Origin of the sequence: Nocardioides sp., from assembly GCF_050699375.1 — a bacterium.
In the GTDB taxonomy this organism is placed as follows: Bacteria; Actinomycetota; Actinomycetes; order Propionibacteriales; family Nocardioidaceae; genus Nocardioides.
Genome location: NZ_JBOHDN010000063.1, coordinates 1 through 49,617, shown reverse-complemented (window position 1 = coordinate 49,617; position 49,617 = coordinate 1). Strand labels below are relative to the sequence as shown.

Annotated in this window: 49 protein-coding genes; 40 read left to right on the top strand and 9 right to left on the bottom strand. The window is 68.7% G+C overall.

Features of this window, described 5'->3' with window-relative positions:
- The 17 genes from ACRDPS_RS04120 to ACRDPS_RS04040 form a co-directional block, all read left to right on the top strand.
- The coding region (locus ACRDPS_RS04120) for a 2Fe-2S iron-sulfur cluster-binding protein (protein ID WP_431500353.1) at positions 1–196 on the top strand (196 nt) is incomplete at its 5' end.
- A gap of 84 nt (positions 197–280) precedes the next feature.
- Positions 281–1,798 (top strand): class I adenylate-forming enzyme family protein, encoded by a 1,518-nt coding sequence (locus tag ACRDPS_RS04115; protein WP_431500352.1) that lies wholly within the window; start codon positions 281–283, stop codon positions 1,796–1,798.
- A 60-nt stretch (positions 1,799–1,858) separates the two neighbouring features.
- Complete coding sequence (locus ACRDPS_RS04110; protein WP_431500351.1) at positions 1,859–2,665, top strand: crotonase/enoyl-CoA hydratase family protein; 807 nt, start codon at positions 1,859–1,861, stop codon at positions 2,663–2,665.
- Position 2,666: 1 nt separating this feature from the next.
- Positions 2,667–3,887, top strand: a complete 1,221-nt coding sequence (locus ACRDPS_RS04105; RefSeq protein ID WP_431500350.1) for an NAD(P)/FAD-dependent oxidoreductase — start codon at positions 2,667–2,669, stop codon at positions 3,885–3,887.
- Between the two features lie 80 nt (positions 3,888–3,967).
- Positions 3,968–5,149 (top strand): aromatic ring-hydroxylating oxygenase subunit alpha, encoded by a 1,182-nt coding sequence (locus ACRDPS_RS04100; protein WP_431500349.1) that lies wholly within the window; start codon positions 3,968–3,970, stop codon positions 5,147–5,149.
- On the top strand, positions 5,146–6,027 hold the full coding sequence (locus ACRDPS_RS04095; RefSeq protein WP_431500348.1) for a hypothetical protein: 882 nt from the start codon (positions 5,146–5,148) through the stop codon (positions 6,025–6,027). Before ACRDPS_RS04100 ends, ACRDPS_RS04095 begins: the two co-directional genes overlap by 4 nt.
- 122 nt (positions 6,028–6,149) lie before the next feature.
- Positions 6,150–7,646, top strand: coding sequence for an aldehyde dehydrogenase family protein (locus ACRDPS_RS04090; protein WP_431500347.1), 1,497 nt, complete (start codon positions 6,150–6,152; stop codon positions 7,644–7,646).
- Between the two features lie 2 nt (positions 7,647–7,648).
- On the top strand, positions 7,649–7,867 hold the full coding sequence (locus ACRDPS_RS04085) for a ferredoxin (protein ID WP_431500346.1): 219 nt from the start codon (positions 7,649–7,651) through the stop codon (positions 7,865–7,867).
- Positions 7,868–7,893: 26 nt separating this feature from the next.
- The gene (locus ACRDPS_RS04080; RefSeq protein ID WP_431500345.1) at positions 7,894–9,111 is read left to right on the top strand and encodes a cytochrome P450; all 1,218 of its coding nucleotides are present in this window, start codon (positions 7,894–7,896) and stop codon (positions 9,109–9,111) included.
- A 46-nt stretch (positions 9,112–9,157) separates the two neighbouring features.
- Positions 9,158–9,547 carry an SCP2 sterol-binding domain-containing protein gene (locus tag ACRDPS_RS04075; protein WP_431500344.1) on the top strand — a complete coding sequence of 130 codons (390 nt, stop codon included), beginning with the start codon at positions 9,158–9,160 and terminating at the stop codon, positions 9,545–9,547.
- An 11-nt stretch (positions 9,548–9,558) separates the two neighbouring features.
- On the top strand, positions 9,559–10,671 hold the full coding sequence (locus ACRDPS_RS04070) for an NDMA-dependent alcohol dehydrogenase (protein WP_431500343.1): 1,113 nt from the start codon (positions 9,559–9,561) through the stop codon (positions 10,669–10,671).
- A gap of 9 nt (positions 10,672–10,680) precedes the next feature.
- Positions 10,681–12,339 (top strand): FAD-dependent oxidoreductase, encoded by a 1,659-nt coding sequence (locus tag ACRDPS_RS04065; protein WP_431500342.1) that lies wholly within the window; start codon positions 10,681–10,683, stop codon positions 12,337–12,339.
- The gene (locus ACRDPS_RS04060) at positions 12,336–13,820 is read left to right on the top strand and encodes an acetyl-CoA acetyltransferase (RefSeq protein ID WP_431500341.1); all 1,485 of its coding nucleotides are present in this window, start codon (positions 12,336–12,338) and stop codon (positions 13,818–13,820) included. The genes ACRDPS_RS04065 and ACRDPS_RS04060 overlap by 4 nt, the downstream gene beginning before the upstream one ends.
- A gap of 57 nt (positions 13,821–13,877) precedes the next feature.
- Positions 13,878–14,195 (top strand): hypothetical protein, encoded by a 318-nt coding sequence (locus tag ACRDPS_RS04055; RefSeq protein ID WP_431500340.1) that lies wholly within the window; start codon positions 13,878–13,880, stop codon positions 14,193–14,195.
- Entirely contained in the window at positions 14,192–14,629 is a 438-nt protein-coding gene (locus tag ACRDPS_RS04050) for a Zn-ribbon domain-containing OB-fold protein (RefSeq protein ID WP_431500339.1), read from the top strand. The genes ACRDPS_RS04055 and ACRDPS_RS04050 overlap by 4 nt, the downstream gene beginning before the upstream one ends.
- A complete protein-coding gene (locus tag ACRDPS_RS04045; protein ID WP_431500338.1) occupies positions 14,626–15,801 on the top strand; it encodes a thiolase C-terminal domain-containing protein in 1,176 nt (391 codons plus the stop codon). Before ACRDPS_RS04050 ends, ACRDPS_RS04045 begins: the two co-directional genes overlap by 4 nt.
- 13 nt (positions 15,802–15,814) lie before the next feature.
- Positions 15,815–17,239, top strand: a complete 1,425-nt coding sequence (locus ACRDPS_RS04040) for an aldehyde dehydrogenase (RefSeq protein WP_431500337.1) — start codon at positions 15,815–15,817, stop codon at positions 17,237–17,239.
- Positions 17,240–17,291: 52 nt separating this feature from the next.
- Here the strand turns inward: ACRDPS_RS04040 and ACRDPS_RS04035 are convergent, their stop codons facing one another.
- Positions 17,292–18,425 (bottom strand): acyl-CoA dehydrogenase family protein, encoded by a 1,134-nt coding sequence (locus tag ACRDPS_RS04035; RefSeq protein ID WP_431500336.1) that lies wholly within the window; start codon positions 18,423–18,425, stop codon positions 17,292–17,294.
- Between the two features lie 85 nt (positions 18,426–18,510).
- Positions 18,511–19,191, bottom strand: coding sequence for a TetR family transcriptional regulator (locus tag ACRDPS_RS04030; protein WP_431500335.1), 681 nt, complete (start codon positions 19,189–19,191; stop codon positions 18,511–18,513).
- 172 nt (positions 19,192–19,363) lie between these two features.
- On the opposite strand from ACRDPS_RS04030, the gene ACRDPS_RS04025 reads away from it, so the two are divergent.
- The 7 genes from ACRDPS_RS04025 to ACRDPS_RS03995 all read left to right on the top strand — a co-directional run bounded on the left by ACRDPS_RS04025 (position 19,364) and on the right by ACRDPS_RS03995 (position 28,106).
- Positions 19,364–20,539: a thiolase family protein gene (locus ACRDPS_RS04025; protein WP_431500334.1), complete on the top strand. Its 1,176-nt coding sequence runs from the start codon at positions 19,364–19,366 to the stop codon at positions 20,537–20,539.
- A gap of 28 nt (positions 20,540–20,567) precedes the next feature.
- The gene (locus tag ACRDPS_RS04020; protein ID WP_431500333.1) at positions 20,568–21,335 is read left to right on the top strand and encodes a 3-hydroxyacyl-CoA dehydrogenase; all 768 of its coding nucleotides are present in this window, start codon (positions 20,568–20,570) and stop codon (positions 21,333–21,335) included.
- Between the two features lies 1 nt (position 21,336).
- Positions 21,337–22,011: a hotdog domain-containing protein gene (locus ACRDPS_RS04015; protein WP_431500332.1), complete on the top strand. Its 675-nt coding sequence runs from the start codon at positions 21,337–21,339 to the stop codon at positions 22,009–22,011.
- 48 nt (positions 22,012–22,059) lie between these two features.
- The gene (locus ACRDPS_RS04010; protein ID WP_431500331.1) at positions 22,060–23,238 is read left to right on the top strand and encodes an acyl-CoA dehydrogenase family protein; all 1,179 of its coding nucleotides are present in this window, start codon (positions 22,060–22,062) and stop codon (positions 23,236–23,238) included.
- Positions 23,235–24,317, top strand: coding sequence for a phosphotransferase family protein (locus ACRDPS_RS04005; RefSeq protein ID WP_431500330.1), 1,083 nt, complete (start codon positions 23,235–23,237; stop codon positions 24,315–24,317). The genes ACRDPS_RS04010 and ACRDPS_RS04005 overlap by 4 nt, the downstream gene beginning before the upstream one ends.
- Positions 24,296–26,299, top strand: a complete 2,004-nt coding sequence (locus tag ACRDPS_RS04000) for an NADPH-dependent 2,4-dienoyl-CoA reductase (RefSeq protein ID WP_431500329.1) — start codon at positions 24,296–24,298, stop codon at positions 26,297–26,299. Before ACRDPS_RS04005 ends, ACRDPS_RS04000 begins: the two co-directional genes overlap by 22 nt.
- A 583-nt stretch (positions 26,300–26,882) precedes the next feature.
- Positions 26,883–28,106, top strand: a complete 1,224-nt coding sequence (locus ACRDPS_RS03995) for a lytic transglycosylase domain-containing protein (RefSeq protein WP_431500328.1) — start codon at positions 26,883–26,885, stop codon at positions 28,104–28,106.
- A gap of 143 nt (positions 28,107–28,249) precedes the next feature.
- Here the strand turns inward: ACRDPS_RS03995 and mftR are convergent, their stop codons facing one another.
- Positions 28,250–28,861, bottom strand: a complete 612-nt coding sequence (gene mftR / locus ACRDPS_RS03990; RefSeq protein ID WP_431500327.1) for a mycofactocin system transcriptional regulator — start codon at positions 28,859–28,861, stop codon at positions 28,250–28,252.
- A 143-nt stretch (positions 28,862–29,004) separates the two neighbouring features.
- On the opposite strand from mftR, the gene mftA reads away from it, so the two are divergent.
- From mftA to mftF, 7 genes are read left to right on the top strand one after another with little or no spacing between them, the layout of a single operon-like run.
- On the top strand, positions 29,005–29,103 hold the full coding sequence (gene mftA, locus ACRDPS_RS03985) for a mycofactocin precursor MftA (protein ID WP_396983787.1): 99 nt from the start codon (positions 29,005–29,007) through the stop codon (positions 29,101–29,103).
- Positions 29,104–29,140: 37 nt separating this feature from the next.
- Positions 29,141–29,404, top strand: a complete 264-nt coding sequence (gene mftB, locus ACRDPS_RS03980; protein ID WP_431500326.1) for a mycofactocin biosynthesis chaperone MftB — start codon at positions 29,141–29,143, stop codon at positions 29,402–29,404.
- A gap of 10 nt (positions 29,405–29,414) precedes the next feature.
- Entirely contained in the window at positions 29,415–30,626 is a 1,212-nt protein-coding gene (mftC, locus tag ACRDPS_RS03975) for a mycofactocin radical SAM maturase (RefSeq protein WP_431500325.1), read from the top strand.
- 28 nt (positions 30,627–30,654) lie between these two features.
- Positions 30,655–31,902 (top strand): pre-mycofactocin synthase MftD, encoded by a 1,248-nt coding sequence (gene mftD / locus ACRDPS_RS03970; protein ID WP_431500324.1) that lies wholly within the window; start codon positions 30,655–30,657, stop codon positions 31,900–31,902.
- On the top strand, positions 31,899–32,570 hold the full coding sequence (gene mftE, locus ACRDPS_RS03965) for a mycofactocin biosynthesis peptidyl-dipeptidase MftE (protein WP_431500323.1): 672 nt from the start codon (positions 31,899–31,901) through the stop codon (positions 32,568–32,570). The genes mftD and mftE overlap by 4 nt, the downstream gene beginning before the upstream one ends.
- Positions 32,567–33,361, top strand: coding sequence for a mycofactocin-coupled SDR family oxidoreductase (locus ACRDPS_RS03960; protein ID WP_431500322.1), 795 nt, complete (start codon positions 32,567–32,569; stop codon positions 33,359–33,361). The genes mftE and ACRDPS_RS03960 overlap by 4 nt, the downstream gene beginning before the upstream one ends.
- On the top strand, positions 33,358–34,779 hold the full coding sequence (gene mftF / locus ACRDPS_RS03955; protein ID WP_431500321.1) for a mycofactocin biosynthesis glycosyltransferase MftF: 1,422 nt from the start codon (positions 33,358–33,360) through the stop codon (positions 34,777–34,779). The genes ACRDPS_RS03960 and mftF overlap by 4 nt, the downstream gene beginning before the upstream one ends.
- A 512-nt stretch (positions 34,780–35,291) precedes the next feature.
- On the opposite strand, the gene ACRDPS_RS03950 is transcribed toward mftF, so the two are convergent.
- A complete protein-coding gene (locus tag ACRDPS_RS03950; RefSeq protein ID WP_431500320.1) occupies positions 35,292–35,765 on the bottom strand; it encodes a nuclear transport factor 2 family protein in 474 nt (157 codons plus the stop codon).
- Positions 35,765–36,622, bottom strand: a complete 858-nt coding sequence (locus ACRDPS_RS03945) for a TIGR03619 family F420-dependent LLM class oxidoreductase (protein WP_431500319.1) — start codon at positions 36,620–36,622, stop codon at positions 35,765–35,767. The genes ACRDPS_RS03950 and ACRDPS_RS03945 overlap by 1 nt, the downstream gene beginning before the upstream one ends.
- A 160-nt stretch (positions 36,623–36,782) precedes the next feature.
- On the opposite strand from ACRDPS_RS03945, the gene ACRDPS_RS03940 reads away from it, so the two are divergent.
- Positions 36,783–37,661, top strand: coding sequence for an IclR family transcriptional regulator (locus tag ACRDPS_RS03940; RefSeq protein ID WP_431500318.1), 879 nt, complete (start codon positions 36,783–36,785; stop codon positions 37,659–37,661).
- 16 nt (positions 37,662–37,677) lie between these two features.
- On the opposite strand, the gene ACRDPS_RS03935 is transcribed toward ACRDPS_RS03940, so the two are convergent.
- The gene (locus tag ACRDPS_RS03935; RefSeq protein ID WP_431500317.1) at positions 37,678–38,238 is read right to left on the bottom strand and encodes a flavin reductase family protein; all 561 of its coding nucleotides are present in this window, start codon (positions 38,236–38,238) and stop codon (positions 37,678–37,680) included.
- 121 nt (positions 38,239–38,359) lie between these two features.
- Here ACRDPS_RS03935 and ACRDPS_RS03930 point away from each other — a divergent pair, with 121 nt between their 5' ends.
- The 7 genes from ACRDPS_RS03930 to ACRDPS_RS03900 are packed head-to-tail and all read left to right on the top strand — an operon-like array spanning position 38,360 to position 45,849.
- Positions 38,360–39,199, top strand: a complete 840-nt coding sequence (locus ACRDPS_RS03930) for an alpha/beta fold hydrolase (protein WP_431500316.1) — start codon at positions 38,360–38,362, stop codon at positions 39,197–39,199.
- Positions 39,196–40,848 (top strand): FAD-binding protein, encoded by a 1,653-nt coding sequence (locus tag ACRDPS_RS03925; RefSeq protein WP_431500315.1) that lies wholly within the window; start codon positions 39,196–39,198, stop codon positions 40,846–40,848. The genes ACRDPS_RS03930 and ACRDPS_RS03925 overlap by 4 nt, the downstream gene beginning before the upstream one ends.
- Complete coding sequence (locus ACRDPS_RS03920; protein WP_431500314.1) at positions 40,845–41,861, top strand: 2Fe-2S iron-sulfur cluster-binding protein; 1,017 nt, start codon at positions 40,845–40,847, stop codon at positions 41,859–41,861. The genes ACRDPS_RS03925 and ACRDPS_RS03920 overlap by 4 nt, the downstream gene beginning before the upstream one ends.
- Positions 41,862–41,905: 44 nt before the next feature.
- Entirely contained in the window at positions 41,906–43,108 is a 1,203-nt protein-coding gene (locus ACRDPS_RS03915) for an acyl-CoA dehydrogenase family protein (RefSeq protein ID WP_431500313.1), read from the top strand.
- Positions 43,109–43,121: 13 nt separating this feature from the next.
- On the top strand, positions 43,122–44,039 hold the full coding sequence (locus ACRDPS_RS03910; protein ID WP_431500312.1) for a VOC family protein: 918 nt from the start codon (positions 43,122–43,124) through the stop codon (positions 44,037–44,039).
- Positions 44,036–45,436, top strand: a complete 1,401-nt coding sequence (locus ACRDPS_RS03905; RefSeq protein WP_431500311.1) for an FAD-dependent oxidoreductase — start codon at positions 44,036–44,038, stop codon at positions 45,434–45,436. The genes ACRDPS_RS03910 and ACRDPS_RS03905 overlap by 4 nt, the downstream gene beginning before the upstream one ends.
- Positions 45,433–45,849: a nuclear transport factor 2 family protein gene (locus tag ACRDPS_RS03900; RefSeq protein ID WP_431500310.1), complete on the top strand. Its 417-nt coding sequence runs from the start codon at positions 45,433–45,435 to the stop codon at positions 45,847–45,849. Before ACRDPS_RS03905 ends, ACRDPS_RS03900 begins: the two co-directional genes overlap by 4 nt.
- 64 nt (positions 45,850–45,913) lie before the next feature.
- On the opposite strand, the gene ACRDPS_RS03895 is transcribed toward ACRDPS_RS03900, so the two are convergent.
- Genes ACRDPS_RS03895 through ACRDPS_RS03885 form a run of 3 tightly spaced genes read right to left on the bottom strand, consistent with a single transcriptional unit; the run spans position 45,914 to position 48,146 of the window.
- Positions 45,914–46,699: an SDR family NAD(P)-dependent oxidoreductase gene (locus tag ACRDPS_RS03895; RefSeq protein WP_431500309.1), complete on the bottom strand. Its 786-nt coding sequence runs from the start codon at positions 46,697–46,699 to the stop codon at positions 45,914–45,916.
- On the bottom strand, positions 46,699–47,019 hold the full coding sequence (locus ACRDPS_RS03890; RefSeq protein ID WP_431500308.1) for a hypothetical protein: 321 nt from the start codon (positions 47,017–47,019) through the stop codon (positions 46,699–46,701). Before ACRDPS_RS03890 ends, ACRDPS_RS03895 begins: the two co-directional genes overlap by 1 nt.
- Positions 47,016–48,146: a Rieske 2Fe-2S domain-containing protein gene (locus ACRDPS_RS03885; protein WP_431500307.1), complete on the bottom strand. Its 1,131-nt coding sequence runs from the start codon at positions 48,144–48,146 to the stop codon at positions 47,016–47,018. Before ACRDPS_RS03885 ends, ACRDPS_RS03890 begins: the two co-directional genes overlap by 4 nt.
- Positions 48,147–48,279: 133 nt before the next feature.
- Between ACRDPS_RS03885 and hsaA the strand changes: the two genes are divergently transcribed.
- The gene (gene hsaA, locus ACRDPS_RS03880; protein WP_431500306.1) at positions 48,280–49,446 is read left to right on the top strand and encodes a 3-hydroxy-9,10-secoandrosta-1,3,5(10)-triene-9,17-dione monooxygenase oxygenase subunit; all 1,167 of its coding nucleotides are present in this window, start codon (positions 48,280–48,282) and stop codon (positions 49,444–49,446) included.
- The last annotated feature ends 171 nt before the right edge of the window (positions 49,447–49,617 follow it).

Below are 49,617 nucleotides of genomic sequence, written 5' to 3'. Positions count from 1 at the left end.
TGCTCTGGCCGGCGTTGGGGTCGAGGTGGACTTCTCTTGTCGCGAGGGCACCTGCGGAACCTGCGAGACCGGCGTCCTCGGTGGGGTTCCCGATCATCGCGACTCCGTGCTCAGCGAGGAGGAGCGGGCCGCCGGCGACTGCATGATGATCTGCGTCGGCCGCTGCCGTACGGGCCCGCTCATTCTTGACCTCTGAATCGTTCTCGGGGCATTGACAGTGACGCACGTCACGAGTAGAACTCAATTATCTACAACCAATAGGTTTTTTGAAGGAGTATCCATGAGCGCCACGATCGGATCCGCTCTCGCCTGGTGGGCGCGGACCCAGCCGCACGCCCCGGCGTTCGTCTTCGAGGACGAGACGCTCGACTACGAGACTGTCGAGCACTGGTCCAGCCGGTTTGCGCTCCGCCTCCAGGCGGATGGGGTCAAGCCGGGAGACCGGGTGGGTCTGATGGCCCCCAACGACGTGCTGTGGCCGATCGCGGCCTTCGGCATCCTGAAGTCCGGTGCCGTCCTGGTGCCGCTCAACAGCCGGTTCACCGCCGCGGAGCTGCGCAAGGTGCTCGACGATGCCGGAGCGACCGCCGTTGTGACCGACGACTCCCTCGTTGACATCGCCACAGAGGCCGGCGCGAGCGGGGATCCGGTCACGGTGGTGCCCTTTGCCGAGGTGGCCGTCCTGCGCGACGGGGAGCCAGAGACGTTCCGCGTCGACCGTGGCGATGAGGACCCGATCTCGGTCATCTTCACCAGTGGGTCCACGGGCCGTTCCAAGGGTGTCGTCCTGACCAACCGCACGCTGCTCAACATCGTCTTCGAGGCCAGTCTCGTCGAGGAGGGCTTCCACCGCGGCTCGAGCGCGATCCTGGTGCTACCGCTGGCGTTCACCCCCGGGTTGGTGTGGGGCATGCTGATGTCGGCCGTGCTCGGCGGAAAGCTCGTGATCGAGAAGCAGCTGGTGCCCTCGCGAGTGGTCCAGCTCATCGAGGAGCACCGCATCGAAGCCATCTTCGGGGTGCCCCTGATCTATCAGGCGATCGCCGGAGCGCCGGAGTTCGCTGACGCCGACCTGTCCTCGCTGAGTACCGCCGTCGTCGGCGGCGCCGCAGTGCCGGGTACCCTCCTCGAGGCGTGGGCGAAGAAGGACGTCGCGCTGCGCCAGATCTACGGCATGACCGAGGCGGGCGGGATCGCCACGTCGACGCCTGTCAGCGAGTTCCGCGAGCACCCCGACAGCTGCGGCGCCGGCCACATCTTCACCGAGGTCGCCGTGATGAACGCCGACGGCAAGCTGGCAGCGGCGGGTGAGACCGGTGAGCTGGTGATCAAGGGGCCCGGAGTCACTCCCGGATACTGGGAGTCGCCGGAGATCAACGCACAGGTCTTCCGTGACGGCTGGCTGCACTCCGGTGACCTGGGCGTCTGCGACGAGGACGGCCGGATCAGCTTTGTGGATCGGTTGAAGGATCTGATCATCACCGGAGGGATCAACGTGTCCCCGGTCGAGCTCGAGCAGGTCCTGGCCGCGATTCCGGGAGTCGGCGAGGTCGCCGTGATCGCGGCCACCGATCCGAAGTTCGGTGAGACGCCGGCGGCGATCATCCAGATCGCCGGTGAGCTCACCGAGGAGGACGTGATCCGCGAGGCGTCGAAGGTGCTGGCCGACTTCAAGGTGCCGCGCTACGTCGTCTTCCGAGACGAACCGCTGCCGCGGCTGCCCAGCGGCAAGATCAGCAAGACCGACATCCGCACCGAGTACGCCGACCTGGTCGAGCGGTACCAGAAGGTCCGTTGAACCGTCCGACTCCCGCCCGCATCAACGCATGACGCCGCACGGCGACAAGGAAGGCAACTCATGAGCACCGCTCGGGTCGAAGCCGACAACCAGATCGTCACCCTCGAACGGCACGGACACGTGGCCGTGGCGACCATCCGCCGCCCTGAGGCTATGAACGCGGTCAACTCCGCCGTCTCGATCGGCCTAGCCGCCGCCCTGGCCGAGGCCGATGCGGACGAGGACGTGCGCGTGCTCGTGGTCACCGGCACCGATAGAGCCTTCTGTGCGGGGGCCGATCTCAAGGCCCTCTCCCGAGGTGAGCGTGTCGACGACCCAGACCATCCGGAGTGGGGCTTTGCCGGCTATGTACGCCACTACGTCTCGATCCCGACGATCGCGGCCGTGAACGGGTTCGCCCTTGGCGGCGGCACCGAGATCGTGCTCGCCTCCGACCTCGCCGTCATCGACGAGGGGGCGCAGCTCGGTCTGCCAGAGGTCAAGCGTGGCCTGATGGCTGCGGCCGGCGGCGTGATCCGCACCCAGCGTCAGGTGCCGCTCAAGCCTGCCCTCGAGATCGCGCTCACCGGTGACCCGGTGAGCGCGGAGCGGGCCGTGGAGCTCGGTCTGGCCAACCGGGTCGCCCCCAAGGGCACCGCCCTCGACGTCGCTCTGGAGCTGGCAGCCCGCATCGCCGCGAACGCGCCGCTGTCGGTGGCCGCGACCAAGGAAGCCGTCCATCGCACGCTAGCGGCGGGCTCCGACTGGGAGCAGGAGCCGTGGGACATCAATGACCGCTCCATGGCCACGATCATGCGCTCCGAGGACTTCCGAGAAGGCACCCGAGCATTCGCGGAGAGACGCGCCCCTGAGTGGAAGGGCCGCTGACATGACCGACGTCGAGCTGGTCGACGGGATCCGCCGGCTCGTCATCGTTGGCGCCTCGCTGGGTGCAGCACGTGTCGTGGAGGAGGCGCGCCGGATCGGGTTCGACGGGGAGATCACCGTCATCGGCGAGGAGGCGCACGGGCCGTACGACCGCCCGCCTCTCACCAAGGAGTTCCTTGCGGGGGAGGGCGACCCGGCTCCGTTCTGGCACCTGCCCGACCCCGAGTCGCAGGGAGTCAATCTCCTCACGGGCACGAAGGCACTGTCGCTGGATTCACGCAACCGGCGGGTGCGTACCGACAAGGGTGACATCGACTATGACGCCCTGGTGATCGCCGTGGGCGCGCAGCCGCGACCCCTCGAGGTCGACGGCACCCACTTGGACGGCGTCACCACGCTGCGTACGCTGGATCAGGCTCGCGCCATTCGCGAGGCTCTACAACCAGGCGCCCGTGTCGTCGTCGTCGGGGCGGGCTTCATCGGCGGCGAGGTCGCCTCCAGTGCCCGGGCACGTGGTGCGGAGGTCACGCTGGTCGAGGCGCTGGACCTCCCACTGGTGGGAGCGGTGGGGTCGCTCGTCGCCGAGCGTCTCGCATATCTGCATCGGCAGTACGACGTCGACCTCCTCACGCGCACCAAGGTGCGTGAGATCCGTGGCCAGGGCCGCGCGGAGAAGGTCTCCCTCAGCGACGGCACCACGGTCCCGGCCGACCTGGTGATCGTGGGCATCGGTGTCGAGCCCGCCACCGGATGGCTGCGCGGCTCGGGGGTCGCGGTCAGCGACGGTGTGGCCTGCTCGCCCTACCTGGAGAGCACCGTGCCCGGTGTCTACGCCGTGGGCGACGTCGCGCGATGGGTCAATCCGTGGAGCGGACGCTCGACCCGCATGGAGCACTGGACCTCCACCGGCGAGCAGGCTGAGTTCGTGGTTCGCAACGCTCTGACCACCGAACGCCGCCCATGCCGGATCACTCCGTACTTCTGGTCGGAGTGGTACGGCCACAAGCTCCAGCTCCTCGGCGAGCCTGCTGACGAGGTCGAGCTCATCGGCCATGGTGGCGCGACAGACCCGTTCCTCGGCCAGTATCGCTATGACGGCCAGCTGGTGGGGGCCTTCGGCTTCGACCGCACCGGCCCCCTCATGAAGCTGCGCACCGCGGTCGCCGAACGGCTCTCATGGCAGTCGATGCTGCGCCGGCCCGAGGGCACCGCGCGGACCTGACTCCGTCGTCGCCCGAAGGTCCGGTTGCGTACACTCATCATTCGAATTAACTTATGGCTTTAGATAAATGGAGGCATGTCATGACGGACGACGTCAGCATCGACCGCGAGGCGCGGATCAGGCGTGCGCTGGACCACCTTCGCAACGACACCACCGACCAGTTCGAGAAGGTCGAGCCGTTCGAGGCGCACGAGTTCATCGACCCCGACCTGGCGGTGCGGGAGCGGGACGTGATCTTCGGCAGGGTGCCGACGATCGTCGCCCATGGATCCGAGATCCCGAAGACGTACGACTTCAAGACCGTGAGGATGCCGCGCAACAACATCATCATCACGCGCCAGCGTGACGGGGGAGTCAAGGCTCTCGTCAACCTCTGTCGGCACCGTGGCGGGCTCCTGGAGGGTGACGCCTGCGGCAAGCGCAGGCTCTTCTCGTGCCCCTATCACCGCTGGTCCTACGACATCGACGGCTCTTTGCGCACGATCACCCGCGACACCACCGTCGGAGACCTCGATCAGGCCGAGTATGGGCTCGTCGAGCTCCCGGCCGAGGAGCGTCACGGCTTTGTGTGGGTCGTCGACAACGCGGACGCGGAGATCGATGTCGCCTCGTGGCTCGGGCCGGAGATCGACGAGATCCTCGGCGGCTACGACCTCGGCGGGCTCATCTGCATCCGTGCCGAGGGGTTCGAGGAGACGGTGAACTGGAAGTTGATGCAGGACGCCTTCCTCGATGGCTACCACATCCAGTACGCCCATCCGAACACTGCGGCGAAGTACATCCACACCAATGTCATGGTCTTCGAGGACTTCGACCGGCACTGTCGGTTCATCGCTCCCCGCAAGAGCATCGACCGCTGGCTCGAGGAGGAGCCCGGCGATCGCAGCCTCGTCGAGGACGTCACCGAAACCCACTTCCTCGGCCCGAACAGCACGCTGCTCAAGCAGCCCGACCACTTCCAGCTGCTCACGTTCCGTCCGCATCCGACCTCGCCGACCGAATCCGTCATGGAGATGCGTCTGATCGTGCCGTCCGCGGATCGGGCCGGCATGACCCAGGAGCGCTGGGAGTACCTGTGGGAGAAGAACTGGCAGATCCTCCTCTCCGTGCTCCATGCCGAGGACTTCCCGGTGCTGCGCGACTCCCAGCGCGCCATGGGCAGCCGTGATGCGGGGTCGATGGTGCTGGGCCGCAACGAGGTCGCCAACCAGGTCTTCCGGCGCCTGGTCAAGCGCCTTCTGGCTGAGGCGGACGAGGCATGATCACCTACGCGTGGCGCACGACGCTGGCAGACGCTGAGGTCAAGGACGTCGAGGAGTTGCTCGATCAGGCTGTCGAGTATGACGCCGAGGCTGGCTTCTCGACGGCTACTCCGACAGTGGTAGGCCGTGGTGAGGTCCGCCACCTGCTGGTCTCGATTCCGCCGCCTGGTGAGCGCGGAAATGTTCAGCTCGATCAGCTGCCTGACGTGCCGGTTGTGGCGTACCTACGCCTCGACATGGTCGGGGAGGAGGCCGACGTCCAGTTCGTGGTGCGGCCTGAGTTCCGCTCCCATGGCATCGCGACGCTGCTGGCCGAGCTCCTCGACGAGCAGCCAACCGGCTGGTCCTCGCTTCCCGGCGTCCGCCGGCTGCGGGCATGGTCGCATGGCGCCCATCCGGCCGCCGAGCGGATGGCGCGACGGTTCGCCGCGCGCATGGACCACGCGATCTTCAAGACCTTGCGCTTCATCGGGGGAGTCCATCCCTTCGCCGGCTCCGGGGCCGAGGCGACCGTCGAGCCGGCGCCGGACGGACCGGCGGAGATGGCTGCCGGGTATCTGGCCGGTATGGCGCCCGGTGAGCGGACCGCGCTGACGCGGGGTCGGATGCGCCTGGTCGCGCCCGCTGGAAGTGTCATCGTCGGCGTCGACGAGAAGGATCCGGCGGCTCGGCCTGCCTGCATCTCGCTCGACACCGCTGGCGTAGGCATCGCCGATCTGCGGACTATCTTGGCGACCGCGCTCCTGCGCGTCCAGTCTGACGGTGCCCGAGTCGCTCAGATGTACGTCGACGCTCTCTCTGCGGCCGAGGTGCGCGCCTCGAGGGAGCTTGGGTTCCAGCACGACCAGTCGGACCTCCTCTACGTCAGACCGCTCTGAGAGTGGTCATCGCAGGGAGTGCGGGGCGGGGCATTGACCTCATAAACCTAATTGTATAAGTTTTGCGATGTGAGGGGCGCCACAGCCGCCCCCTCGTGCAGCAAGTGAGCGAAGGACATGTGATGCGTGCATTCAGGAACTTGATCGGCGGTGAGTGGGTCGACGCCGAAGGCGTGATCCCCGCCGATGACCCGTCCACAGGCGAGGTCTACGGCCTCGTCCCCGACTCCGACGCCGCAGCCGTCGACGCCGCCGTCAAGGCCGCCCGGACCGCCTTCGACGGGCCGTGGGCGCGGATGTCGGTCGGTGACCGCGCAGAGGCGCTGCGCCGCCTCGCCGGTGTGCTGGAGAAGCGGTTCGACCTGCTGGTCGAGGAGCTGATCATGGACTCCGGTGCGACCGCTCGGTTCGCCCCGATGCTGCAGGTGGGTGCCCCCCTTGCCCACCTGCGCGACTTCGCCGACATGGCCCACCACCTGGACACGCCGGAGTCCTTTCCGCTCCAGGCGGGGCCGGCGCTGGGGCAGTGGGAGCTGCACCGGGAGCCGGTCGGAGTGGTCGGGGCGTTCACGCCGTACAACTTCCCGCTCTTCATGACCGTCTGGAAGGTCGCGCCTGCGCTGCTCGCCGGCAACACGGTGGTCCTGAAGCCCTCGCCACTGACGCCGATCGGGCCCGAGGCACTCGCCGCCGCCAGTCTCGAGGCCGGCATCCCCGCAGGCGTGATCAACCTGGTCCACGGTGACCGGGTCGCCGGCGAGGCACTGGTAGCCCACCCCGATGTCGACCTGGTCAGCTTCACCGGCAGCACCGCGGTTGGCACCCAGGTGATGGCCTCGGCAGCCGCCACAGCCAAGGACGTCATCCTCGAGCTCGGCGGCAAGTCCGCCGGCCTGGTGCTGCCTGACGCCGACGCCGAGCTGGCCGTACGAGGCATGCTCTTCTCCAGCATGATGCACGCCGGACAGGCCTGCGTGGCGCTGACCCGGATGCTGGTCCCGGACTCCCGCTACGACGAGTTCGTCGACCTGCTCCAGCAGCGTGCCAACGTGCTGAACGTGGGCCACGCAGCCGACTTCACCACCGACGTCGGACCCGTCATCTCGGACGCCGCCCGCATCAAGGTAGAGAAGTTCGTCGCCGCCGGACTGGAGGCAGGGGCTCGTGCGATCGTCGGGGGTGAGGCCCCCACGGGAGTGCCCGCCGGCGGCCACTACGTCAGCCCGACCGTCCTGGTCGACCTCGACAACGACAACCCGGCCGCACACGAGGAGATCTTCGGACCGGTTCTCTCGGTGATCCGATACACCGACGTCCAGGACGGGATCCGGATCGCCAACGACACCCGCTACGGACTCGCCGCCGCGGTGTGGGGCACCGACCTGGTCAGAGCTCGTGAGGTCGCACTGCGTATGCGCGGTGGGCTCACCTGGATCAACGATGCCGCCCAGGCCGACGTCACCAAGACCCCGCTCGCGGGACGTGGGATGAGCGGAGTCGGCCAGGAGAACGGCCGCGACGGCCTCCTCGCCTACACCAAGGTCCGCAGCCTCTACACCGCGCTGGACACCGACATCGACCTGCGCGCGTACGGCGTCGTGGGCAGCGAGTGGGAGTGAGCATGAACGACCACAGCCAGGCATCGATCGACAGAGAGCTCTGCAAGGGCCACGGCCGCTGCTACATGTCGGCGCCCGCGATCTTCGACTCCGACGACGAGGGATTCGGTGTCGTGGTCGGGGAGGCCGCGACATCCGGCGACGCTGCCGCTCTCGAACGCGCCGTCAACAACTGTCCGGAGCGCGCGATCGCGTTCGCGTCCTCCGCAGCCACGCACTAGCCCACCCGGAAGAAGGAGACACCGTCATGAGCGAGCTCAAGGACGCCGAGAGCCCCGAGATCCAGACCGACTTCGACATCCACTCACCCGACATCGCCGACACCGTCTACGACGTCTACGCGGAGATGCGCGGCAAGTGCCCGGTCGCCCACAGCTCGCACTACGGCGGGCACTGGGTCACCACCAAGTACGACGACATCCAGGAGGTTCTCAAGAACCCGACGGTCTTTTCGAGCGAGTCGGTGAACGTGCCCGGCACGATCGGTCAGGACGGGCCGATGATCCCGATCGAGGTGGACCCGCCCGACCACGGCATCTACCGCAAGCTGATCAACCCCCTCTTCTCGCCGAAGCGGATGGCGGCGCTCGAGCCGCAGATCCGTGACATCGCCAACGAGCTCATCGACCAGATGCTGGAAAAGAAGCAGGTCGACTTCATCGAGGCGTTCGCGAAGGAGTTCCCCAGCCGGGTCTTCCTGGCAATGATGGGCTGGGACATCGCTGACAGCGCCAAGTTCAACCACTGGGCAGACACCATCGTGCTGGGCGAGCCGGGGGCCAGCGAAGAGCGCTCCACCGAAGTGCGTACGGCGGCCGCTATGGAGGTCTACGCCTACTTCGGCGAGATGATCGACGAGCGCGCCGAGTCCGGCGACGCCGACGACATCACCCAGATCCTCATCAACGGCACCTTCGAGGACCGCGAGCTGACCCAGTTCGAGGTGCTCAACATCCTCTTCCTCTTCCTCATCGGCGGGCTGCACACCGTGCAGGGCCAGCTGGCCCACTCGGTCATCTACCTCGCCGAGCACCCCGAGGTACGCAAGCAGCTCGTCGACGACGCTGGGATCGTGCCCACTGCGGTCGAGGAGATGCTGCGCTGGGAGTCCGCGGTATGCCCCGCCCGGGTCGTCAAGGAGGACTACGTCCTCGACGGCGTACAGCTGAGAGCCGGCGACAAGATCCTGATCCCGTTCGGCGCGGCCAACCACGACACCAGCGTCTATCCCGACGCCGACGAGGTCGACCTGACCCGCGATCCCAACCCGCACCTCGCCTTCGGCGCCGGCAACCACCGCTGCGTCGGCTCGCACCTGGCCCGGCTCGAGCTGCGCGTCGCCTTCGAGGAGCTTCACCGCCGGATCCCGGACTACCGCTTGGACTCCGACAACCCGCCGGAGCGCCACCTGAGCCAGGTCAAGGGCGTGGTCTCGCTCCCGCTCGTCCTCGGCGAGTCGATCTGACCTGCCACATCCCAAACTCACATCCCACAACAAAGGAGTACCCAAGATGACCGTCAAGTTCGGAACCGTGGAGTTCTACCAGGCGATGGGTGACGCTCTCAACAGCGACCCGGTCTGGGCCGACAAGGGCAAGAACATCGACTTCGACATGGCCTACAAGTACGAGGCGCCGGTCGAGGGCCAGTTCTTCGTCAGCTTTGAGAAGGGCCAGGTCACTGCGGTACGTGACGCCAGCCAGGAGGACCTCGACAAGGCCGACTTCTTGATCAGTGGCTCCAGCGACACCTGGAAGGGCTGCTTCGACGGCAGCATCAACCCCACGGTGGCGATGACCCGCGGCAAGCTGCGCGTGCGCGGCAAGATGGCGCAGATGCTCAAGAACATGCCTGCGTTCATGTACATCCAGGAAACCATGGCGAAGATCGACTTCGAGTGAGGAACTGAGAAATGAAGTCACGAGCAGCAGTTCTCCTCGACGGTCCCGGCAAGTGGGATGTCATCGAGGTCGAGGTCGACGAGCCCAAGGAGTTCGAGGTCCTGGTGCGGTTCAAGCACGCAGGTCTGTGTCACTCCGACGACCATTACGCCCAGGGCGACGTACCCGCGATGGCCTACCCGTTCGCGGGCGGCCACGAGGGCGCCGGCGTTGTGGAGAAGGTCGGTCCAGGCGTACGCGACCTCGAGGTCGGCGACCACGTGGTGGCCGCCTTCATCCCGGGGTGTGGCCGGTGCACCTGGTGTGCCCGCGGCATGCAGAACCTGTGCGACAACGGCGCCTATATGATGCTGGGCACGCAGCTCGACGGCACCTTCCGCCTGCACACCGACGACGGCCAGGACGTCGGCCAGTGCTCGCTGGTCTCGACGTTCTCGGAGTACTCGATCCTGCCCGAGTGGGGTGCGCTCAAGATCGACAAGGACATCCCGCTCGAGATCGCCGCCCTGGTCGGCTGTGGAGTGCCGACCGGATGGGGATCCTCGGTGAACGCCGCCCAGGTTCGTCCCGGCGACGTGGTCGTGATCATGGGCATCGGCGGCATCGGGATCAACGCGGTGCAGGGTGCCAAGTTCGCCGGCGCCTCGCACATCCTCGCCGTCGACCCGGTGGAGTTCCACCGCGAGAAGGCGCTCGAGCTCGGCGCGACCGAGGCGTTCGTCAACATCGCCCAGGCGACCGACCGCGCTCAACAGCTGACCAACGGCCAGGGCGCGGCCTCGGCGATCGTCACTGTCGGCGTCGCCAACGGCGAGCACGTCGCTGAGGCGTTCGGTGCCATCCGCAAGGCGGGCACCGTGGTGCTGACTAGCATGTGCAACGTCACCGAGTACGGCATCCCGGTCAGCCTGTTCGAGCTCGCGATGTATCAGAAGAGGATCCAGGGCTCGCTGTTCGGGATGATGCAGCCCACCCGGGCTGTGCCGGACATCCTGGAGCTGTGGCGCCAGGGTCACATCAAGCTCGAGGAGCTCATCACCCGCCGCTACCCCCTGGAGGAGATCAACCAGGGCTACGAGGACATGCACGCCGGGATCAACCTCCGCGGCGTCATCGACTTCTGAGCCGCTGACATGACCCACGTCGTCACCCGAGCCTGCTGCAACGACGCCAGCTGCGTACCTGTCTGTCCGGTCAACTGCATCCACCCGACACCGGACGAGCCGGACTACGGCACCGCCGAGATGCTCTACATCGACCCGGATGTGTGTATCGACTGCGGTGCCTGCGTAGAGGTGTGCCCTGTCGGAGCGATCAGCGCCGACTACGACCTCGCCACCGACCAGGAGCCGTACGAACAGATCAACGCCTCCTGGTTCGACGGTGACGGGCGCCGTGACTATGAGCAGGAGCCCGTCCCCGCCCGGTCCATGACCTGGACCGGGCGGACGGGAGAGCAGCTTCGGGTGGCGATCGTGGGGACCGGGCCCGCTGCCTCGTACGCAGCCGAGGAGCTGCTGTCGAAGCGCGGCCTCGACGTCGCCGTCGATATGTACGAACGGCTGCCGACCCCGGGCGGACTCGTCCGTTTCGGGGTCGCCCCTGATCACCAGGACACCAAGCAGACGGCGGTCGCCTTCGGGAGGACGCTGAAGCGGAAGGGGCTCCGGCTCTTCCTCAACACAGAAGTCGGACGAGACATCACTGTCGATGAGCTGCGCGCCAGCTATCACGCGGTAATCGTCGCTGTCGGCGCGCTCGACGACCGCCGCCTCGGCATCCCGGGGGAGGACCTGCCCGGCAGCCACTCAGCGACCGAGCTGGTCGGGTGGTACAACGGCCACCCCGACTTCGCCCACCGCACATTCGACCTGTCCAACGAGCGGGCCGTGGTCGTCGGCAACGGCAACGTCGCCCTGGACGTGGCCCGGATCCTCGCCTCAGACCCGGAACGGCTGGCGGGCACCGACATCGCCGACCACGCTCTCGCGCAGCTGCGCGAGAGCCGGATCCGTGAGGTCGTCGTGGTCGGGCGTCGCGGACCGCAGGAGGCGGCGTTCACCACCAAGGAGCTGCTGGGGCTGATCCAGACGCCCGGGATCGACGTCGTCGTACGCAGCGAGGAGCTCGTGCCGACCGATGCTGCCCCTGGGTCGGCCGCAGCCGAGAAGCAGCGGCTGTTGCAGGAGCTGCTCCCACGTCCGCTGACCGAGCCCAGGCGGGTGGTGCTGCGCTTCCTCGCCTCACCCGAGACCGTCCTGGGCGATGACTGGGTCGCGGGCATCCGGCTGCAGCACAACCGGCTCGAGGCGGACATGTCCAACACCCTCCGCCCGGTTCCTACCGGTGATCTCGAGGAGCTCGCCTGCGGGCTCATCTTCCGGTCGATCGGCTACCGCGGGTCCGCCGTCCCCGGCGTGCCGTTCGACGACGTACGCGCCGTAGTGCCCAACACCGAGGGACGCGTCCATGAGGCCGGCGAGCCGGTGCCGGGGCTGTTCGTGACCGGCTGGATCAAGCGAGGCCCGAGCGGCGTCATCGGCACGAACAAGCAATGCGCCCGGGAGACCGTCGGTCACCTACTGGACGACTTCGGAGCGGGCGCGCTGCCGGCACCTCAGCACGACGCGGACGACATCGAGTCGCGGCTGCCCGGCCACGTCGGGCTGGCGGGCTGGCGCCAGATCGACACCTACGAGACCGGCGCCGGCCGGGCGGCACGACGCCCGCGCGTGAAGCTGGTCGAGGTCGAGGAGATGCTCGCCGTGGCACGTGCAGGAGGCGGCGTATGAGCCTGGACCCACGTACCCCGGTTCTGATCGGTGGCGGTCAGCTCAATCATCGCCCGGAGACCGGCGTCGACGCCGAGGAGCCGGTCGACATGATCGTCAGCGCGGCGCGACTCGCGGCTTCGGATGCCGGTGTTCCTGAGCTGGTCGAGCGAATCGACTCCGTCCGCGTCGTCGGCATGCTGTCGTGGCGCTACCGCGATCCGGGCCTGCTCGTGGCCCAGCGGCTGGCGGCCTCGGTGCGGCACACGGTCTACACCGGCAACGGCGGAAGTCATCCGCAGGCCCTTGTCAACGACGCTGCCGAGGACATCGCCGCGGGACGCTGCGACATCGTCCTGGTCGGCGGTGCAGAGGCATGGCGGACCCGGATGCGCCTCAAGGCCCACGGCGAGCGGCCCGACTGGACCAGGCAGGACGACTACGTCCCGGTCCCCGAGACCCGTCCCGACGTCCCCATGAAAGATGCGACCGAGGTCGTTGCGGGCCTTGACCGCCCGTCGTACATCTATCCGCTCTTCGAGCAGGCGATCCGGGTCGCTGCGGGGCGCAGCATCAGCGCCCACCGCGACACCATCGCAGGGCTGTGGGCGCGCTTCAACCAGGTCGCCGTGGGCAACCCCGACGCCTGGGTGCAGCGCTCGTACACCGCTGAGGACATCGCCACCGTCTCGCCTGCCAACCGGATGGTCTCCTCGCCGTACACGAAGCTGATGAACTCCAACAACGGTGTCGAGCAGGCAGCAGCGGTCCTCGTCTGCTCGGTCGAGGCCGCCCGCCGATACGGGGTGCCCGAGGACCGTTGGGTCTTCCTACGATCGGGGAGCGAGGCCTCCGACACGGCGCAGGTCGCGGCGCGTCCGCGGCTCGACGCCTCGCCCGCGATCGCCGCTGCCGGTCGGACCGCGCTGGAGCTCGCGGGCATCACGCTCGAGGACCTCGGCCCGGTCGACATCTACTCGTGCTTCCCTTCGGCCGTGCAGATCGCCGCCGACGCACTTGGTCTGCCCATCGACGACCCCGATCGTCCGCTCACCGTCACCGGCGGACTCACCTTCGCCGGGGGGCCGTGGAACAACTACAGCACCCACGCGATCGTGACCATGGTGCGTGAGGTGCGCCGCACGCAGCGGCCAGGGCTGGTCACCGCCAACAGCGGCTACCTGACCAAGCATTCCATCGGCGTCTACGCGCCCACGCCCGGGGAAGCGTTCCGTAGGGCATCCGCACAGGCAGAGGCCGACTCGGTCACCACCACACCGGTGGCGAAGGCGTACGAAGGCCCTGCCGAGATGGAGGCCTGGACGGTCGCCCACGACCGTGAAGGCCAGCCGGAGACGGCGATGGCCGCTCTGCGTACGCCCGACGGCGCACGGACGCTGGCGCGGTCGGCGGTGCCGGAGCTCGCCGAGCGCCTTGCTTCCGAGGATCTTGCCGGGGCCAAGGTCGCCGTCTCGGCCGATGCCACTTTCGACCTGCCCTGACCCTTCCTGCCCTGACCTTTCCAGCCCTGTCCTGCCCTGATGTACGAGGAGAACCCGATGACCACATCCACCACCGACTTCGAGACGACCTACCGCCGACACGTCGACGGAGTCGTCGCCGGCGACCTCAAGGCTGTGCTCGCCGACATGGCCCCGGGGTCGGTCCCCGAAGTCTTCGTCGGTGTCCAGGTCCCGCGCGCCGACGTCGACAGCGCCGAGATCGTCTCCGTGCGCCTGGACGGAGAGCGCGGGGTGGGCGAGGCGGTGTACGTCACCCCTGACGGCGCCGTCGGCCTCCGCTCGGGCTGGGCACTCGTCGACGGAGTCTGGAAGGCCGACCTGCTGGAGAACTTCGACCCGTCTGGCCCGGCATGACGGCTGCCACGATCGAGATCCTGCCGACAGGCCCCGCGCCAGACGACAGCGACCGCCCCTTCTGGGAAGGCCTGCGGAGCAACCAGCTGATGCTGCCGAGGTGCGCTGCGTGTGAACAGCGTCGCCCGCTCGGCCGAGCGATGTGCGCTGCGTGCTGGTCCTTCGACACCGACTGGGCTCCCGTCGACCCCACAGGCACCGTCCACACCTGGGTTCGCAGCGCGCGCGCGTTCATGAGCGAACTCGACGTCCCCGCCCCGTACGTCACGGTGCTGGTGCAGCTCGACGACGCGCCGGTGCGGCTGCTGGGCCTTCTCCTCGGCGACGACCTGAGGCCGGCGATCGGCGACCCCGTCACCGGAGTCGTCCAGCAGCCCGCCAACGCCGAGTGGCCGGTGCTCCGCTGGCGCGCCGCCGGCGGTGAGGACCGATGAGTCTTAGAGGCACCACCGCTGTGGTGGGGATCGCAGACATCCACTATCCCCGCGGTAAGGCGCCGGTGGGCGAGCGCGGGCTCGTGCTCCAGGCGATCCTGGAGGCATGCGCTGACGCGGGGATCTCTCCGCGAGACGTCGACGGGTTCACCTCCTACGCCGGAGGCGACCACAGCGGACCCGTGCTCGCCGCCGACCTGGGCGTGCGCGAGCTGCGCTGGTCGAGCATGGTCTGGGGCGGAGGAGGAGGCGGCGCCGCCGCCGCCATCGGCGCTGCTGCCGCCGCGGTCTCCACCGGTCAGGCCGAGTGTGTCGTTGCCTTCCGCGGAATGTCCCAACGGGAGACCGGTCGTCTCGGCTACGCCAAGTACTACTTCGACAACAACTACCTGCCTCATGGCATCGCCACGCCGGCCCATGTCTGCGCCCTGCGTACGCAGCGGATGCTGGAGCACGACGGTGTGCCGCGGTCTGCGATGCGCAACCTCGTCCTGGCCGCCTACCAGCACGCCCAGCGCAACCCGCGCGCCGCCGGCTACGGCAAACCGCTGGACGAGGCCGGGTACAACGCCTCGCCCTACATCGTCGAGCCCTTCCACCTCTTCGACTGCTCGCGTGAGAACGACGGCGCGGTTGCGCTGATCGTGGTCTCTGCGGAGCGCGCCCTTGCGATGGGTCGACCGGCGGCGTACGTCCTGGGCGCTGCCCAAGGGGCGCCGGGCGGCTACTCGGCGCTGAACGAGAACGACGAGCCCTACACCTCGGCAGGATTCGTCGACTCCTCCTCCGGCTCGGGAGTCGCCTCACGGCTATGGGCGGAGGCCCGGATGAAGCCGGCCGAGGTCGACGTCGTCCAGGTCTATGAGAACTTCAGTGGCCCCGCGGTCGCCTCCCTGATCGACCACGGACTCTGCCCGCCCGGGCCGGCGGCCGCCGAGGTGATGACCGTCGAGAACCTCACCGCACCGAATGGCCTGCTGCCTGTGAACACATCGGGCGGCAACATCGCCGACGCCTTCGTCAACGGCATGGGCCTGGCCGCGGAGGCCGTACGCCAGATCCGTGGGACCTCGACCAACCAGGTCGACGGAGCGGACACATCGCTCTTCATCGGCGGACCGATGGCGCCCCTGGTCAGCTCGGTCCTCCTCGGCAGCGAACAGACACTCTGAGAAGGAGCTCATCATGGACGATCGCACACGACTCTTCGTCGACGGCGACTGGACGGAACCGGCCAAAGGGACGACCTATGAGGTTGTCGAGGCCGCCACCGGCGAACCCTTCGCGACCACCGCTCTCGCCACGGCCGAGGACATCGACGTCGCCGTCGCCGCGGCGCGTGCGGCGCTGGCCGGCCCCTGGAGCCGGATGACACAGGCCGAGCGTGCCCGGATTCTGGGGGCATACGCCGCCGCGCTCGGCACCCGGCGGAAGGAGACCGCCGCGCTGGTCAGCCGAGAGAACGGGATGCCGATCTCCCTCTCGCACGTCGTCAACGGCATCGCGCCCGGCTTTATCACCGGCTACTACGCCGAGCTGGCCGCGAAGCTGACGCTCGAGGAGAGCCGCCCCAGCCCGACCGGCGGCGACACCCTCGTCGTACGCGCGCCGGTCGGCGTCGTCGCCGCGGTGACTCCGTGGAACTACCCGCAACCGCTCGCGATCATGAAGATCGCCCCAGCGCTCGCGGCCGGCTGCACGGTGGTGCTCAAGCCGGCGCCCGAGACCGCCCTGGACGCCTTCGTCCTCGCCGACGTCGCCGAGGAGGTCGGCCTGCCGCCGGGTGTGCTCAACGTGCTGCCGGGTGACCGCGACGCCGGTGCACACTTGGTCGAGCATCCCGGCGTGGACAAGGTTGCCTTCACCGGCTCCACCGGAGCCGGCCGCGTGATCGGCGCAGCTGCCGGGCGACTGCTGCGCCCGGCCACGCTCGAGCTCGGCGGCAAGTCGGTCTCGCTGATCGCCGAGGACGCAGACCTCGGGCTGGTGACCTCCAAGCTCCTCGAGGTCTCCCTCCCCAACAACGGCCAGACCTGCCACGCCGCCACCCGGGTGCTTGCCCCGCGCAGCAGGTACGCCGAGGTGGTCGACGCGGTGACCGAGACGGTGCGCGCGCTGAAGGTCGGTGACCCGCTCGACCGCGAGACCCAGGTCGGCCCGCTCGTGTCCCGGGCCCAGCAGCAGCGGGTCGCCGACTACATCCGGCAGGGTCGTGACCTCGCGCGGCTCACTACCGGCGGCGGTGTTCCCGACCGTCCGGGCTGGTTCGTGGAGCCGACGGTCTTCGCCGATGTGGACAACGACTGTGTCATCGCCCAGGAGGAGATCTTCGGGCCGGTGCTGGTCATCACGCCGTACGCAGACGAGGACGAGGCCATAGCGCTGACCAACGCCTCCGACTACGGGCTCGGAGGAGTCGTGTGGAGTGCGGACGACGAGCACGGCCTGGCCCTGGCTCGGCAGATCAGCAGCGGCACCGTGGGCGTGAACCACTACGAGCTCCACGTCAACGCGCCGTTCGGTGGCATCCGCGCCAGCGGCCTGGGCCGCGAGCTCGGCCCCGAGGGGCTGGACTCGTACCTGGTGGCGAAGTCGATCTACCGCCGCTGACCCACCTCTGCTGGTCGAGCCCCGGATTCCGGCGGCTCGACCAGCAGCTGCGTCAGCGCAACAGGTCCTTGGCGACGATGTCGGTCATGATCTCGTTCGCGCCCCCGTAGATCCGCTGCACGCGCGCGTCGACGAACGCCCTCGCGACGGGGTACTCCAGCATGTAGCCGTAGCCGCCGTGCAGCTGAACACCAGTGTCGATGACCTCGTGCTGCAGGTCGGTCGCCCAGGCCTTGGCCTTCGCGGCATCGACCGGCGACAGCCTGCCGGCGTTCCATTCGCGTACGCATCGGTCGATGTACGCCCGGGAGACTTCGACCGCGGTGCGCAGGTGTGCCAACCGGTGCGCGGGCACCTGAAAGTCGGCGATCCGGCGACCGAAAGCGGTCCGCTCCTTGACGTAGTCCACCGTCCAGCCGAGCACCGCTTCGGCGGAGGCCTGTCCGGCTATGGCGATGCCGAGACGTTCCAGCGGAAGGCTCTGCTTCAGGTACGCCAGTCCTTGACCCACCTCACCGAGCAGGTTCTCCGTGGGCACGTGCACATGGTCGAAGGCCAGCTCAGCGGTGTCTTGTGCCTGCAGCCCCACCTTGTCGAGCTTGCGGCCGCGGGTGAAGCCAGGGGTCCCGTCCTCGACGACGAAGAGACTGAAGGAGTCGCCGGTCCGGGCGAAGACGATGACCAGATCGGCGAGGATCCCGGACGTGATGAACGTCTTCGAGCCGTTGAGCATCCAGCCGTCACCGTCGGGCTCCGCGGAGGTGCTGATCCCGCGAAGGTCGCTGCCCGCACCTGGCTCGGTCATGGCGATCGCGCCGATCGTCTCGCCGGTCACGAACCCCGGCAGCCAGCGCTTGCCCTGCTCCGGTGTCGCGTGCCGCAACAGGTAGTTGAGGACGATGTCGTCATTCGTCGAGAAGCCCGACTGCAGTGCGCTGGCGCCCACGCGAGCGATCTCGAGCTGAAGGATCGTCCGGAAGCGGTAGTCCGTCTCGCCAGGGCCGCCGTACTCCTCGGGTACTGCCAGGCCGAGTAGGCCCTGGCGGCCGGCGGCCAGCCACGTCTCCCGGTCGATCAGACGCTGCTCATCCCACCGCTCCAGGTTCGGCTCGACCTCGCGGGTGACGAACTCGCGCACGACCTCCCGGAACTCTTCGTGGTCCGACTCGAACAGATCGCTCTCCATGTTCATCCCTTTCCCAGTAAACCTATTGTCAGTAGGTTATTGGAAGACGGACGTCTCCGCCAGAGGGGGAGGGAGGTGGTGGGTTTCAGGCGGTCCTGGCGAGGTCGGCGTCCGACGCGGGGTCGCTGGCTCCGGCTTCGCTCTCGATGTTGCCGAAGTGGGCCACGCCGAGGAGGTAGCTGCGTACGGTGTGCTCGAAGATCTGCTTGGTGTTGAGCTGGTTCGCGGCTCCGGCAGCCGCCAGAGCAGGGAATCTCTCGGGCTCGGCGTGCTCGAAACGCACTCGAGCGCGCGATGGTGGCCGCATCGCCTCCGCGATCGCGGCGCCGAGCGAGACCTTTTCCAGGCCGTCGAGGATCTGTACGTGGAGCTCGACCGGCACGCCGCAATCGCTCAAATAGGCAGCGGCCTGCTCGTACATCTCGGTGAGCAGGTCCCGGGGCATGAAGCGGAGCAGGATCGGGGCAGCGTTGCGGTGGCGGAGCACGGAGGCCCGGAAGTTCAGGGCGAGCTGGGTGAACCACTCCGCCCAGTCGTTCTGGGATGGCTTGCGGGGGAGGGGGGTCTTGGCCACGATCGCCTGGGCCACGGCCGCGAGGATCTCGTCCTTGTCGCTGAAGTGGTGGTAGAGCGAAGGTGCCTTGACGTTGAGCTCGCGGGCCAGTCTGGGCAGGCTCAGTGAGTCGATGCCGTCTTCGTCGATGATCCCCAACGCTGCCTTGATGGTCGCGTCCTTGCTGATCAACGGTGTGCTCGGTCGTCCCACTGCCTGCTCCTCTGCGTCCGCGGCCTCCGATAACCGCATCGCTTTAGATTCTCTCATGTCTTTGCCCAATCGTCGGCGACCGAGACGTGTTTTGCTGGTTACGCTCTTGTAAACCTAACGATAGAAGGTTTAGTGTGGTCGCGACCCGCTGCCGTGATCTTCAGGAGCCTCTATGACCAACGCCGTGATCGTCGACATCGCCAGGACAGCGACAGGCAAGGGAAAGCCGGGAGGAGCGCTCTCCGGCGTCCACCCCGCCGAGCTGTTCGCCACCGTCATCCGATCTCTGGTCGAGGGCAACGACCTCGACCCCGCATCGGTAGATGACGTCATCGGCGGCTGCGTGATCCAGTACGGCGACCAGGCGCTGAACATCACCCGCACCGCCCTGCTCGCCGCCGGACTACCGGTCGAAGTCGCGGGAACGACGATCGACAGGCAGTGCGGCTCCTCCCAGCAGGCGGCGCACTTCGCCGCGCAGGGCGTGATCGCCGGGGCCTACGACATCGTCATCGCCGGCGGGGTGGAGTCGATGAGCCGGGTGCCGATGGGCACCTCGGTCGGCACAGGCGAGCCCTTCGGGCCCCTTGCTGTCCGGTTCCCGGACCTGCCGAACCAGGGCATCGGCGCTGAGCTGATCGCCTCGCGCTGGAAGCTCGACCGCGACCGGATCGACGCCTTCTCCGCGGAGTCCCATCGCCGCGCCGCCGCGACCGCCCTCTCCGGCGGGTTCGGGCCCGAGATCGTCCCGGTGGCCCTGCCCGGCGGCGGCAGTCACGTCGTCGACGAGACCGTCCGCCCCGCCACCACGGCCGAGGGGCTGGGCGGTCTCAAGCCGTCCTTCTTCACCGAGGAGATGGTCTCTCGCTATCCGGAGATCGGCTGGCACATCACGCCGGGCAACTCCTCGCCGCTGACCGACGGCGCCTCAGCGGCGCTCATCATGAGTGAGGAGAAGGCTGCTGAGCTCGGCCTGACCCCGCGGGCCCGCTTCCACACCTTCGCGGTCACCGGCTCCGATCCCGAGATCATGCTCACCGGCCCGATCCCAGCCACCCACAAGGCGCTGAAGAAGTCGGGTCTGACCATCGACGACATCGACGCCTACGAGGTCAACGAGGCCTTCGCTCCGGTGCCGATGGCGTGGGCCCAGGAGTTCAACGCCGACCCCGCGCGGCTCAACCCGCGCGGCGGCGCCATCGCGCTCGGTCACCCGCTGGGTGGGTCCGGCACCCGACTGCTGACCACGCTTCTCAACCATCTTGAGGAGACCGGCGGACGGTACGGCCTGCAGACGATGTGCGAAGGCGGCGGGATGGCCAACGCCACCATTATCGAGCGCATCTGACGACCAGTACCAAGAAAGAAGGACCAACATGGACATCACCGGCAAGTCTGCCCTCGTCACGGGCGGCGCCTCTGGCCTCGGCCTCGCCACTGCCCTCAACCTTCATGCGGCAGGGGCACACGTCGTGATCGTCGATCTGCCTGGCAGCGAGGGCAAGCGGGTCGCCGCTGACCTCGGTGAGCGGGCAACCTTCGTACCTGCCGACGTCACCGACGAGGAACAGGTGCAGGCCGCCGTCGACGCTGCCGTCGCGGAGGCACCGCTGGCGGTGACCGTGAACTGTGCGGGCATCGGCAACGCGGTCCGGGTCGTCGGCAAGGACGGCTCACCGTTCTCCTTGCCCGACTTCACCAAGGTCGTCACCGTCAACCTGATCGGCACCTTCAACGTCCTCCGACTCGCGGCCGCCGCAATGGTCGCCCACACCGAGGTCGACGGCGAGGAGCGCGGCGTGATCGTCAACACCTCCTCGGTCGCCGCCTTCGACGGCCAGATCGGGCAGGCCGCCTACTCGGCGTCCAAGGGCGGCATCGTCGGGCTCACCCTCCCGGTCGCACGCGACCTCGCCAACCATCGAATCCGGGTCAACACCATCGCGCCGGGACTGTTCCTCACGCCGCTGTTCAGCGCATTGCCAGACGAAGCGATCGACTCTCTCGGCGCCCAGGTGCCCCACCCCAGCCGGCTCGGCAAGCCCGAGGAGTACGCCGGCCTCGTCGCGCACATCGTCGAGAACCCGATGCTCAACGGTGAGGTGATCCGGCTGGACGGGGCGATCCGGATGGCGCCGCGCTGACGTGGACGTCGAACCTGACCACACTGCGTCCCGTCACGCCGAAGCGTGGGAGACCCGCATCGGGGTTCCGGAGTCCTTCACCGTGGCCGGCTCCGAGGCGGAGTCGGCCGAGCTCCCGGGTGGCGTCGCGTGGGGTCCCCTCATCGAGGTGCTACGTGGGTTCCTCGACGACCTCGCGGGCTCGGTGCCGGACGCAGTGCTCGCCACTGAACTCACTCGGCAGATCGAGCAGTCGGCGGAGGCCCTGAGACGAAACCAGGTGCCCGAGGCGCAGCAGGCGTTCGGGCACCGCGTCGACCTGCACGGCCGGGGTCAGGTGATGGCTCCTGCCTTCGTCCTCACCGCGCGAGGCGAGGACAGCGTCGAGGGCACCGTCACCTTCGGACGGTTCTTCCTCGGCGGGCACGGCGCCGTCCACGGAGGCGCGGTCGCGCTCCTCTTCGACGAGGTGCTGGGCCGTCTCTCCGACACCTCCTCGCGGCCGCCGGGACGTACGGCCAGCCTGACGGTGAACTACCGAGCGGTGACCCCGATAGGCAAGCTGCTCGCTGTACGCGCCCGGTTCGAGGAAGAGTCCGGCCGCAAGCGCTACCTGGTGGGCGAGATCTGGGACGGCGAGATCCTCTGCGCCGACGCCCGCGCCCTGTTTCTCGGCCTGCGGGCCGGCCAGGACTGAGGCACCGGACATCACCCTCCTCATGGATTCAGACAAGGAGCATAGCGAATGACCGATGTGGCCGCGATCGCGGAGACCACCCGGATGCTGGTCGAGACCCACGTCCTCCCGGTGGAGGATGAGTACGACGGCGATGTCGAGGCCGCAGGCGGCGAGAGCCTGCGTACCCGGTTGCAGGCCGAAGCCCGGGCTGAAGGGGTCTTCGCGCCGCACGCCCCGGTGGTGTACAACGGCCTCGGTTTGGGCATGGTCGAGCGCGTGCCCGTCTTCGAGGCTGCCGGGCGGGGGTTGTTCGGTCCGATGGCGCTCAACATCAACGCTCCCGATGAGGGCAACATCCACCTGCTCGCCCATGTTGCCGATGCGGCACAGCAGGAGCGATTCCTGGCCCCGCTGGCCCGCGGTGAGGTGCGCTCGGCGTTCGCGATGACCGAGCCGTCTCCTGGCGCAGGTGCTGATCCGTCGGCGCTGGCCAGCCGGGCGGAGCGTACGTCGGCAGGCTGGCGGCTCAACGGACACAAGTGGTTCATCACCGGCGCCGACGGCGCGGCCTTCCACATCGTGATGGCGCGTACGTCGGGCGAGCCCGGCGGTGCCGGTGGGGCGACCATGTTCCTGGTGCCCGCGGACACTCCGGGCGTAAACCTGGTGCGCCACGTCGGTACCCAGGACCGCTCGATGCTCGGCGGGCACTGCGAAATCACCTACACCGACGTCGAGGTGGGTGAGGAAGCCGTCCTGGGCGAGGTCGACGAGGGGTTCCGGTACGCGCAGGTGCGACTCGGTCCGGCCCGGATGACCCATGTGATGCGCTGGACCGGCGCCGCCGCCCGCGCCCATGAGACCGCGGTACGCCATGTCGCCGGACGTCGCGCGTTCGGGTCTCGTCTCGCCGAGCAGGGGATGGTGCAGCAGATGATCGCGGACAACGAGATCGACCTGGCCGCAACCAGGGCACTGCTCCTGGCGGCGTGCCGCGAGCTCGACGACGGCGGACGGGCGTCTGAGTCGACGTCGATCGCCAAGACGTTCGCTGCCGAGGCGCTCTGCCGGGTCGCGGACCGGGCTGTGCAGATGTGCGGAGGCCTCGGTGTCTCCCGCGACCTGCCGGTGGCCAGGATCGCCCGTGAGCTCCGCCCGTTCCGGATCTATGACGGACCCTCCGAGGTGCACCGCTGGTCGATCGCCCGCCGCGCGGTGCGCCGGATCGCGGGAGGCGCCTCGTGAGCGGGGTGCTCGCCGAGATCGAGCTGGCCGGAGTGCGCGAGCAGATGCTGGCCGCCGGCTCCGAGGTCGAGCCGGAGCTTCGCGGCAACCTGATCGCCGGCGGTCGGTCCAACTTGACCGTCCGCCTCGACGACGGCGTACGCAGCTGGGTGCTGCGCACGCCTCCCAGGCACGGACGCACCCCCTCGGCGCACGACGTGGGCCGCGAGTTCCGTGTCACCAGCGGCTTGGCGTCCACCGATGTGCCGGTCGCTGCCCCGGTGGTCTTCTGCGACGACGATGCGCTCTTGGGCGGCCCGTTCTCGGTATGGGAGTTCGTCGACGGGGTGACCGTCCAGTCCCGCGATCAGCTTGAGGCTCTCGACCAGAACATCATCGACGGCATCACCGATGCCCTGGTCGAGACGCTGGCCACACTGCACCGGGTCGACCACGTCGCAGTCGGGTTGGAGCGTTTCGGGCGCCCCGATGCGTACGTTCGACGCCAGATCACCCGGTGGTCCGGCCAATGGGAACTGGTCGCGCCGCGCGACGCCCAGGTGCGTGATGACGCGAACGCTGTGTGCAAGCTCCTCGAGGACCAGATTCCTGAGCAGCGGCACACCTCGATCGTTCACGGCGACTACCGCATCGACAACGCTCTGCTGGACCTCACCGGAATCACCCCGAGAGTCGCGGCGGTCGTCGACTGGGAGCTCTCCACGATCGGGGATCCGGTCGCCGATGTCGCCACCATGTGCGCCTACCGGCACCCCGCCTTCGACCGGGTCCTAGGCTTCCCCGCGGCCTGGACCAGTCCACGCCTCGACGACGCCGGCGCGCTCGCGCGCCGCTACGAGCGCGCCGGCGGTATCGAGCTCGATCATTGGCCGGTCCATCTCGGGTTGGCCTACTACAAGATCGCCGTCATCGCCGCGGGCATCGACTACCGCTGGCGTGCCGAGGGCGCACCGGAGGACGGCAACGACACCGCGGGCTCCGCGGTGGGCCCCTTCCTGAATGCGGCGCTGACCACCCTGACCGGCCTGCCCGCTGCCCGGCCAACCCAAGGAGCACGATGTCGTTCGACCACCTGCTGAGCCCGCTGCGGCTCGGCTCCCTGGACCTGCCCAACCGCGTCGTGATGGGCTCGATGCACATCGGCCTCGAGGACGCCGACGCCGATATCTCACGGCTGGCCGGCTACTTCGCCGAGCGCGCCCGTGGAGGCGCCGGTCTGATCATCACCGGCGCCTACGCCGTCAGCGCCGAGGGTCGCCTCACGGAGGGCGCCGGCGACATCGCAACCGACGACCGGGTGGACGCCCACCGCCGAGTCACCGACGCGGTGCACGCTGATGGAGGCCGGATCGCTCTGCAGCTCATCCACGCCGGCCGCTACGGCCGCCACGCCGCCAGCGTCGGACCGTCCTCGATCAAGAGCCCGATCAATCCGTTCCAGCCGCGCCCGCTGACCACAGGGCAGGTCTGGCAGGTCGTGGATGACTTCGCCGCGGCGGCCGCGCGGGCCCGCACCGCCGGCTACGACGGGGTCGAGATCATGGCGTCAGAGGGCTATCTGATCAACCAGTTCCTCGCGCCGCGGACCAACGACCGCACCGACGAGTGGGGCGGTTCGGCGTACGCTCGAAGGCGCCTGCCGGTCGAGATCGTGCGCCGCATGCGGGCGGAGCTGGGGCCGGGCTTCCCGATCCTCTACCGGATCTCCCTGCTCGACCTGGTCGACGGCGGCCAGACCTGGCAGGAGACCATCGAGCTCGCCCAGGCCCTGCAGGACGAGGGTGTCACTGCGTTCAACACCGGCATCGGCTGGCACGAGGCCCGCATCCCGACGATCATCACCCAGGTGCCGCGGGGCGCCTGGCTGCGCTACACGCGGCTTCTGAAGGCCGCGGTCGAGGTACCGGTGTGCGCCGCCAACCGGATCAACACCCCGCAGCTCGCCGAGGACATCGTCGCCGACGGCGACGCCGACCTCGTCGCGATGGCCCGGCCGTTGCTGGCCGATCCCGCCTTCGTGTCCAAGGCGGCTGCCGGGCGCGCCGACGAGATCAACACTTGTATCGCCTGCAACCAGGCGTGCCTCGACCACGGCTTCTCGGGTCTGGAGGCGACGTGCCTGGTGAACCCGCGCGCCGGCAAGGAGACGGTGTGGACCATCGAGCCGGCACCTCGGCCCCGCAGTGTCGCGGTCGTGGGTGCCGGGCCGGCTGGGCTCGCAGCCGCGGTCACCGCGGCGGAGCGGGGTCTCGCGGTCACGCTCCTCGAACGCGAGGAGGAGGTCGGCGGACAGTTCCGGTTGGCGATGGAGGTGCCCGGCAAGGAGGACTTCGCTGACACGCTGCGCTACTTCCGTCGTCGTCTGAAGGTGCTCGGCGTAGACGTACGCCTCGGGTCCGCCGCGTCCCTGACCGACCTGGACGGCTTCGACGAGGTCGTGATCGCCACTGGGGTCAAGCCCCGGATCCCGAAGATCCCCGGGATCGACCACACCAAGGTTGCGAGCTATGCCGACGTGCTCGCGGGGCGAGTGACGCCGGGTGAGCGCGTTGCGGTGGTCGGAGCCGGGGGGATAGGCGTCGACGTGTCCTGCTGGCTCACCCACGACCCGAAGGAGGACCTCGACGGGTGGCTGGCGCGGTGGGGCGTCGACTCCACCCTGACCCAGCCCGGTGGGCTCACCGAGCCGCGGCCGTACGAGCCGTCCCGGAAGGTCACGCTCCTGCAGCGCAAGGCGACCGCGATCGGCAAGGACCTCGGGAAGACCTCGGGGTGGGCGCATCGTGCGGTGCTCGGTCAGGCGGGGGTCAGGCTGGTTCCTGGTGCCTCCTACGTGCGCATCGACGACTGCGGCCTGCATGTCGTGGTCGACGGGGTCTCGCGCACCATCGAGGCGGACACCGTCGTGGTCTGTGCCGGCCAGGAGCCGGTGCGCGACCTCTACGACGCCCTGGTCGCCGCCGGTCGTACGCCGCACCTGATCGGAGGCGCGGACCTGGCTGCCGAGCTCGACGCGAAGCGCGCGATCGCCCAGGGCACATCCGTCGCCGCGGCGCTGTAGCCGGGCGTCGGCCCGTTTCAACGCGCTCAGTCGCCGGAACGATCGGTAAAAGTGTGGCGAACACCGTGCTCTTTAAATCTAACGATGGTAGATTTAGGTCAAGGTTGACCTGAGGAGGAAACCTGATGATGAGCTCCGCGACAGTCCGGCGCCCCGGCTCGGTGGCGGAAGGTGCGTGCTCGCCCGGCCGGGGGTGTGCGGTCCAAGCCTGGCTGGTCACCGCCCCACAGCAACAGCCGCGTCCCTTCTCGAAGGGGCGGGCTCCCTGGGGCACCTACCATCTCAAGGAGAATGGCGGGATCTTGACCGCCTGCGGTGAGTACGCGGTGACCTGGCACGTCTTCTGGGGTCATCCGGTCACTCCACTGGCGCCGCAAGCCTGTGCTACGTGTTTCAGCATCGTCCGCGAGTCAGGTGCGACATTCGTGGATCCCGGGGCGGCGACCGCCCTGGCCGCGGGCGCCGGTCCCGCGGGGGATCGGTTGCCCTGCAGAGGGGGAGAGAGTGACTCCACACGATGAGGTGAGACGCGCCAGGTTCTCCATACGGTTCGGAATCTCATTGCAGAGCCTAAGGAGGTGCCATGTTCACCACGAGTCGTACTGAAATGCCGAAGTCGAGCGCGAAGGCGTCGAGGCCTGTCGCACTCGTCCATTTGTTCGCCGTGTCGGTCATATGGGCCGTTCACCTGGTGAATCCGTCCGCGTTCGCCAGTGGAAACATGCCGGGCTCCGCGCCTCCTGGCGGCATCTCGGTGCCGACAGCGGCGGTGCAAGACCCGGCGAGCTATTCGCAACCAGCTGTCGTGGGAGCCGCTGCCCCGCAGAGACAGGTCATGCAGGTTGCGTCGGGTGCTTCGACAGAGGAGATCCCGAACGCTGCGCTTGCCGCTTACCAGCGCGCCGAGACGGTCATCAACGCTGCGGACAAGACGTGCAACACCGACTGGCAGCTGCTCGCGGCTGTCGGCCGCGTGGAGTCGGACCACGGCCGCTTTGGCGGCAGCAGTCTGGGGGCCGATGGTGTCTCTCGTCCAGGCATCTTCGGCATCCCCCTCGACGGTACGAACAAGACCCAGGCGATCGCGGACACGGACTCTGGGCAGTACGACCGAGACAAGGTCTGGGACCGTGCTGTCGGTCCGATGCAATTCGTCCCCACCACATGGTCAGCCGTCGGCGTGGACGCTGACGGCAACGGACAGAGGGACCCCCAGGACATCAACGACGCCGCGCTGGCGGCAGCGGTGTATCTGTGCTCGGGTCCTCAGGGCCTCGGCAACGAGGCCGGGCGCCGCGCAGCGGTCCTCCGTTACAACCACTCGCGGTCCTACGCCGACCAGGTGCTGCAGACCCGCATTGCGTACCTGAAGGGCGACTACACCGCCGTGCCCAACCAAACCCAGCCGGCGTCCTACAGTCCCGGCTCCGGCTGGCGGGCCTCCGCTGGGTCCAGCGAGAAGGAGGCGCCGAAACCAAGGCGGATCCCGCGGGGTGGCGACGGTGCCACAGATCATCCGACCTCCGCTCCGGAGCCTGAAACTGGTGGTCAGAACAGTAGGGAGGACGCCGCGGGGTCCAAACCCACATCACCTGCTTCGGAGAAGGCTCCGGCTTCGCCCAAGCGTGAACAGGACGAGGTTGGCGGGACTCTCGAGAAGGTCGCAGAGCCCCTTCCGGCCCCTGTCCGCGAACCTGTCGATCGTGTCTTGACCCTGACTCAGGCGGCCACCCGATGCACGGCGAACGGTGTGGGTCGACTCGACCTTGTCGCTTGGAACAGGTGCATCAACGACTTGGTCCGATGAGCCTCAGGCTCGCTGTGAACCTGAATCCCCACGGGCCTCGAAACGGTAGTTGGAGACCGCTGCCGCCGAACGAGGCGGGCGTGGGTAGAAGCTGGTCCTCGCGCCATCTCCCTATGCCGGCCCTGCACGCGTCCAGCCGAGCGTCAGGTCGAAAGGTAGGAACGCAGATGGGCCATCGTGGCGTCGAGAAGGTGGGGAAGGGAAGCGTCCTCGTCGGCGAGCCATGCCTGATAGGAGGTCAGGGCGAGTGCGAGAGAGACCTGGCCGGTGGTCTGGGGGAGGAGGTCGTCGGGACCGAGGCCGGTGCGCTCGGCGACGTACTCGGCGATGACCTCGCGCCAACTGGCGTAGCGGAGGACCGAGTGGGCCTGGAGTGCCGGGGTGGTCAGGATCAGGCGCATCCGGTCGCGGTGGCTGGGGCGCGCGTCGTTGGGGAAGTCGTTGAAGGCGAGTACGCCGCGGTGGATCGCCTCATGCAGGGGGAGGTCTCTGGGCATCTCGCGCAGGATCTCGCGGAAGGCGTCGAGGGTGCGGTCGAACTGTCCCCAGGGGATGTCGTTCTTGGAGGGGTAGTAGCGGGTGATGGTGCGCCTGCCGACCCCGATCGCCTCACCGATGTCGTCGAGGGTGGTGGCCTCGAAACCCCTGGTCACGAAGAGCTGGAAGGCAGCCTGCTCGATCTCCGCGTGTGTGGTTGCGGCGGGGCGACCGCGGAGCGAGCGGCGCCGTGTCGCGGGGGCGGGCACGGTCGGCATCTGTCGAATCTATCAGCAGCGGCTTCGGCAAAAGAATGGTTCTCTCCGGCATCCCCCTATCTTTTTGACCCCGAGTGTCATTAATGTGTTGTGCATCACCGCAATCGCGTCTTCGGACGCACCGAGGATGAAGGAGAGCTGTCATGAACCCTGAAGAGACCACCCAGGTCGTGGACGAGGCCCTGACCGAGGAGTCGTTGATCGAGGAGGTCTCGATTGACGGCATGTGCGGCGTCTACTGAGCCGGGTCCGACGATGCTGAGTGATCCGATGATGGCCGTGAGCCTGGACAGCGCGTGGGCGCTGTCGCCGTCGGTGGAGCTGCGCCGGGAGCCTTTCGGGGCGTTGGCCTACCACTTCGGGAACCGGAAGCTGACCTTCCTCAAGCGTCCCGAGCTGGTGGCGGTCGTGCGTGCGCTTGGTTCCCACCGGGATGTGCGCGGTGCGCTCGTGGCATCTGGGGTGCCGGAGGGCCAGCATGCTGCGTACGTTGCTGCGCTCTCCGGCCTCGCTAAGACCGACATGATCCGCCCCGTGGCGTGAGGAGACTTTGATGAAGCTGGTGGAGCACTTCGAGCTCGGCCTGGATGCGCCGATCTGCCTGACCTGGGAGCTGACCTATGCGTGCAACCTGGAGTGTGCGCACTGTCTGTCGAGTAGTGGCCGGCGTGACCCGCGTGAGCTGAGTACGGAGCAGTGTGAGGCGGTGATCGACGAGCTGCAGCGGATGCAGGTGTTCTATGTGAACATCGGCGGCGGTGAGCCGACCGTGCGCCCGGACTTCTGGCATCTGGTCGAATATGCCGTCGCGCACGATGTGGGGGTGAAGTTCTCCACCAACGGTGTTCGGCTCACTCCGGAGCGGGCGCGGTGGCTGGCGGCGAGTGACTATGTGGACGTACAGATCTCGCTCGATGGCGCCACCGCCGAGGTCAATGACCGGGTGCGGGGGACGGGGTCGTACGACACTGCGATCACTGCGCTGCGCAACCTGTACGAGGCGGGGTTCGGTGATGCCAAGGTGAGCGTGGTCTGCACCCGGGAGAACATCGGGCAGCTGGACGAGTTCAAGGCGATCGCTGACCGGTTCGGAGCGACGCTGCGGCTGACCCGGTTGCGTCCCTCGGGCCGTGGCGCCGATGTGTGGGACGAGCTGCACCCGTTGCCCGAGCAGCAGCGGGAGCTGTACGAGTGGCTTGTCGCCAACGGTGACAATGTGCTGACCGGCGACTCCTTCTTCCACCTGGCCGCCTTCGGGCCGGAGGACGGGAGCGGTGCTCTGCCGGGGCTGAATCTGTGCGGTGCCGGCCGGGTGGTGTGCCTGATCGACCCGGTCGGAGATGTCTATGCCTGCCCGTTCGCGATCCACGACGAGTTCCTTGCCGGCAACCTGCTCACCGACGGTGGGTTCGACAAGGTGTGGAAGACCTCGACCCTCTTCCAGGAGCTGCGTGAGCCGCAGACCGGTGGCGCCTGCTCCGGGTGCGCCCACTACGACTCCTGTCGTGGCGGTTGCATGGCCGCGAAGTTCTTCACCGGGCTGCCGTTGGATGGGCCCGACCCCGAGTGCGTCCAGGGATACGGCGAGACCGCGCTGGCAGGGGCCCGCAGCGTGCCCGCGGCGAGCCAGGACCACTCCCGCGGCGCCCCCAGCCGCAACGCGCCGGTGCTGCTCACTCTCTCCCGGCGCCGTCCGGACGCTGAGCTGGCCCCGCCGGTGAGCGCGTGCGCGGAATCGCCACTGGCCGGCTTCGCCCCGAACTGAACCCCTGAAGACAGAAGCGAGAACAGACATGGCCTGGAAGAACCCCTGGAAGCAGAACCCGTGGTTCGAGACCGTCGCGGTAGCGCAAGAGCGTGCCCGCAAGCGGCTGCCGAAGCCGGTGTACGCGGCTCTGCTGGCCGGGTCCGAACGTGGCCAGACGATCGCGGACAACCAGCAGGCGTTCGCCGACCTCGGGCTCGCGCCGCACGTGGCTGGCCATCATGACAAGCGTGAGCTGTCGACCACGGTGCTGGGCCAGGAGATCGGGTTCCCGGTGATCATCTCGCCCACCGGCGTACAGGCCGTCCACCCCGACGGCGAGGTCGCGGTCGCCCGCGCCGCGGCGGCCAGGGGCACGGTCATGGGACTGTCCAACTTCGCCTCCAAGGCGGTCGAGGAGGTCGTCGAGGCCAACCCGGCGACCTTCTTCCAGATGTACTGGACCGGCGACCGTGAGGTGATGATCCGCCGAATGCACCGCGCCCACACGGCAGGTGCGAAGGCGCTGATCGCGACCCTGGACTGGTCCTTCTCCATGGGCCGTGACTGGGGCAGCCCGGAGATCCCGGAGAAGGTCGACATCAACGCGATGCTCAGGTTCGCGCCCCAGGTGATGAGCCGGGGCAGATGGCTCGCGGCCTACGCCCGCAGCGGCGGCATCCCGGACCTGACCGCCCCCAACCTGGCACCGATCGCCGCCGACGGCAGCCTGGGGGAGCCGCCCACGTTCTTCGGTGCCTACTACGAGTGGATGACCACACCGCCGCCGTCGTGGGATGACGTGGCCTGGATGGTGGCCACCTGGAAGGACCTGAGTGGAGGCAAGCCGTTCATGCTCAAGGGCGTGTGCCGGGTCGACGACGCGCTGCGTGCGGTCGATGCGGGTGTGGATGCGATCTCGGTCTCCAACCACGGCGGCAACAACCTCGACGGCACCCCGGCCACGATCCGGGTGCTGCCTGCGATCGCCACCGCGGTGGGCGACCAGATCGAGGTGCTCCTCGACGGTGGGGTACGCCGCGGCTCCGACGTCGCCAAGGCACTCGCCTTGGGCGCGCGTGCGGTGATGGTCGGTCGTGCCTACCTGTGGGGCCTGGGCGCCAACGGCCAGGCCGGTGTCGAGAACGTCCTCGACATCCTCCGCAACGGCCTCGACTCCGCGGTCCTCGGCATGGGCAAGGCCTCGATCCACGACCTCACCCCGGCCGACCTGGTGATCCCCGCCGGTTTCGAGCTCGCCCTGGGCATGCCGCCCGACGCTGAAGGCCGACAGTGAGCCTCGCTGACCGCCCCTGGCCACAGATCGTGCCCGGCGGCACCGTCCTGGTGCCCCTGGGCTCCACCGAGCAGCACGGCCCACACCTGCCCCTGGACGTGGACACCGTGATCGCTACGGCGGTCGCCGACGAGCTCGCCCCGCTCACCGGCGCCTCGGTCGCTCCGGCCGTACCGGTCGGTGCCAGCGGGGAGCACCAGTCCTTCCCCGGGACCATCTCGATCGGCACCGACGCACTGACCGCTCTGGTCGTCGAGCTCGGACGTTCACTGACGACCTGGGCCTCCCGGGTGGTCTTCGTCAACGGGCACGGCGGCAACGTCGAAGGGGTCGAGGCCGCGGTCAGGACGCTTCGCGCCGAGGGCCGCGACGTCGCATGGGTGCCCTGTCAGGTGCCCTACGCCGACCCGCATGCCGGGCTCACCGAGACGTCTTTGATGCTGCACCTGGACCCCGAACGGGTACGCCTGAAGCAGGCCGTCGCGGGCAACACCCGTCCGCTGCGTGAGCTGTTGGCTGCCATGCGAGCCGGTGGAGTGGAGGCGGCCTCGGCCAACGGCGTGCTCGGTGACCCGACCGGTGCGACCGCCGAGATCGGGAAGCGGATTCTCACCGAGATGGTCTTCGCCGCCTACGACCGCATCCAGATCGGCGCCATGGCGCGATGAGCACAGACGAGGAAGCACGCGTGGCGCTGGTGACCGGCGCGGCCCGCGGGATCGGCGCTGCCACAGTACGCGGCCTGGTGGCCGCCGGCGTCCACGTCGTCGCACTCGACTGGTGCGCCGGCGAGGACTCACCGGCCGGCTACCCGCAAGCCACGAAGGCTGACCTGGACACCCTCGTCACCTCGCTCCCGAGCGGCTGGGTCGAATCGGTCGTCGGTGACGTACGCGATCCCGCGGTTCTGAGCGCCGCGGTCGATGCTGCGAAGAAGAGGTGGGGGCGGCTCGACATCGCCGTCGCCGCCGCGGCCGTGATCGCCGGCGGACGTCCCCTGTGGGAGGACGCCTCGCTCGACCTGTTGTGGCAGATCGATGTCGATGGGGTCTGGAACACCGCAGCCGCAGCCGTCCCGGTGATGCTCGCCGGACCGGACCCCAGCGGCTGCCGGTTCGTCGCGCTCGCCTCCGCCGCGGGCTCGCGCGGACTGTTCCACCTCGCCGCCTACACCGCCGCGAAGCACGCCGTCGTCGGCCTGGTGAAGGGCCTCGCTGCCGACCTGACCGGGACAGGAGTGACCGCCTGTGCGGTCTCGCCCGGTTCGACCGACACCGCGATGCTCGCCGCGACCGCCGACCTCTACTCGGTCAGCACCGACGACCTCGCCGCCCACCAACTCCTGCGCCGCCCGCTCACGCCAGACGAGGTGGCCGCCACCGTCGTCCACGCATGCTCGCCCGCCGGCTCCGTGCTCAACGGCTCGGTCATCGCCGCCGACGGAGGCTTCGGCGGATGACGCTGCCACACGGGTTCACGGTGAGAGTGCGCGATGACGTACGCGTATTGCCTACGCCGAACGGTGGGTTGTCGCTGGTCGGCGGCTCTCCGTTGCGGTCCATGCGCCTGGCGCCCACGGCTGCCGACCGCGTGGTCGGCCGGCAGGTGCGGGCCCACGATGCCACCACCGACCTCATCGCACGCCGCCTGCTCGACGGCAACCTCGCCGACCCCGCGGGTCTGGTGCCCGTCGACCCGGCCGAGCTCACCGTCATCGTCCCGGCCCACGACCGACCCGAGCTCCTCGGCCGCTGCCTGGCCGCACTGAGCGGGCTTGCCGTCATCGTCGTCGACGACGCCTCCCGCGACCCGGACGCCGTCGCGGAGGTCGTACGCCGCCACGGCGCCACCCTCCTCGCACTGACCGACAACCTGGGACCCGCCGGCGCCCGCAACGCCGGAATCGCCCAGGTCGCCACGCCCTACGTCGCCTTCGTCGACTCCGACGTCACCGCCACCCCGGAAATGCTCGCGCAATTGGCCGGTCATCTCGCGGACCCTCGGGTCGCACTGGTAGGGCCGCTGGTGCGGGGGCACAGCGACAAGTCTCGACCGGCATGGTTCGAACGCCACGACATGGCAGCCTCCTCGCTCTCCCTAGGCACCAGAGCGTGCTCGGTCCGCCCCGGCGCGGCCGTCGGATGGCTGCCGTCGGCCTGCCTGGTGGCCCGCACCACGACACTGAAGGAGATCGGCGGGTTCGCCGGTGACCTGCGCGTGGGCGAGGACGTCGACCTGGTCTGGCGACTGGTCGAGGCCGGGCACGTGGTCCGCTACGCCCCCGACCTCGAGGCCCTGCACGAGGTCCGCGGCACCGTACGCGGCTGGCTCGGCCGCAAGCTCGTCTACGGCACCGGTGGCGCCGAGCTCGGACGCCGCCACGGTTCAGCGATCGCCCCGGCCGTGCTCTCCCCGGCCATGGCCGCTGCGGGCGCGGCGATCCTGGTCGGCCGCTGGTGGTCGGCACCCGCGGCGCTCGCCTCGCTGGCCTGGGGCAGCCACGTGGTCGCGGACGCTCTCCCAGACGTCCCCGACTGTCGTGGCCTCGCCTCCCGTCTGGCCGTGCGAGGATTCGGCTGGTCGCTGCGCCAGGAGTCAGCGCTCCTGCTGCGCCACTGGTGGCCACTCACGCTGGTCGTCTGCCTATTCAGCCGAACGGCCCGTCGGATGGTCCTCGCCGCGCTCATCGTCGACACCGCTGTCGCATTCCACGAGACCGACATCCGACCCACGACCCTCCTCGGCCGCCGCCTCGACGACCTCGCATACGGAGCCGGACTCTGGATCGGGGCCCTGAGAAGCGGCTCCGTACGTTGCCTCACCCCACGCCTCGTTCATCGGGCCAGGGCATCGGCGCGGACTCCGGGAAGCATCTAGTCGTCGAGCCGATAGTGCTATGGCATCGGGCGTAGCATGTCGACAAAGTCGCTTCCGGACGGGCGTACTCCTCGGCAAGGCAATCGACGGAAGGTGGGATATCGGGAGTCACGGCAAAGCGCCTTCCATTGTTCGATGTCGGAGTCACGGAATTGGTCACGGTTTGGGGGCATCAGCCCACATAAGAGGGCGTACCCTAGCAAGGTCGCGAGGCGCATTTGGCTCCCGTGATCGACGGCGACTCGGCCGTAAGGCCAGCGGTTTGCGCAGGTCAGGGAACTAGTCAGCAGAAGAGAACATCATGCCGCACCCGTGAGGGGCGACGGCGCACAGGTCAGGCCAAACAGCCCGAGCAGATAGCGGAGGGTTGTTGGTTCGAGTCCAACTCGGGGAGCCAAATACTCCGCCTGACCTGGTCAAACAGGACAGGCGGAGTTCTTTGTTTACCCGGTTGAAAGCTGCACGACCGAGAAGACATATACCCACCACTGAAACTCCTGCGCTGAGCTGGATCACGAAGTGTGGAAGCCGGAGGCGAGCAGCCCGGGGGACTCGGCCCGGCCGTCGAGCACGCGGTTGGTCCGCACGGTCACCTGCCACGAGTCGCCGGTGCGACGGAGCTGCCAGTGGTTGGCGGTAGCACGACGTACGACGAACTGCCCGTCCTGGTTGACGATCATCAGCGAGTGGCAGACTGCCAAGGCTTCGTCACCAGTCACGGTCACGACCGGCGGACCGACGAAGTGGGCGCAGCCGTCGGCGATCCAGCCCCGGTGGTTGGGCGACTGGACCATGGCCACGATCTCGTCGCGGCCGTGCATCACGAGCTCGTCGACGTCGTAGACACCGTCGGGTTCCCACAGTGCGGCGACGGCCTCTGCGGAGCCCGCGTCGACGAGTGGACCGTAGGACGCGATGAGCCGGGCGATCGCCGCCTCGTCCTCGAGTCGCTGCAGGCGGGCCTCGAGGGCTGCAAGGTCGGTCATCAGCCGACCTTCTCGCCAAGCACCGCCAGCGCGGCGAGCTGCTCGCAGTAGTGGCTCGCGGACGATGCTGCGACCGCGACGCCGGCGATGGTCGCCCCGGCCGCGGCCAGTCCGGTCAGCACGCCTTCGGTCCGCGACGGGTCGCCGATCGGGTCGAGCTGGCGACCGGCGCTGAGCACGACGTTGAAGTCGTCGGGCAGCTCCACCTTGCCAAGCAGGGCGTGCAGCTCGTCGGGCTTGAGGCCGAAGGGCACCCAGCCATCGCCGTACAACGCGGCACGCCGCAGCGAACGGAGCGTGCGGCCGCCGATCCACAGCGGGATCCGCTCCTGCTGCGCGCGCGGCTCGACGACGAAGCCGTCGTAGTCATAGAAGTCGCCATGGAACGACGGCACCCGTTGTGAGAGTGAGCCGCGCAGCGCGTCGATCGCCTCATCGGCTCGCGCGCCGCGATCGGCGAATGGAGCGTCGAGCAGCGCGAACTCCTCCTCGAGGCCGCCGACGCCGAGGCCGAGGACGAGTCGTCCGCCGCTGACCTGGTCGAGGGTGCCGTATCGCTTCACGATCTCGAGGGGGTGGTGATAACCGAGCACCAGCACCTGGGTCGCGAACCTGATCTGCGTCGTGCGGGCGGCGAGAAAGCCGAAGGTCGCGAGCGGGTCCCAGTAGGTCGCGCCGCGCTGCTCGGCAATCTCCTCGGGTACGGCGACGTGCTCGCTGCACGTCAGGTGATGGAAACCGAGCCGGTCGGCCTCCTCGGCGATCCGGGCAAGCTCCTGGATCCCGGCGCTGGTCTCCCAGGGGGAATGGGCGCCGGGCACGGCGGTGACGACGGGACTGGCGATTCCGATGCGCATGGGCGTGTGTCTACCGGTCGGCGGTCGGCTGGGGCCAGCGCCCTCCCGCTTACCGGGAGCAAATTCTGAAATTCCTTCTAGTTTTGACTGGTGTCGAAGTGTGACCGTTGTTACAGTCAAAACAAGAATTCATTTCAGTTTTGCACCCGTGGAGGTTCTCATGTCCGTGGCAACCGTGGAGCTCGAATCGCCTCCCGCACTTCCGCCGAGCATGGTGGAGCGGATGACCCTGATCCTCGACGAGTTCGGTGCTCGCTCCACCCGCCTCACGCTCGAGGAGGTGGCCCGGCGTACGCACCTGCCGCGCTCCACGGCGCACCGGATCCTCGACCAGCTCGTCAAGCTGCGGTGGCTCGACCACACCTCCTTCGGCTATTGCCTCGGCAAGCGGTCGCTCAGCCTCGGTGGAGGCGGCGACGACCATGCCGAGGTACGCCAGGCCGCGGCGCCGTTGCTCCACCAGCTCAGCGTGCAGACCGGCCTCGTCGTCCACCTGGCGGTCCTGGACGAGGCGGAGGTCCTCTACCTCGACAAGGTCGGCGGCCGCTTCGCCGCCGCGGTTCCGTCGCGAGTCGGTGGCCGGGCCCCGGCGCACTGCACGGCCCTGGGCAAGGCGGTGCTCGCCTGGCTCCAACCGGAGGAGGTCGAGGAGCGCTTCGCATCACAGCTGGATCGGCAGACACACGTCACGATCGGCGACCTCGGGCTCCTCCACCACGAGCTCAACCGGATCCGCTCACGCCGCGGGGTGGCCTTCGAGCGGGGGGAGTGCTTCGCGCAGATCTCCTGTGTGGCGTCCGCGATCCGTGGGCTGGAGAGCCCGATCGCGGCCATCTCCCTGGTCGGCGACTCCCGCGCCCCGCTGGAGAAGGTGGCCCCGTTGGTCGCCGACGCTGCGCACCGGGTCTCGCTCGAGCTCTTCCCGCAGGCCCGCGAGCCCCGCACGGCGCGCCGGATGTCGACGGCGCAGGAGAGGAACTACTCCCCGGCGACGATGGAGCGCCTGGTCGTCGCCGGCCAGACCGGCAGCTGGTTCTGACGGACCCGCTCAGGGCTCAGCCCCAGTGGTCGCCCCAGCCCCACAGGCTCGGTTCTTCGAGGGTCGTCGTCGACGTCGTCTGCACGCCGAAGCCGCCGCGGTGGAAGATCATCGGCGGCTCGTCCTCGAGCAGCTCCACCTCGAGCACCCGCCCGAGCGCCACGTCGTGATCGCCCGCGACATGGACGTCGTACACCTCGGCATGGACCCGCAGGAGGACGTCGCGCAACGAGGGCGTGCGCCAGCGGGACACGTCCCAGTCGAGGCCGTCGAACTTCACGCCTCGGCTCGACCCGAACCGCGCACACAGGTCCTCCTGCTCCTCGGCCAGCACGTTGACGGTGAACCGGCCGGCGGTGCGGATGCGGGGCCAAGCGCGGCCGCGGTGGTCCGCACAGAAGAGGATCAGCGGCGGGTCGAGCGACACCGACGCGAAGGACTGACAGGCGAAGCCGATCGGCTCGTCCGACTCGAGTCCGGTCACCACCGTCACCCCGGACGCGAAGGCGCCCATCGCGCGACGCAGCTCGTCAGGGGTCGGTGCGGTCGGGTGATCGACCAGGTCAGGGGTGCTCATGCTCACGACGTTAGGTCCGTACGGCGAACGCCCCTGTCGAGGTCTCGGTGACCGGGAGCCTCGGGGCCGGCGAGACGCGTGCCCGCCTACGGTCCGTGGACCGACCAGGAAGAGGACGCTGATGCTGAAGGAGCTGGACACCGAGAACGGTGTGCTGAGGTACTACGACGTGGGAGATGGCCCGCCGCTCCTGCTGCTCCACGGCTCCGGCCCGGGAGTGACGGGCTGGCGCAACTACGAGGGAAACCTGCCCTCGCTGTCGCAGCACTTCCGCTGCCTTGTGCTCGAGTTCCCCGGCTTCGGGGTGAGCGACCCGACAGACCAGCACCCGATGATGGCGGCACCGGAGTCGGTGATCAGCTTCCTCGACGGACTCGGCCTGGACCAGGTCGACGTCATCGGCAACTCCATGGGCGGCATCATCGCGACCCAGCTCGCGATCAACCACCCCGACCGGGTACGCAGCCTGGTCACCATTGGCGGCATGGGCAAGAACATCTTCAGCCCGTTCCCCGGCGAAGGCATCAACCTGCTGATGGAGTTCACCGACGACCCGACGCGCGAGCGCCTCGTCCAGTGGCTGCGCTCGATGGTCTTCGACCAGTCGCTGGTCACCGACGAGCTGATCGAGACCAGGTGGGAGCAGGCCACCCAGCCAGAGACGCTCAACTTCTCGCGCCGGATGTACGGCAGTGCAGCGATGGCGGCGCGCGCCGCGGCCGGTGCGGATAGCGACGTGCCTCCGTACTGGGCGATGTTGCACAAGATCAAGGCGCGGACCCTTATCACGTGGGGCCGGGACGACCGGGTCAGTCCCATGGACATGGCGTTGCTGCCGATGCGGACGATCCCTGACGTGGAGGTTCATGTGTTCCCCAACTGTGGCCACTGGGTGATGATCGAGCAGAAGGAAGCCTGGGAAGCGACCGTGCTGGCCTTCCTGATGCGGGGCGACCGATGAGCCGGGGATGGGACGACGAGTTCGACGTCGTCATCGTCGGCAGCGGCGGCGGCGGGATGGCCGCTGCACTTGCCGCGCACGACCTCGGCATCAGCTGCGTCGTGCTCGAGAAGGCGAAGCTGTACGGCGGCTCCACCGGCATCTCCGGTGGCGGCATCTGGGTCCCCAACAACCCGACTCTGCGCCGGGCCGGCCACGACGACACCCGCGATTCGATCCGGACCTACCTCGACGAGCTGATCGGTGATCGCGCCGAGCCGAAGCGCCTCGATGCGTACATCGACCACGGACCCGACGCGATGGCACTGCTCGAGAAGAGCAAGTGGCTGAAGTTCCTCTGGACCAAGGGGTACGCCGATTACCACCCCGAGCTCGAGGGCGGTCGCCCGCTTGGCCGGTCGATCGAGGCCGTGCCGTTCGACACGCGCAAGCTCGGGGAGGACGAGAAGTTCCAGCGCCCCAACAGCATGAAGGGCCCCCTCGGCCTCTGGATCACGGCGAAGGACTACAAGAACCTCGCCATGGTCAAGCGCACGTGGGGCGGGCGTCGCTCAAGCCTCGTTGCCGCGTGGCGGGTCGCGTCCAATCTCATCCTTCGCCGGCACATGTCCACCGGAGGACGTGCCCTGGTGGCGCGGCTGCGGATGGCACTCAAGGACGCCGACATCCCGCTGTGGCTCGAGACACCGATGACCTCCCTGGTCGTCGCGGACGGCCGTGTGGCCGGCGTCGAGGTCACCCGCGACGGCAGCACCCGGCGGATCCGCGGACGCAGGGGCGTGCTCATCGCGAGCGGTGGCTTCGACCACAACCAGGAGATGCGCAACCAATGGCTGCCCGAGGGCGGCCGCGAGGATCTGAGCCTCGGCGCCCGCGAGAACATCGGCGACGGGATCAACGCCGGGATCGGCCTCGGCGCCGCGGTCGACCTGATGGACGACGCGTGGTGGATGCCGTCGGTGACGCACCCGAGCGGCGCCAGTATTCCGCTCGTGTCCGAACGCTGTATCCCCGGCTCGGTCATCGTCTCCTCGGACGGCACTCGCTTCACCAACGAGTCGTCGCCGTACACGAACTTCGTCCACGACCAGCTCGCCGGCAAGCACGTGCCGGCTTGGTTCGTGATGGACGCCAAGGCGCGTCGCCGCTACCCGTTCGCGCAGATCCTGCCCGGGCAGCCGTTCCCCAAGTCGTTCTATGACGCCGGCCTGGTCGTTCGGGCCGAGACGTTGGACGAGCTGGCGGGCCAGGTCGGCCTGCCGACCGAGGCGTTGACGGCCACCGTGAGGCGATTCAACGAGTTCGCCCGCACCGGAGCGGACCTCGAGTACGGTCGCGGCAACAGCGCCTACGACCGCTACTACGGCGACCCGACGCTGAAGAACCCCAACCTCGACACCATCGACACCGGCCCTTACTACGCGGTCAGACTCGATGTCGGCGACCTCGGCACCAAGGGCGGCCTGGTCAGCGACGCGCACGCCCGTGTGCTGCGCGAGGACGGCTCGATCATCGACGGCCTCTATGTCACCGGCAACGCGTCGTCGTCCATCATGGGGAACGAGTACGCCGGCCCGGGCGCCACCATCGGCCCGTCCATCGTCTTCGGGTACGTCGCGGTCCGCCACGCGGCCGGTGTGCTGACATGACGCTCCAGATGCGCGTGGTCGAGGTGGTCCGCGAGACCGCCGATGCCCACTCGCTGGTGCTCGAGCCGGTGGACGGCAGCACGCTGTCCTACCGGCCCGGCCAGTTCCTCACCCTGAGCATCCCGACCGATCGCGAGGAGGGGGCGGCGCGCTGCTACTCGCTGTGCAGCTCGCCGGCGCTCGACGAGAAGGCCAAGGTCACCGTCAAGCGGACGGTCGACGGCTACGCCTCCAACTGGGTCTGCGACCACGTCGTCGCCGGCACGATCCTCGACGTGATCAAGCCCTCGGGCACCTTCACGCCGAAACACCTGGACGATGACTTCCTGCTGTTCGCCGGGGGCTCTGGGATCACGCCGGTCCTGTCCATCCTCAAGACCGCGCTGCACTCCGGCTCGGGATCGGTGACGCTCGTCTACGCGAACCGAGACGAGGACTCGGTGATCTTCCGCGAGGAGCTCGCGACCCTCTCCGGTGTGTACGACGAGCGGCTGTCGGTCATCCATTGGTTGCAGTCGGTCGACGGGCTGCCGTCGGCCGCGCGCGTCGCAGAGGTCGTCGCCGCGCACCCGGGCCGCCAGTCCTTCATCTGCGGACCCGAACCGTTCATGGACCTCGTCGCCTCGACACTTCAGGAAGCCGGCGTGCCGGCGGAGCACGTGCACGTCGAGCGCTTCACCTCCCTGCACAACGACCCGTTCCATGAACCCGACGTCGTGCTTGACGAAGGGGCTGTGACGGCCACGGTCGAGGTGACCCTCGACGGCGACACCCACAGCGTGCCGTGGCCCGAGGGCAACCGGCTGCTCGACGTGCTGCTCGCGGCCGGGATCGAGGCACCGTTCTCCTGTCGTGAGGGCGCCTGCAGCGCCTGCGCCTGCGTGCTGCTCGAGGGCGAGGTCGACCTCGAGCACAACGAGGTCCTGGACTCCACCGACCTCGCGGACGGCCTGATCCTGGCCTGCCAGGCCACCGCCCGCACCGATCGGCTGAAGGTCACCTACGACGCCTGAATGTGGGTCCCGCTCAACGGGAGGTCAGCCCGCGTGGACGTCCGATGGCTGCGAACGTCGGGGTCATGAACATCGCCCTGAACGCTGTCGAGGAACGAGCCGACGAGCTCGCTGCGCTCGGTGAGTCCAACGAGAAGCTGGGTCGGCTCGACGACTCGACAGCCAAGATCCTGCGCGACACCGGCGTCATCAAGATGCTGCAGCCCGCTGAGTACGGAGGCGCCGAGGCACACCCGCGCGACTTCGCGGAGACCGTCATGAGGGTCGCCTCCCTCGACGGCGCGACCGGCTGGGTGGCCGGCATCGTCGGCGTACACCCGTGGGAGATGGCGATGTGCGACGCCGGCGTCCAGGAGCAGATCTGGGGCGCCGATGACGAGACCTGGATCGCCTCGCCGTACGCACCGATGGGCATCCTGAAGCCGGTCGATGGCGGGTACATCTTCAACGGGCGTTGGCAGTTCTCGTCCGGGACCGACCACTGCCAGTGGATCTTCCTCGGCGCCTTCCTCGGCGACGAGAACGGCGAACGGCTGATGCCGCCGCAGAGCTATCACGTGATCCTGCCGCGGTCGGACTACACGATCGTGGAGGACTCCTGGGACGTCGTCGGCCTGCGCGGCACAGGCTCCAAGGACGTCATCGTCAAGGACGCGTTCATCCCGTCCGAGCGCGCCGTCCCCTTCAGCACGATGATGGACGGCTCGGCGCTGGCGGCCTCGGGTCGCACCAACCCGACCTACGCGGTGCCGTTCACGACGATCTTCCCGCTCGGCATCACCAGCGCCGTGATCGGCATCGCCGAGGGCGCGCTCGCCCACCACATGGCCTACCAGCGCTCCCGTGTGCAGGTGACCGGCACCAAGGTGACCGACGACCCGTACGTGCTGTTCGCGATCTCCGCCGCTGCCGAGGAGATCAAGGCCTCGCGCACCGCCCTGCTCGACAACGTGACGAGGATCTTCGACAAGGTCGCCGCGGGGGAGTCGATCACGTTCAACGAGCGGGCCGCCTCTCGCCGTACGCAGGTCGCGGCCGCCTGGCGAGCCGTGCGCGCGATGGACGAGGTCGTCGCGCGCTCCGGCGGCAACGGCATGCGGATGGACAACCCGATCCAGCGGTTCTGGCGCGACGGACACATGGGCCTGGCGCACGCGATCCACGTACCCGGCTCGGTTTTCCATGCGACCGCGCTGACCGACCTCGACGTCGTGCCACCGCCCGGCCCGATGCTCTCGATGATCTAAGGAGATTCTCGCAATGACGCAGATCCGTGGCCTCGGCTACCTCAAGGTGCAGTCCCAGGACGTCGCGCGCTGGCGCGAGCTGACCGTGGACTGCCTCGGCATGCAGGAAACGAGCGGTCCGGTGGAGGGAGGCCTCTACCTACGCGTCGACGAGCGGGAGTCACGGCTCATCGTGCTCCCCGGCCAGTCCGACATCGTGCTCGCCGTCGGCTGGGAGGTGCGCGACCAGTTCGGGCTGGCCGCGGTCGGGCGTGCCGTCGAGGCAGCTGGCGTCGTGGTCAAGGCGCTCGGCCAGACCGAGTGCGACGAACGCGGGGTCGAGGCGGCGATTGCCTTCGACGACCCCGCCGGCACGCCCGTCGAGGTCTTCTTCGGCCCCCGGCTCGACCACAGCCCACTGCTCACCGGCCTGGCGCAGAAGTTCATCACCGGCGACCAGGGCCTGGGCCACGTCGTCCTGCCGACCACCGCCATGAACGAGACGGTCGAGTTCTACACCGAGGTGCTCGGCTTCCTTCCCCGCGGCGCGATCCGGCTGGGCTCCAAGTCTCCGGCTGAGGCGGAGACCCCGCGCCGAGTCCGCTTCATGGGCGTGAACCAGCGCCACCACAGCCTCGCCGTCGTGCCCGCCCCGCACGGCGACCCGCCCGGGCTCGTGCACCTGATGGTCGAGGTCGACTCGCTCGACGCCGTTGGTCGCGCGCTCGACAACGTGAACCGAGCCGGCTTCTCGGTCTCCTCCACCCTTGGCCGCCACACCAACGACCACATGGTCTCGTTCTATGTCCGCGCCCCCGGCGGCTGGGACTTGGAGTACGGCGTCGAGGGCTTGATCGTCGACGAGACCTACTACACCGCCGAGGAGATCACCGCCGACTCCTACTGGGGCCACGACTGGTCTGGGTCGGAGCCGCTGGCGGCGTTCTCGTGAAGGAGATCGACGTCCTGGTCGTCGGCTTCGGCGCCGCCGGCGCGGCGGCGTCCATCGCGGCTACCTCAGCCGGGGCCTCGGTCCTGGTGCTCGAGCGCGCCGGCGCCCCGGGTGGCTCGGCCGCGCTGTCCGGGGGCGAGATCTACCTCGGTGGGGGCACGTCGGTGCAGCAGGCTTGCGGGTTCAGCGACACCGCTGACGACATGTACGCCTTCCTGTCCGCTGCCCTCGGCCCGCACGCGGATCCCGCCAAGCTGCGGCACTACTGCGACGGGTCAGTCGACCACTTCGACTGGCTGGTCTCCTGCGGCATCGACTTCCAGCCGAGCTTCTTCGAAGGCCCGACCTGGATGCCGCCGACCACCGACGGCCTGATGTGGCTGGGCGAGAACGCCTGGCCCTTCAACGAGATCGCCAAGCCCGCACCCCGCGGACACCGCGGCCGCGCGCCACACCTCGCCGGCCAGGTCGTGATGAACGCGCTGATCGCGCACGCCCTGTCCGTCGGCGTCGAGGTCGAGGTCGACACCCGCGCCACCTCCCTGATCGTCGAGGACGGCCGAGTGGTGGGCGTGAACGCGCGTCACTACGGTGACGACCTCTCGTTCCGGGCGCGCTCGGTCGTGCTCACCACGGGCGGCTTCGTCGACAACGAGCAGATGCTGGCCGACCACGCGCCCTCCCTGCTCGGCCATGCCAAGGTCAGCGACGGACTCGACGACGGCAGCGGCATCACGATGGCCGCCTCGATCGGCGCGGCGACTCGCCGGATGTCGGTGGTCGAGGCGGCCTTCACCGCCATCCCGGAGATGGTCTGCCGCGGCATGCTGGTCAACGGCCTCGGACAGCGGTTCATCAACGAGGACGTTTATCCGGGCCTCTACAGCCACGCGGCCCTGCACCAGCCCGGTCCCTGCTGGGTGATGATCGACGAGGCCGGCTTCGACGCGGTCGCGGACGCGTGGGGCGTGCGGCCGTCGTTCGCGGCCGAGACGGTCGAGGAGCTCGCCGTCGACCTGGACCTGCCGCGCGGAGCCCTCGAGGCTACGGTTGCGGCATACAACGAAGGAGCGGCGAACGGCCAGGATCCCTTGTTCCACAAGGACTCCCGCTGGCTGCGACCGCTGACCGGCGGCCTAGCTGCTGTCGACCCGCGGCGCGGCTTCCACCCCACCGAGAGCACGCCGTCCGGCACGGGCTTCGCGGGCTTCACCCTGGGCGGGCTGCACACGACCGTAGATGGAGTGGTTCTCTCGCTGGCCGGCGATCCGATCCCCGGGCTCTTCGCAGCCGGGCGGGCCTCGTCGGGCATGCACGGCGAGGGCTACATCAGCGGTACGTCGCTCGGTGACGGCACCTTCTTCGGCCGCCGGGCCGGACGGTCTGCGGCAGTATGAGCCCCCGCGACGAGATCGTCGATGCGCTGGCCCGGTTCGCGGCCGCCACCGACGCGCGCGACTGGTCGGCGATCCGCGACCTGCTCACCCCCGACGCCGTGGCCTATCACCGGACCGGCCCCGACGCGATCGTAGCCGTGATGTCCGAGCACCTCGGCGGCTGCGGTCCGACCCAGCACCTGCTCGGCAACCACCGGGTCTCGATCGACGGCGACCGGGCCCAATCCCTCAGCTACGCCCGGGTGTATCACGTCGGCGCCGGCCCGATGGTGGGCTCGTTCTTCGAATGCATGGGGGAGTACGACGACGCGTGGGTCCGCGCAGGATGTCAATGGCGGCTCGCCGGCCGCACCTTCGAGACGAGGATCCGGCTGGGGGACTTCGCGGTGCTCCGGCCGGCGGATCCTGATTGAAGAGCGAGGGTTGGGACCGGTGAGCCCAGAATATGCACGGCGGACGAGTCTCCTCAGATCGACGTCACCGGGGTGGCAGGAGGCGAGTCATCGCCTCGTGCGCGCCGAGCACCAGCCGCGTACGGTCCATCCCGTTTCGCTTGGACGCAGCGTCGGCGTTGCCCCCGGCGATCCAGACCGGACCGTCGGAAAGGTGCGCCAAGCCCTCACGGGCGATGTCGTCCGGCTCACCGACGTCGAGGCCGGGAATGTCGAAGTTGAGGCCGGCACGCTCCATGGCCGGAGTGCGGGTCACACCGAGGACGAGCTCGAGCACGTCGACGCCGTGGTCGCGGAGCTCGAGCCAGAGGCCCTCTGCAAAGACGCGGCTGAAGGCCTTCACGGCGCCGTACACGCTCTGCCGTGCGGAGCCCAGGTAGCCGGCAAGCGAGCCGACGAGGATGATCCCGCCGCGGCCGCGTGACTTCATGAGTCCGCCGAAGTGGTGGGTGAGCGCGAGCTGCGCGGTGATGTTGAGGGCGATGACGCCGGCATGGCCGTCGAGCGAGCCGTCGATGAAGTCGTGGCCGTAGCTGTTCGCGCCGGCGTTGAAGATCAGGAGTCCGACTTCGACGTCCGAGGTGGCCGACACGATCGCGGGCACGGACGCGGGATCGAGCAGGTCGAGCGCGAGGGTTCGGACCTCGACGCCAAGCCGGCGTACGTCCGAAGCGGTTGCCTCGAGGGGACCCGCCTTACGGGCGATGAGGACGAGGTTGAGACCGGCGTCCGCCAGCTGGTGCGCGAACGAGGCGCCCACGCCCTCGGAGCCACCGGCGATGACCGCCCAGGGGCCGTACTTCTCGCGCATCAGTGAGGTGCTCCTTCGGGGTTGACCGGCAGCGGCTCGCCCGACTGGACGGGCAGCTCGCCGCGAACGGCTGACTCGCGAATCGAGAGGTGGAGGGCGGAGCAGCCGGCGAACACGCCGCCGTTGGGGCCGCTGCCCGGCTCGGTGGCGCGTCGCTCGAGGCAGGCGCTCAGCGCCTCGGTGCGCCACTGGATGCTGGTCTGGTCCCAGCTGCTCTTGCGGACCTCGACACGGGCCGAGCAGGTGCTGCAGGTGACCGGCTCCATCGCCCCGTCGTCCAGTCGGACGTCGGGGCGCGGAGCGGGACGGTGGGTGGTCATGACGACGCGCGCGCCGCTAGGTTGGCCTCGACCTCGGCCCGCCAGGCCTCGTTGGGCCGGGAGGTGTCGATCTCGAACTCGAAGCGCTCGGTCATCTCGTCGGTGACGTCCTCGACGTCGACGTAGAACTGCTCGTACCAACGACGGAGCTGGTAGACGGGGCCGTCCTCCTCGCACAGCAAGGGGTTGTCGATCCGGGCCTTGGTCTTCCAGATCGCGACGTCCTGCTCGAAGCCGATCTTGATGAAGTCGCCCATCTTGCGGGCCATCGCGTCGGGGTCGGGGAGGTGATCGGCCTTCTGCACGATGATCCCGTACTGCAGCACGAAGGAGTTCTCGGAGATCGGGTAGTGGCAGTTGATCAGGACGCTGTCGACGTCGCCGTCCTCGTAGTGATAGGTCAGGTCGTCGATCATGAACGACGGACCGTGGTACGCCGCGACGGAGGTGTTGCCGAGCATCTTGGGGACGCCGCTCTTCGTGGCCTGCGGGCGGGCGTCCTCGCGACCGACGCCCTTCTGGAGCTGGAGCGCGGTCTGGCCCTCGAAGACGTTCTTGAAGTAGGTCGGGAACGAGTAGTGCACGTAGAAGAAGTGCGCCATGTCCACTACGTTGTCGACGATCTCGCGGCACTGCGCGCCCTCGATGACCGTGGTGTACCAGACCCAGTCGGTCCAGTCGTCGCGCGTCGCTCCCTCGATCACGGGGATGGTGACGTCCTCCGGGGGAGGGTTGCCCTGCGGGTCGTTCCAGACGAAGAGCAGGTGGTCCTGCTCGAGTGTCGGCCACGACGCAGTCCGTGCACGGAGCGGCACGCGCCGGCCGTACGGAATGGCCTTGCACCTGCCGTCGCCTCCCCAGCGCCAGTCGTGGAACGGGCAGGCGATCTCGTCGCCCTTGATCGTGCCCTGCGAGAGGTTTCCGCCCATGTGCCGGCAGAACGCGTCGAGCACGTTGAGCTTGCCGTTCTCGCCGGAGAAGACGACCAGCTCCTGGCCGAACGCCTTGACCTGGTGCGGCTTCCCGTCCCGGAAGTCCTTGGCCAGTCCCAGGCAGTGCCAGCCTCGCGCGAAGCGCGTCGGGGCACCGTCCGTCTCGATCCGACGGACCTCGTCGACTCCGGTCATGTTCTTCTCCGATTCCTGGACAGCGGGATGGACTTGTCGCAGTTTCCGTCGCTCGACGGGTACGGATGGGTCGAAGTCCCACTCACCGGTAGTGGCCGCGGGACAGCGGCTCGGCCGCGCGCATCCTGGGGCCATGAGCAACGACGTCCTCGCGGCAGTCCGACCGCTTCTGCACGGCATCGCCAAGCGTGCCCGCACCACCGACGACGACCGGCGCGTGCCGGCCGAGACGATCAAGGAACTCACGGCCGCGGGCGTCTTCCGGATGCTCCAGCCGACGAGGTACGGCGGCCTCGAGGCCGACCCGGTCGACTTCTTCGAGGTCATCCGGGCGATCTCCGGGGCGTGCGCCTCGACCGGCTGGGTGACGTCGGTGATCGGTGTGCACCCGTGGCAGCTGGGGCTGTTCCCCGACGAGGCGCAGCGCGACGTCTGGGGCCAGAACCATGACACGCTGGTCTGTTCGTCGTACGCACCGGTCGGCCGCCTCATCGAGGTCGACGGAGGGTTCGAGCTCACCGGCCGCTGGAGCTTCTCGAGCGGCTGCGACCACGCCGAGTGGGCGCTCCTCGGTGCCCTGGTGATGGGGGAGAAGGGCAAGGCGGTCGACTTCTTGACCGTGCTGGTGCCGCGTGCCGACTACGAGATCGACGACGTCTGGGACGTCATCGGCCTGCGGGGCACCGGCTCCAACGACCTGGTCGTCGAGAAGGCGTTCGTGCCGGCCCATCGCATCCTGCGCAACTACGAGCACTCACAGCTGCGCGGCCCTGGCCAGAAGGTGAACCCGGGTCCGCTCTACAAGCTGCCCTTCGGCGCGATCTTCACCACCGCGATCACGGCCCCGATCGTCGGCGTCGTCGATGGCTGCCTGACGGCGTACGTCGCCACGATGGGGGACCGGCTCCGGCTCAGCCTCGGTGGCGGCCGGTTCGCCGAGGACCCGTTCGCCCAGGTCGCCGTTGCGCGCGCTGCCTCCGAGACGGACGCCGCGATCCTGCAGCTCGACCGCAACATCCGCGCACTGCTCGACTGCGCCGTCGCCGGCGAGGAGATCCCGATGGAGCTACGGCTGCGCACCCGCCGCGACCAGGTGCGCGCCACCGAGCGCGCCCTCCAGGCGGTCGACATCCTCTTCAAGACTGCCGGCGGCAACTCGCTCAAGCGCGGCAACCCGATCGAGCGCGCGTGGCGCGACGCCCACGCCGGCAGTGTGCACGTCGCCAACGACGTCGAGCGCGCGCTGGCGATGTACGGTCGCGGCGCCTTCGGCATCCCGGTGGAGGACAACCTCGTCTGACTCCCACTCATCGGTACCGCAGGTCCCCGGTTGTCGGTGAGTTCGCCAGTATCTTCAGCAGCACACGTCGTCAGAGGGGGAGAGAATGCCCAGGATCGCCGAAGCGAGACCGTCCGCGGAGCCGAGCTCTCCGGGGCAGAAGGCGCGCCACGAGCGGATCCTGCGCGCGGC

Coding starts and splice junctions, on each gene's coding strand:
- ACRDPS_RS04040 (WP_431500337.1), top strand. CDS start 15,815: ATGGACGATCGCACACGACTCTTCGTCGACGGCGACTGGACGGAACCG.
- ACRDPS_RS03930 (WP_431500316.1), top strand. CDS start 38,360: ATGCTGAAGGAGCTGGACACCGAGAACGGTGTGCTGAGGTACTACGAC.
- ACRDPS_RS03915 (WP_431500313.1), top strand. CDS start 41,906: ATGGCTGCGAACGTCGGGGTCATGAACATCGCCCTGAACGCTGTCGAG.
- ACRDPS_RS04055 (WP_431500340.1), top strand. CDS start 13,878: ATGACCACATCCACCACCGACTTCGAGACGACCTACCGCCGACACGTC.
- ACRDPS_RS03995 (WP_431500328.1), top strand. CDS start 26,883: ATGTTCACCACGAGTCGTACTGAAATGCCGAAGTCGAGCGCGAAGGCG.
- ACRDPS_RS04010 (WP_431500331.1), top strand. CDS start 22,060: ATGACCGATGTGGCCGCGATCGCGGAGACCACCCGGATGCTGGTCGAG.
- mftR (WP_431500327.1), bottom strand. CDS start 28,861: ATGCCGACCGTGCCCGCCCCCGCGACACGGCGCCGCTCGCTCCGCGGT.
- ACRDPS_RS03940 (WP_431500318.1), top strand. CDS start 36,783: ATGTCCGTGGCAACCGTGGAGCTCGAATCGCCTCCCGCACTTCCGCCG.
- mftA (WP_396983787.1), top strand. CDS start 29,005: ATGAACCCTGAAGAGACCACCCAGGTCGTGGACGAGGCCCTGACCGAG.
- ACRDPS_RS03920 (WP_431500314.1), top strand. CDS start 40,845: ATGACGCTCCAGATGCGCGTGGTCGAGGTGGTCCGCGAGACCGCCGAT.
- ACRDPS_RS03935 (WP_431500317.1), bottom strand. CDS start 38,238: ATGAGCACCCCTGACCTGGTCGATCACCCGACCGCACCGACCCCTGAC.
- ACRDPS_RS04050 (WP_431500339.1), top strand. CDS start 14,192: ATGACGGCTGCCACGATCGAGATCCTGCCGACAGGCCCCGCGCCAGAC.
- ACRDPS_RS04115 (WP_431500352.1), top strand. CDS start 281: ATGAGCGCCACGATCGGATCCGCTCTCGCCTGGTGGGCGCGGACCCAG.
- ACRDPS_RS03945 (WP_431500319.1), bottom strand. CDS start 36,622: ATGCGCATCGGAATCGCCAGTCCCGTCGTCACCGCCGTGCCCGGCGCC.
- ACRDPS_RS04085 (WP_431500346.1), top strand. CDS start 7,649: ATGAACGACCACAGCCAGGCATCGATCGACAGAGAGCTCTGCAAGGGC.
- mftF (WP_431500321.1), top strand. CDS start 33,358: ATGACGCTGCCACACGGGTTCACGGTGAGAGTGCGCGATGACGTACGC.
- ACRDPS_RS04025 (WP_431500334.1), top strand. CDS start 19,364: ATGACCAACGCCGTGATCGTCGACATCGCCAGGACAGCGACAGGCAAG.
- ACRDPS_RS03910 (WP_431500312.1), top strand. CDS start 43,122: ATGACGCAGATCCGTGGCCTCGGCTACCTCAAGGTGCAGTCCCAGGAC.
- ACRDPS_RS04080 (WP_431500345.1), top strand. CDS start 7,894: ATGAGCGAGCTCAAGGACGCCGAGAGCCCCGAGATCCAGACCGACTTC.
- ACRDPS_RS04065 (WP_431500342.1), top strand. CDS start 10,681: ATGACCCACGTCGTCACCCGAGCCTGCTGCAACGACGCCAGCTGCGTA.
- ACRDPS_RS04060 (WP_431500341.1), top strand. CDS start 12,336: ATGAGCCTGGACCCACGTACCCCGGTTCTGATCGGTGGCGGTCAGCTC.
- ACRDPS_RS04075 (WP_431500344.1), top strand. CDS start 9,158: ATGACCGTCAAGTTCGGAACCGTGGAGTTCTACCAGGCGATGGGTGAC.
- ACRDPS_RS03950 (WP_431500320.1), bottom strand. CDS start 35,765: ATGACCGACCTTGCAGCCCTCGAGGCCCGCCTGCAGCGACTCGAGGAC.
- ACRDPS_RS03890 (WP_431500308.1), bottom strand. CDS start 47,019: ATGACCACCCACCGTCCCGCTCCGCGCCCCGACGTCCGACTGGACGAC.
- ACRDPS_RS03960 (WP_431500322.1), top strand. CDS start 32,567: ATGAGCACAGACGAGGAAGCACGCGTGGCGCTGGTGACCGGCGCGGCC.
- ACRDPS_RS04090 (WP_431500347.1), top strand. CDS start 6,150: ATGCGTGCATTCAGGAACTTGATCGGCGGTGAGTGGGTCGACGCCGAA.
- ACRDPS_RS04095 (WP_431500348.1), top strand. CDS start 5,146: ATGATCACCTACGCGTGGCGCACGACGCTGGCAGACGCTGAGGTCAAG.
- ACRDPS_RS04000 (WP_431500329.1), top strand. CDS start 24,296: ATGTCGTTCGACCACCTGCTGAGCCCGCTGCGGCTCGGCTCCCTGGAC.
- ACRDPS_RS04105 (WP_431500350.1), top strand. CDS start 2,667: ATGACCGACGTCGAGCTGGTCGACGGGATCCGCCGGCTCGTCATCGTT.
- ACRDPS_RS04035 (WP_431500336.1), bottom strand. CDS start 18,425: ATGGAGAGCGATCTGTTCGAGTCGGACCACGAAGAGTTCCGGGAGGTC.
- hsaA (WP_431500306.1), top strand. CDS start 48,280: ATGAGCAACGACGTCCTCGCGGCAGTCCGACCGCTTCTGCACGGCATC.
- ACRDPS_RS04100 (WP_431500349.1), top strand. CDS start 3,968: ATGACGGACGACGTCAGCATCGACCGCGAGGCGCGGATCAGGCGTGCG.
- ACRDPS_RS03900 (WP_431500310.1), top strand. CDS start 45,433: ATGAGCCCCCGCGACGAGATCGTCGATGCGCTGGCCCGGTTCGCGGCC.
- mftD (WP_431500324.1), top strand. CDS start 30,655: ATGGCCTGGAAGAACCCCTGGAAGCAGAACCCGTGGTTCGAGACCGTC.
- ACRDPS_RS03895 (WP_431500309.1), bottom strand. CDS start 46,699: ATGCGCGAGAAGTACGGCCCCTGGGCGGTCATCGCCGGTGGCTCCGAG.
- mftC (WP_431500325.1), top strand. CDS start 29,415: ATGAAGCTGGTGGAGCACTTCGAGCTCGGCCTGGATGCGCCGATCTGC.
- ACRDPS_RS03885 (WP_431500307.1), bottom strand. CDS start 48,146: ATGACCGGAGTCGACGAGGTCCGTCGGATCGAGACGGACGGTGCCCCG.
- ACRDPS_RS04110 (WP_431500351.1), top strand. CDS start 1,859: ATGAGCACCGCTCGGGTCGAAGCCGACAACCAGATCGTCACCCTCGAA.
- ACRDPS_RS03925 (WP_431500315.1), top strand. CDS start 39,196: ATGAGCCGGGGATGGGACGACGAGTTCGACGTCGTCATCGTCGGCAGC.
- ACRDPS_RS04070 (WP_431500343.1), top strand. CDS start 9,559: ATGAAGTCACGAGCAGCAGTTCTCCTCGACGGTCCCGGCAAGTGGGAT.
- ACRDPS_RS04020 (WP_431500333.1), top strand. CDS start 20,568: ATGGACATCACCGGCAAGTCTGCCCTCGTCACGGGCGGCGCCTCTGGC.
- ACRDPS_RS04045 (WP_431500338.1), top strand. CDS start 14,626: ATGAGTCTTAGAGGCACCACCGCTGTGGTGGGGATCGCAGACATCCAC.